The following is a 57671-nucleotide window of genomic DNA, read 5'->3' on the forward strand; positions in this document are numbered from 1 at the left end:
GCGTTGAACGCGCCGTCGGCGCAGACGGCGCCAAACCCCTGCGGGTTGCCTGGCAGCACGCCTTGCAGCCGCAGGATCGCGTAAGTGAAGAGCAACAGCACGACGTTGAACAGCAGCATGTGCAGCGCATATCGCCGCCAGCCCTGCTCCTCCTTGGGGTTGATTCCTGCGAGGCGATAAAAGCCGCGCTCGACGGGGTCGAGGATGCGGTGCAGCGGCGTGCGGCGTCCCTCGTAAAGCGCGAACAGCCACAAGCCCATCGGCTTGGCGAGGAGCGCGGTGACGGTGGCGAAGAGCAGGATCAAGGCCCAGCCGGAGACGGTCATAGTCAGGTTCCGATCAGAAACGCTCGGGCCGCAGCAGGGCGGCGAGCAGATAGACGAGCAGCGCGGCGGCGGTGACGCTGGCGAGGATCAGCGACGTCGACACAGGCCTAGGCTCCGTCACAGAGGCGGGCGTAACCGAGCGTCGCCACGAACAGCAGGGCGATAAGGCCGAGCCACAGAAAATCGGACATGGTTGTTTCTCCGGTGGGATCGTCGCCGTTGGCCGATGCCGCAGGTTCCGACGGGATGTGGGCGCCGCTACGCCCCTTCGCCGTAAAGTTTCGCGGGCGATTTTCGTGATCGGCATAAAGTTTCCATAAAGATCGGCGCCGCCCGGTTGGCGCGGCGCCGCGTGCTGCGCTAAGCCCCGGGAATGCCGTCGCCGACGCCCGCTCCCGACAAGAGACCCTCGCCCGAGGCCCTGTTGCGCCAGGCGCGGCGCGAAGAGCGCGGTCAGCTCAAGATATTCCTCGGCGCGGCGCCGGGGGTTGGCAAAACCTATGCGATGTTGACCGAGGGCGCCGCGCTGCGGCGTGCGGGGCAGGACGTCGTGGTCGGGGTCGTCGAAACCCATAGCCGCGCGGAAACCGAAGCCCTGCTGGATGGCATGGAAGTGGTGCCGCGGCGCGAGGAGCTGTATCGCGGCCATCGCCTGTCCGAAATGGACCTCGACGCGCTGATCCGCCGCGCCCCGACGCTGGCGCTGGTCGACGAATATGCGCACACCAACATCGAGGGAAGTCGGCACCCCAAGCGCTGGCAGGATGTCGAGGAGCTGCTCGATGCCGGGATCGACGTCTATACGACGCTCAACGTCCAGCACGTCGAAAGCCTGAACGACGTCGTCGCGAGCTTCACCCGCGTCCGGGTGCGCGAGACGGTGCCCGACAGCGTCTTCGAGCGCGCCGAGATCAAGCTCGTCGACCTGCCGCCCGACGAGCTGATCGACCGGCTGAAGGACGGCAAAGTCTATGTGCCGCAGGAAGCGAGCCGGGCGCTCGGCCATTTCTTTTCGAAGCCCAATCTGTCGGCCTTGCGCGAAATGGCGCTGCGCCGCGCCGCGCTGAGCGTCGACCGGCAGATGCTGAACGACCTCGACGCGGGCGGGGTCGCCGGCACCTATGCGGCGGGTGAGCGCATCCTCGTCGCGATCAGCGAACAGCCCGGCGCCGACGCGCTGGTGCGCACCGCCAAACGCCTCGCCGACGGGCTCAACGCGCCATGGACCGCCGTCCATATCGAAACGCCGCGCAGCCAGGGCTTCGACGAGGCGGCGCAGCGCCGCATCGCCTCGGCGCTCGCGCTCGCCGCGACGCTTGGCGCCACCATCGCGTCGATCCCGGCGGAAAATGTGATCGCGGGCCTCGCCGGTCAGGTCGAAGCGCAGCGCGCGACGCAACTGATCATCGGCCGCTCGCAGCGCAGCTGGTGGTTCGAACTGCGGCACGGATCGGTCGTGGAAAGCCTGATCCGCGCGTCGAAAGACCTGGCGATCCACGTCATCCCGTCGCCGGATACGATCGAGATGCAAGGCCGGTGGCGCGGCCTGACGCGCGGCTGGGGGCGGCCGCAGTCCTATGGCGCGGCGGCCTTGCTGATCGCCGCGACGACCTTGCTGGCAAAGCTCGGCGAACCGCTGATCGGGCGCGGAGCGATCGACCTGATCTATCTCGTTCCGGTCATTTTCGCGGCGACGCTATACGGCCTCCGTCCCGGACTGTTCGCGAGCGTCGCGGCGGCATTGGCGTTTAATTTCTTCTTCCTCGATCCGGTTCACACCTTCACCGTCGCCGATCCGCAAAGCGTGCTCACGATGCTGATCCTGACCGGGGTCGCGGTGGTGACCAGCAACCTGGCCGGGCGGTTGCGGACACGCGCGCAGATCGGGGTGCGGAGCGCGCAGGAAAATGCCGCGATGGCGTCCTTCGCGCAAACCCTCGCGCGCGCCTCCGACCGTGAGACCACAGCCATCGCGACCTGCGAGGAGGTGTCGCGGTTGCTCGATGTCCGGGCGGTCGTGATGACGCATCGCGATGGCCTGCTGCAACCGCTCGCGGCCCGTCCGGGCGAAGCGCGGATATCGCCGGTCGATCAGGCGGCGGCCGAATGGGCATGGACCAGCGGCGAACCCGCCGGGCGCGGCACCAACACCTTGCTTGCCTCCGACTGGCAATTCCATCCACTCAAGACCGGGCTCGGGGTTCTGGCGATCCTCGGCATTGCGCGCGACGACGACCGGGACCCGGTTTCGGCCGGCAGGGCGGCGCTGCTCGCCACATTGGTGGGGCAGGCGGCGTTGGCCTTCGAGCGGCTGCACCTCGAGGATGAGATGCGCGGCCTGTCGGTGCTCGAAGAACGCGACCGGCTGCGCGCCGCCTTGCTGTCGTCGATCGGTCACGATCTGCGCACCCCGCTCACCGGCGTCACCGCCGCGATCGAGGCGATCGGCGCCGAATATCCGGGCGCGAAAACGCTGCCGATGGCCAAGGCCGAACTGTCGCGGCTTCGCCGCTTCCTCGATAATCTGGTCGAACTTGTCCGCATCGACGCCGGCGGGCTGCAGCTCAAGATGGACACGGTCGATCTCACCGACGCGGTCGCGGGCGTCGTCCATGATCTCAAGGATATCCTCCGCGGACATCATATCGATTTTCAGGTGCCCGCCGCGCTGCCGCTGGTGCGGTCCGACGAGCGATTGCTGCACCATATCCTGCTCAACCTGCTCGCCAATGCGGTCCAGCACGGCGGCAATGCCGGACCGATCGCGATCATCGGGCGGCGCACCTCCGATGGGCTGCTGCTGACCATTCGCGACCGGGGGCCGGGCCTGGCGCCGGGGACCGAGACGGCGATTTTCGAAACCTTCGCGCAAGGCGCCGGCAGCGATCGGCACGGCGGCAGCGGCTTGGGCCTCGCCATCGCAAAAGGATTCGCCGACGCGCTGGGCATTGCGGTGTCGGCGGCCAATCATGCCGACGGAGGCGCGGCCTTCACCCTGGCGTTTCCCGATCAGCTGATCGTGCCGGCGCCCATCCCATAGGCGAGAACGACGACCTTTCCCTCCTCGATCCCGGCGGTCAGTCGAACAGCTTTTTTGTTTTCAATCGATATTTGACCGGTTTTTTGGTCCTCTCTACGATCCCTTCGTCGACCAGCCGGGCCAACCATGATTTTGTCTGAGCCGGCAAGAGATGAAGTTCAGCCGCGACTTCCGCTTCGGTCATCGATTTGTCGAGCAGGGTCTCGATTGCCGCGCGCGCCGTTTGAAAAATCGAGTCTGCCGGGCTGGTCGAGGCTGATTGTACTCCACCAAGAGCGTCGCTCGCTATGCCAACCGGCTCGGGCCTGACCACCTCCGGACGTTTGGCGTCGGGAAAGCTGGTGGCCGTATCCGGAACCGATACTTCAAAAAGACTGGGTTCGCTTCTCGCGAAATTCTCGTCGGGCGCACTTAAAAGGGCGTCGAGAGCGTCTGCATCGGCCGGGTTTGGCCAATCGAGCGCGCCCTTCGTCTTGAGCGCGGCGAGCCCGGCCTGAGGTTCGCCGACGGACCGCACGTAAATCGGCACACAGCGGAATTTGTCGAGCTGTTCGACCGCACCCGTCCAGGTGCCTCCCTTGCCCAGATCGGTGCTGACCACGAGCGCGGCGTTCGATAGCGCATAGATCGTCTTGTTGCGCTGCATGGCATTGCCGACGTGAAAGCCGGCGCCGGGGTCGAAGGGAGAGACCAGTGTCAGTTGGCCGTCGACGATCCTGTTGCGATGATCCCGGTTCATGGCTTGGCGTTCGAGGCTGTCGGCAAGCACGCCGATGACGCGGCCGCCTGCGTTCAAGGCGCCCCTCATCGCATATTGATCGATGCCCTTCGCGCCGCCCGAGATCACGGGACGATCGGCGCGCGCCGACAATTCACCGATGTCGAGCGTGTAGGACAGCAGCGCCTCGTCCGCGGCGCGGGACCCGACGACCGCCAATCCGCCGCGATTCAGCGCGGCCACGTCACCGCACCCATAGAGGATCGCCGGGGCGTCGTTGCGCAGGCGGCCCTTCAACAGCCCGGGATATTCGGGGTCGGCCCGGCTGATCACCCAGATGGCCCGGGCCTGCCATCGTTCGATGGCCTGGCTCAGTTGAAATCCGCGCCCGACAAGGGTCTTCAGCCGATCGGGCGAAACGGCGGCGGCGCAGGCTTGGGCGATCTCGGCGAAGGAACCCGTCAGAAGGTCGGATGGCTCCCGCCCGATGTCGCGAAGCTGTTTTGCCAGTCGCCTATATTCCGCGGGGGTGAGCAGGTCCGAGCTTTTTGGACTTTGTCCTGCCATCAGCGGCGACGTCAGGAGCAAAATGGCTTTGGTGTTCGAGGAGAGCATCGGCGTCATTCATTCTGCCCTGTGAGGGAGAGGGCAACGGGCCAAACCTCGCCACTTCCATGAGTTTGCAATAGCCACGCGGAAACGGTGAGGGTCCAGCGCAAATCCACCATATCATCAACGAGGAGTACCGGTCCATCGGGGATCGGGTCGTCGGTGACCGAAAGCGCGCCGTCGACATTTCGCGCCTGCTGGGCGCTGTTCGCCATCGCCTTTTGTTCCGGTCGCTCATCGGTTTTCGCAAGAACCCTATGGAAGGGCAATCCGAGCGAGGCGGCCAGCCGCTGCGCAAAATCGGGCACCAGATCGGGATGCCGCAACGAAGGGACGCAGGTCACCCAGCGCGGGGCGGGGTCCGGCCTCCACGCTTCGATCATGTCCTGACAAGCGGCAACAAGCTCGTCACTGAAGCGGCCATCCTGATATTTGCCTTGCCGGACCAGATGGCCCCAGCCGGCATCGCCCCACACGCAGAGCGCGCGGCCTTGCTGGGCCTGGTGCCGGGCATCGATTTTCCCGCTTTGGCCGTACATCGGCAAGCCACCCGCCGGCCATCGTTTTCGCGGTTCGAAGGGGAGGCTCGTTCGTCGCAAAAACGCGATGGCCGCCGTGACGAGCATCGGATCCACATCGGCGGACAGCGGCGGCAAATTGGGATTCATGTCGCCCTCTGGATCGCCATCCAACGCCCTGATGAGGAACGCCATATGCTCGCCAAACGGCAGATCGACATAGGTCTGCATTTCTTCGGCTTCCGATCGCCGCAGCGTCGTGAGCCGGTCCGCGCGCTCCCAGAATGCCGCGCCAAGGGTCGCGGCGGTCAGTTGCCATTTGGTGCCTTGCTTCGCGACCGGCGCGGGGCTTTCCAGCGACAGCAGGGCGATCGTCTTCTCGACGCGCGCTTTGCCCAAATTGACCGCGCTGAGAAGTTGGGGGATCGAGAGGCCGTCGGGCGCGTCATGCAAGGCCTCCAGAACCATCTCGACCTCGTGCCGGGTCGGGAACGCGCTCCGGATGAACCAGTCGGTCACCTCGGTTTCTTCGCGGCCGCTGAGCAAGATACCATAGGCCGACGCGAGCGCGCGACCCGCGCGCCCCACTTGCTGATAATAAGCGACGACGGATCCGGGGGTCTGATAATGGATGACGAAGGCCAGATCGGGTTTGTCATATCCCATTCCCAGCGCGGTGGTCGCAACCAGCACTTTGACCTCATTGGCGAGGAGCGCTTGTTCCAGGGCCTCGCGATTCTTGCCGGTCTCGCCCGTATAGGCTTCGACATTATATCCGCGTGAGCGGAGCCATTGGGTCACCTGGTTCGCGTCGCGAACGGTCAGCGTGTAGATGATCCCGCTTCCCGGCAGCGTCTCCAGATGATGCGCGAGCCAGGCTAGCCTTTCGGCCTGACTCGGCATGCGAAAGCTTTGCAGCGTCAATGATGGCCGGTTCAGATCGCCGCGGGAAATGCCAAGATCGGGACCGAGGACCTCGACCAGGTCGTCCATGACGCGATTGTTTGCGGTGGCTGTCGTCGCGAGCACCCGAAGGTTTGCGGGCGCGTTTCGAACGATGCGTTCGAGCAATCGATAATGGGGTCGAAAATCATGCCCCCAATCGGAAATACAATGGGCCTCGTCGACCACGATCAGGTCGATGCGGTCCGCAATCGGGGCGATAACCTGCTCCATGAAGCGGTCATTGGCCAGCCGCTCGGGAGAGATGAGAAGCACATCGACTTCATCCCGGCGGATGTCGGCCTGGACAGTCGCCCATTCCTCGACATTGCTCGAGTTGATGGTCACCGCTTTGACGCCCATCCGTTCGGCGGCTGCGATCTGGTTCCGCATCAGCGAAAGCAGTGGCGAGATGAGAAGCGCCGGACCCGAACCGGCTTCTCTCATCAGCTTCGCCGCGATAAAATAGACAAAGCTCTTCCCCCAGCCGGTCTTCTGAACCACCAGCAGCCGGCCCTGTCCCTCGACGACATGGCGAATGGCGTCTTCCTGGCCGTCCCGAAAGCTGGCATCGTCCTTTCCGGAACCCAGCTGCAACAGGTCAAGCGCGCGTTGGCGATGATATTCCACGATTGCCCTTCAACGCTGGCGGCCGCCGCAATCCTATTTCCGGTCGGATGATGACATAAAGTCGAGGGAATGCTGCGGGGTCAACCGTCCAAGCTCTCCACGGCGAGGCTCCAGCCCGCGCCGCAGGTCTATTTGCTCCCCGCGAAGCTCGGCGTGAGCCGTGGTCCGTTGTTTATCGAGCACCGTCCGGGCTCGCGGGTCGAGCCCCCTACCGTTGCTTTCGGTCTTCCGCCGATCGAACGACGTGGGTCGGCGGACGCTGCTCGCAACTTATCCCATATATCCGGCCGGAATGCTCCCGCCGGTCCCTTGGATGAGTTGGTCGGCAACCGGCCCGTTCGTGACAGGCCGCTTTCACCCGTTGTTGGTCATAATTGGGCTGTAACCATTTGCCTAAGCACTCTAATCAGGGAAGCATGTCGAGGGTCCCGAATGAGGGCTTGATGTAAGGGTGCGAGCGAGGAGGCAGGGTGAGCGGTTCGATTTTTGATCGCGTCCGACGGAGTTTGGGTCTGGTCGGCGCTGGGGATTCGGGCGGGGCGGGCAAACTTCCCGCAGCAAAGATCGCAGCTTGTTTCAAACATCTCGCGAAAGCCGACCGGCAGCTGCCCGCGAATATTGTCCGCTATATATCGGAGGGATCGAATCCCTCGATACTTCTGTCCCTGCAAAACCGCACCAGTCAGCAGGCGTGGACTCAGCGAGTGCGAACCTGGCCGCGGAGCGACGAAGCGGGGTTGTTCACCCATCTCGCGAATTGGCGCATCGACCAGATGCAGCGTTTTGGGGAGGTCCTTGCCGCACTCGAGCCGCTCCAGCACGACTGGGGCATGTTCGGGACAAAAAAGTCGCCCGACTGGCTTCGGCATTCGGTCACGATCTGGCTCGGGCAGGGGCGCAAGGATCAGCCGATCGGAACGCTGGTCGATCTTGCCGAGGCGACCGGCAACGGATTGGCGCCTGTGCTCGATATCATCTTTTGCCGCGATGCCGCTCATTATGGTTCAAACAACAGCGTCGACCGATTTGGCGGCGTCGCCGAATGGCTCGACCGATCACGCGATGCCGTGGTCGCGATGGTTCCGGAACTGGCTGCGGACGTCCGCGCCGAGCTGGCATCTGCGCTGGGTCGCTTCGGCCTGCAACATCGGTTCCTCGACCTGCTCGTCGATCTGGCGGTCGGCTCCTCCAAGAAGGCGCGGGCCAATGCCAGGCAATCGCTGACAGCGGTCGATCCGGATCGGTTGATCGGAGCGCTCGATGCGCGCTTTGCCAAAGCCCCGCCGGGACAGCGCGCGGATCTGGTGGAAGTCGCCGCCGGGTGCCTCGGTGAGCGGGCGGGCGATCTGTTGTCGCGCTGGCGCGAAGGGGAGACGGCTCCCAAGGTGATCGCGACGCTTGACCGGCTCGGCACGGCAGTCGCGGCGACTGCCAGCGGATTGCAGAGCGGCGGCGTGGTCGATGCGAGGCCGGACGGCGTCGAGGGTTATGTCGATGTTCGCGGCGCCTGGGTCGAGGCTGGCCCGGTCCCGGCCGAGCCTGCACCGGCGCCGGTTCCCCCGGAGCTTTTGCGGACCCTTGAGCCTGCCATCGCCGAATTCAATCGGATGCTCGCGAAGGCCAAGGCCGAGGCATCGCGCGAGCGATGGCACTGGAGCCGCCAGTTCGCGACCAAGAGTTCACGCGACCTCAAGGACCTTGCCGAGCTTGCCGCCGGCACCAAGCCCATGGCCCCGGCGTCGTTCAACACGGTCGTCAACTGGCTTCGCTGGCACCAGTTCAAGCACCCCGCAGTCGACGCCTTCTTTCTCGATCCACGCTTGTCGCTCCATCATCTCGCGCGCCTCGCGGTCGCAATGTCCAACTGTCATATCCACGGCCTGTTCAACGACTGGAGCGGACCGATCGGCGCTGCGGTCCAGTATCGGCTGAACGCCGGCGCCGACTTCCGGACATTTTTTGACCTGTGGCTCGCGGCGGGGGGCAAGGACTTCGTCGCCGACCATCTGACCCAGCAATGGCATGTGCCGCTGCCGGAGCCCGATACCGCGCTTTGGCCCGTCCTGTGCGGGCGGTTCGATCAACTCGATCAGGCGCTGGCGATGGTCCCGCAGAGCGGGGCAGAGCAAAAGCGCGTGCTGCCGGGGCTCGAATTGCTCGGGCATTTTTTGACCCTCCCCGAACGCTATCGGAGCCGGTTGATGCTGCTGGCGGGCGACAGCTCCTCGCGCCTTCGGGAAAAGGCGCGGGCCTTGTTGCAGGATACGCCCGGCATCGATGGCGCCATTGCGATACAGCTGCAGGACGGCCGTCAGGAGGTTCGCGCGCTCGCCGCCGGCTGGCTCGCGGCGCGCAGCGCGAAGGGCGAGGTCCCGCAGCTTCGCGCGGCGCTCGTGAAGGACAAGAGCGATCTGGCGCGCGCTGCCATGATTACGGCGCTCGAACGACTGGGCGAGGATGTGTCGCCCTATTTCGATCCTGCCACACTGGTCAAGGAAGCGAAGGCAGGTCTCGCAAAGGCGCCGCCCAAGGGCCTCGAATGGTTTCCGTTCGATATGCTGCCTGCGCTGCGGTGGGCCGACGGCAGTGCTGTCGATCCGGTCCTGCCGCGCTGGTGGACGGTCCTAGCGGCGAAATTCAAGCAGCCGGGCGGCAATGCGCTCGTGAACCTCTGGCTCGACCGGCTCGCGCCGGGGGACGCGCACAGGCTCGGCTGGATGGTGCTGACCGGCTGGATCGATCAGGACATCCGCCGACCGACCGACGAGGAGGCCAATGCCTTTGCGATGCAGCATGTCGACGCGACGCTGCGCCAGAATATTGCGAACGCGAAACGATGGCCGCAAAGCGCCGATTATTTCCCAACCGACCGGAATCTTGTTTTCGCGCGGCTGAAGCAGATGAAGGCCGGAGAATATCTGGGGAGCGCCGTCGACAGCAAGGGCGTTTTGGCGATCGCGGCGCGGGTCAACGGGGCCGATGCGGCGCAGCGTATCCGGATCTTTCTCAAGGATCATGGCGCACGAACCTCTCAGGCGAAGGCGCTGCTCGAAACATTAGCGGCGATCGGCAGCGGCGCGGCGCTGCAACTCGTCCTGTCGGCGGCCAACCGTTCGAAACAGCGCACCGTTCAGGCACATGCGGCAGCGCTGGTGGACGATGTCGCCGAGCGCAACGGATGGAGCGCGGCGCAACTCGCCGACCGGACGATCCCGACCGGCGGTTTCGATATCGACGGCACGCAGGACCTCGATCTGGGCGAAGGCCGGACCTATCGGTTGCGGTTCGATGCCGACGACGGGGTAATCATCCGCAATGCCGAGGAGCGCGAGGTAAAGACGCTGCCGGGGCCGCGCATCGACGAAGAAAAACCGCTGATCGATGCGGCGAAGAAGCAGCTGTCCAATGCGCGGAAGGAGGTGAAGCAAGTGCTCGCCGCGCAAACCGACCGGCTTCAGGAAGCGATGTTCCTGCAACGCGAATGGGACATCGCCGAATGGGGCAGCTTCGTCGCCGGCCACCCGATCGTCGGCCGGCTCGCCGCCCGGCTTGTGTGGCAAGGCGCTGGCGAGGACGGGCGGGCGCTGGCGACATTCCGGCCGCTGGGCGACGGTAGTTACACCGACGCGTCCGATGGCGATATCGCCACCGATGGCTTCGCGCGGATACGGCTTGCTCACTCGTCGCTGTTGTCGGCGGGTGAGATTGGGGCATGGCGCACCCATCTCGCCGACTATGCGGTCGCATCGCCTTTCGATCAATTCGGCCGCGACCTGCCCGAACTGGCGGAGGCGCAAAAGCGCGAACGGTCGATCAGCGATCGCGAAGGCTGGATGATCGAAACGTTCAAGCTTCGGGGTACCGCGACCAGGCTTGGCTATCAGCGCGGTCCGGCACAGGATGGCGGCTGGTTCATAACCTATGAAAAAACCTATCGCGACGCCGGCCTCGTGGCCGAGATCGAATTTTCGGGTAGTCCGCTGCCCGAAGAAAACCGCCCCGCCGCGCTCCAGGGGCTGACTTTCCGTAAATTGCGCGACCGCGGGGGCGGCGGGAATCAGGTCATGCTCGGGGACGTTCCGCCGGTCTTGCTTGCGGAAAGCTGGCGCGATCTTCACGATCTGGCGGAAAAAGGGACCGGTTTCGATCCGGACTGGCAAAAAAAGGCTTATTGATGACTAACGAGGCACCGTCGATCCGGCCACCGGCCGAACAGCGTTATGCGGCGGAACTCGCCGCGCTGGCGGCGCAGGACAAATTTCCGCGGCCCGCCGGCTGGCATCTGTCGCCGCGTGCGGTGCGCAGCTTCCTGCTCGGCGATACGAAACTGGGCATATCGCGCAAATTCTATGGCGACGACCCGCTGGTCGATCGGGCGATCGTCAGCCTGATGAGCCAGCAGGGCCTGATGCTCGTGGGTGAGCCGGGCACCGCCAAATCCTTGTTGTCCGAATTGCTGGCGGCGGCGATCAGCGGGACGTCGGCGCTGGTGGTGCAGGGATCGGCAGGCACGACCGAGGATCATATCCGTTACGGCTGGAACTATGCGCTGCTTCTCGCCGAAGGGCCGAGCGAACGCGCGCTCGTGCCGTCGCCGGTGCTGAACGCCATGCGATCGGGGCGCATCGTCCGGTTCGAGGAAATTACCCGCTGCCCGCCCGAGGTGCAGGACGCGCTGATTTCGATCCTGTCCGAAAAGGCGTTAGCTTTGCCCGAACTCGGCGCCGATGCCGTTGCGAGCGCCGCGCCGGGTTTTAACGTGATCGCCACGGCGAACCTTCGCGATCGCGGGGTGCACGAGATGTCGAGCGCGCTCAAGCGACGCTTCAACTTCGAAACCGTCCACCCCATCGCCGATGTCGAGTTCGAGCGCGAACTGGTGTTGAAACAACTCGCCGAGCGACTGGGGCCGGCCGGCGTGGCGGTGACCGGCGAGCGCGACGTGGCCGACGTCCTCGTTCGCGCCTTTCAGGACTTGCGGACCGGGCGAACGGCGGAAGGCGTCAGCCTCAACCGGCCTGACGCCGTAATGTCGACCGCCGAAGCGGTGAACGTCCTGCACGCCGCCGCGCTGGAGGCCGTCTATCTTGATAACGGGAAACTCTCCGCCGCGCATGTCGCGCGGCAGTTGCAGGGCGTGGTGCTCAAGGATTCGCCCGACGATGGCAAGCGTTTGCGCGCCTATGTCGACCATATCGTCAAGGAGCGCGCCGGTCGCTCGGGGGTATGGAAGGACTTCTACCAGGCGGCGCGGACGCTGAAGCTGGGCTGAGCCGGTGAAGGATCCGGTCCTTTTCGATCGCGATCGCGAGCTGTGGGTGGCGCCGATTCGGCACCACAGCCCGGCGTGCGCCGCGCATCTGGAGCGGTTGATCGAGGAGGTGCAACCCGCCGCCATCCTCGTGGAAGGACCCTGTGATTTCGATCCCCTCATCGACCTCGTCTGCGACTCCCGGACCCGCGCTCCCGTCGCGATCGTGTCGCTCCGCGAGGCGGGCGAGGGGCAGGCGACCCGGCGGGTCGCAAGCTACTTTCCCTTTTGCGCGCACAGCCCCGAACTGATCGCGCTGCAGGCGGCGCGGGCTCGCGGTATCCCGGCGCGTTTCATCGACTTGCCGTCCACGGCGCGCGAAATGGACCTGGAGGAAGAGGCGCCGCGTGAAGGGCGGTCGCTGCTCGGCAGCGAGCGGCTGTTCGGGGTTGGCGACTATGTCACCGCGCTGGCCCGCGAACTGGGCGCACGCGACGGCAATGAAGTGTGGGACCAGCTGTTCGAAACGCGCCTCGCCGAGGAAGACTGGCGTCGATATTTCACCGATGTCGCGCGCTATTGCGCGTGCATTCGCGCCGCGACCAGCGACGAGGACATAGCGGGCGACGGAACGCTTGCCCGCGAAGCGCAAATGCGCGCGATCGTCGATGAGGTTCGCGCGGCGACCGATGGCCCCATCGTGGCGGTGGTCGGCGGGTTCCACGCCGAGGTGTTGCGGGGGAAGGGCGAAGCCAAGCCGCTCGCCGCAAAGGCCGGCGCGGGGCGATCCTATCTGATCCGCTACGGGATGCGCCAGCTCGATGCCCTGCGCGGTTATGGCGCGGGGCTGCCGTTGCCCGGCTTTTACGACCGGCTGTGGCAAATGCGCTCGTCGGGCGGCGCGGGGCTCGGCATGGAATTGATAACCGGCTTCGCCGACCATCTCCGCAGCGGCCGGGGCGAAGCGCCGTCCTTTCCCGTCATCGCTAATGCGATCGAACAGGCCGAGCGGCTGGCGGCGCTGCGCGGGCGCCCCTTTCCGATGCGCGACGATGTGATCGATGCGATCCGGTCGAGCTTCATCAAGGAGGAAATTCCCGTCGGCCAGACGCCGCTGCTGGTCGAACTCCATGCCTGGCTGACGGGAAGTGCGATCGGCGAAGTGCCGCCGTCGGCGGGTTCGCCGCCGCTGGTCGAGGCCGTTCGGGGTCAGGCGAAAGCGCTTGGCTTCTCGATCGCCGACGGGGAATGGCGTAGCCGCGAGCTCGATATTTATCGCAAGCCGCGTCATCGCGCCGCCAGTCGCTTCTGCCACGCCATGACGCTGATCGGCACGTCGTTCGCCCAGCGCACGGGCGGACCCGATTTCCGCAACGATGTGTCGCTCGACCGGCTGCACGAAATCTGGGCCGTGTGCTGGTCGCCGCTCGTCGAGGCGCGCCTGATCGAACTGTCCGAAGCGGCGGATACGCTGGGTGAGGCGATAGCGTTCGCCCTTGCGCACCGGATTGCCGAGCTTGCCGAGCAGGGGAAGGGGCGCAGTGCGCTCGCCGCGATCGACCTGTTCGCGGCCGCGTGCCGCGCGGGACTTGGGCCCGAGGCGGCCGCGATCCTTGCGCTGATCGAGGAGCAGGTGATCGAGGATCCCGAGGCGGGATCGGTCGTCGCGGCGCTGACCGACCTGCTGCTGCTGCGCCGGGGACGCGAGGTCTTGGGGATCATCGAGACCGGGCCGCTCGATCACCTGCTCGGCGCGGCATGGCGGCGGCTGCTGGTCCTGCTTCCCGAACTGGCCGATATCGGCGCCGACCAGACCGACGTCGCGGTTCGCACGCTGTCGAGCCTGCGCGGGGCGATCGAACTGGCGCGCTCCGCCGAGGCGCCGATCGACCTCGCCTTGTTCGACGAGGCGCTCGACCGGCTGTCCGCCCGCCCGCTTCCGCCGACGCTCGCCGGGGCGGTCATGGCCTTCTCGCTGCTCGACGGGCGTATCGCGGCGTCCGATCTCGAGGCCCGGTTGAAGGGCGAACTCGCCAGTGCATACGTCGATCCGGCGGAACGGCTCGCCTTTCTGGGCGGGGTGATCGCGATCGCGCGCGAGCTGATCTGGGCCATTCCGGCGATCATCGATGCGATCGATGCGATTGTCGGCGGCGTCGACGAGGAGGAGTTCATCGCGCTGCTGCCATATCTCCGGCTGGCGCTGATGCCGCTCGATCCACGCGAGGTCGATCGCCTTGCCGAGGAGGTGGCGGATCGGCACGGTATCGGCGCAAGCGCACTGACGGTGACGGTGGGGATTTCGGAAAGCGAGATGACCGAAAACCTGCGGCTCGATCGCGATCTGGCCGATCTGCTCGCGCGGGACTGCATGGCATGAGCGAGAAAATGTCGACCCGCCGCTGGCGCCTCGTTCTTGGCCGCTATGCCGAACGCTCGCTACCCGGCGCGGAACTGTCGCCGACCGAGCAGCGCACCGATCGCGCGCTCGACTATCTCTATGCGCGCGAGATGGAACGGCGCGGTTTGCGCCGCGACAAGCGCGGCCGCGGCGGCTCGCTCGATCCCAGCCAGTTGACCGCGCTCGGCTGGCTCGGCGAACTGCGCGACCTCTTCCCCAAGTCGGTGTGCGAGACCGTCCAGGCGCATGCCATCGATAATCTGGGGATGGGCGAATTGCTGTCCGACCCCAAGGTGCTCGATGCGCTGGAACCCAACAAGGACCTGCTGAAATCGCTCATCGCCTTCAAGGGGAGCGCCGATCCGGCGGTTCGCGACAAGATTCGCGAAGTCACCCGCAAGGTGGTCGAGGATATCGTCCGCAAACTGCGTCCGCAGGTCGAAGCCGCGCTGGCGGGGCGGCCCAACCGCTTTCGCCGCAGCCAGTTGAAATCGATGCAGAATTTCGACTGGCGCGCGACGATCCGCGACAATCTCAAAAACTGGGATGGCGAGCGGAAGCGGATCATCGCCGACCGCCTGCGCTTTCACGGTCGCAGCCGCCGCCGCCTGCCCTGGACGATCATCCTGTGCGTCGACCAGTCGGGTTCGATGCTGTCGTCGACCATCTACGCCGCCGTTATGGCGTCGATCCTCACCGCCTTGCCATCGGTGGAGGTGCGGCTGATCGTGTTCGACACGTCGATCGTCGACCTGTCGAGCGAGGCGCATGACGCGGTCGAAGTGTTGATGTCGGTCCAGTTGGGCGGCGGCACCGATATCGCCTCGGCGATGGAATATTGCGAAGGGTTGGTGACTCAGCCGTCGCGGACCATTTTTGTCCTGATCAGCGATTTCGAAGAGGGCGGTTCGGTCGCCCGGATGCTCGCCGCGACGCGCCGCATGGCCTCGGCGCGCGTGACCCTGCTGGGGCTCGGCGCGCTCAGCGACGATGCCGCGCCGGTCTATGACCGCCGGATGGCCGAGCGCCTGTCGGGCAACGGGATGACGATCGCGGCGCTGACGCCCGACCGCTTCGCCGAGTGGATCGGTGGCGTGATCGCATGATCGATCCGGCGCTCCGCGATGCGCTCGTCGGTTTCGACGATGCGGCGCTGGCGACGCTCGCCAATCCCGGCCTCGTGCGCCGGGCGCACCGTGATGTCGAGGACGGCAAGGTTCGGCTCCTGTCCGGTTCGGCGGGCAAGGCGATCGTCGAAGCCGACGGGCAGCGGGTCGAACTCGATGCGCGCGGTCCGGGGGCGGCGGATTGCGCCTGCCGCTCGGTGGCGATCTGCCGCCACCGCATCGCGGCGGCGATCTTCATCCTCTCGCACGAGGTCGGCGAGACCGAAGATACCGAAGAAAGCGTCGCCGACGACGCGCCAGTCGCGGATGGCGCGGACTTCGTCGCCACGATCGATATCGCCCGGCTGCAGAAATGGGCCGGCAAGGCCGGGTGGCGCGCCGCTGTCGAGGTGGCCGGAACCGTGGCGGCGGTCGAACCGTCGCCGAACGGCATCGCGGTCAGCTTTCCGGACATCGACGGGCCGGTCCGGATCCTGCGCGGGCAGGGCTTCGATGGCATCGTGTCCAAGGCCTCGAAGTCGCGTCTCAAGGCCTATCATGCCGCTGCGGTCCTGGCCGCGCTTCGCCATTTCGGCCAGGCCTTGCCCGACCTTGGCGACGAAGTCGAACAGGTGGCGGCCGCGGTCGAAATCGATCCGGCTTTCCTCGCCCGCGTGAGGGTCGGCCTTGGCGAAGTGGCGGCGCTCGGCATGAACCTCGCTCCCTTGCCGCTGGAAGAAGTCCTGTTCGAACTGTCGGTGTCGTTGCGAGCAGACAGCTTGCCACGGCTCGCCGCGCTGCTCCGCGCCGTGGCGGCCCAAATGCGCCTTCGCCGGGCTCGCGCGCTCGATTTCGACCCTGACCGCATGCTCGAACTGGCGGCAACCGCCTTTGCCTTGGTCCGGGCGCTGGCCGGATCGGACCCCGAACGGCGGATCGCGCTGGCCGGCAAGGTGCGGCGCGATTTCGCTCCGTCGGAGCCGCTGCAGCTGGTCGGTTGCGGCGGCGAGCGGTGGACAACGGTGTCGGGCGCGCGGGGCGTCACCGCCTGGTTCATCGAACCGGCAACGGGGCGCTGGCTGTCGACCAGCCTTGCGCGCGGCGCGGGGCAGGATCCCAGCTTTGCACCGACCGAGGCATGGCGTCACCAGCCGCTATGGCAATCCGAACCGCTCGCGGTGCTGGCGCATGCCCGGATCGCGCTTGAAGGATCGCGCCGGTCGGCCGACAACCGTTTATCGGCGCCCGCCAGTGCGCGGGCGACGATCATCGGTCGCGACATGCGCGCGGATCCCGACTGGCCCGGCGTGCTGCGCAACTGGGACCGGCTCGGCCGCAGCTGGATCGACCAGGTCGGATCGGGACTTGATGGAAGCGAGACGCCGACCGCCTGCCTGATCGCGCCGACCCGCATCGCGCCGCCCTATTTCGACGATCTCGCCCAGTCGCTCGTGTGGCCAGTGCAGGACGTCGAGGGTCAGTGGCTTGCCCTGACGATCGACCACGACGAGTCCGTTCCGACGGCGATCGAGGCTCTTGAGGCGACGGTGCGGAGCGGTTGGCAGGGGCTGGTCCTGGTGCGGATGGAACGCGCAGGCGACCGGCTTGCTCTGCGCCCGGTCACCCTGTTCGGCGACGGCGCCCCAGTCGATCTGTCCTTATGGTCACGCCCCTGGCGTCCGGGAGGCGAGCGGTCCGTCGTTCGCGACTGGCTCGCGCGCCTGCGGCCGGGGGCAGGCCGCCGCTTCGCTGCGGTGCCGCGCAGCGGGACGGCTGCGGCGCTGGCGCAGGCCTGGCGGCATTTGCTCGACCGTGCCGAAGTCGGACCTTCGCTCGCGAGCTCGCTCGACGGCGATCGTGCTGGTCTCGTCGAGCGTCTCGAAGCCTATGGGCTGCCCCAACTCGCCGCGCGGCTCCGGCATGGCGGCGCGGGCGAGGACCTGCTTGCTGCGGCTTACGCCCTGCTGCTTGCGCGGCAACAGCGCTGTACGGTGCCTTTGCTGCAATAGCTTACCAGGGGCAAATCTTCTCCCATTCGGGGTCGAAGGCGCCCTTTGCGGCGACCGCATGATAGTCTGCCCAGCATTCGGCCAGCATCACCGGAGGCACGTCCTGCAGGCGAAAGACGCCGCGCTGGCCCAGCTTCCCAAATCGCAGCTCCTTCAGCGCGACCGGGTTGTTTTCGTCGACGGCGTGCGACCCGCTATGAAAGATCGTCGCGGTAATGCCGTGGCTCGGGAATTTTTTCTCATATTCATGGCACCCGCCGCCGTCGCGCATCACCCGCTCATAGCCGCGCTTTTCGGCCACGCTACGGAAGGTCAGGCTGTCGGCCTTCCACCCCTGACGATCGACGATGACCTCGGCGTCGCGCTGCTCGGCGGAGAGCGGGGCGCGGAGCGTATCGAACTGGGCAAGGAAAGGGGAAACCTCATAGTCCTTGAGGTGCGCCGTCCACGCACGGCAGGTGTCTGCATCGACCAGCGCGCCGTGCGCGAGGCGGAGTCTGGCGAACTGGTCGATATCGACCGCCGCGTCGGCGGCATCGCTGAAATCGCCTTCCTGGGTCGGGCGGAACAGCCCGAGCGGCTGGCCATCCGCGTCGAGACCCTGCCAGACGAGCCGCTCGATCAGGCGGCGCATCACCGGATGCTCATGGAACGCCAGGCGCCAGTCGGCCACCGGCCAGTCGCGTTCGACGCACATTGCCTCGAACAGCCGGGTGGCCTGAAGCTCGACGACCTGCGCCAATTCCTTTTTGGCGGTGGAAAGGGCCTTTTTCGATTCTTTGCTATTGTCGTCGTCGCCGGCGGGAAGGCTTTTGAGCGCCTTGCCTTCGGGATTGAACAGGTGGATCGTGAGTTGTGCGTCGAGCCGCGCGCTATAGGGCTTCGCGTCGTCGCCGCATGGCAGTTCGAGCACGCCGTCGTCGTCGAAACCCGCAATCGGCACTGTGCGATCGGCCAGCTCGTCAAAGCTCCAGCCGCGATCTTCGGCATAGCGCTGCGCGATCTCGGTGGCGCGCGCCTGCGTGCTCTTCTGCTTGAGGCGGGCCGAGGCCGCGATGACGACCTGCAGCGCGGCGGGCTGTGCCGTACCCGCCAGCGCTTCGAGAAGCGCCATCGCCTGGTTCGATCGGCGTCCATGCTTTTTCAGGAACCAGCGCACGCGGTTCGCGGCGAACACCGGGTCGGCCCGGCACGCGAGGGCGAGCATGCCCTTGGTGTCCGAACCCGAATTGAGCGGTTCGCCCGTCCTTTCCCGGACGATGTGCGCGATGATCTCCTCGCGCAATCCGGGGGGCTTGGTGGAACGATACATCCACGAAAAATGCTGCTGATAATTCGCCATGGCATAGGCGGTCGCTTCTTCGAGCGTGAATGCGTGGGTGTCATAAGTGATCCACGCATCGAGGACCCAATTCGAAAAGGCGCGGGCGTCGCTTTCGAGCAGCTGGTCGAGGTAAATTCCGAACTGGCCGCTGGCGCCGGGGTCTTTGAGGCGGATCGCCAGGGCCAGCCAATGCTGGACGACCGCCGGGGGAACGGTCGAACCGTCGCGGAAATGCGGTACGGGAAGACCGTGCGCCAAAATCCATTCGGGAAGAGCTGGCGGCGTTTTGGCTGCCGCGGCTTCGGCTTCGGCGATCAGGATCGCGGGACCGATGATGTCCGAAAGGTCCGCTCCCAAGCGCTGGAGGCTTTCGATCAAGGCGGCGCGAACCGGATCCGATTTTTCCTTTTTGAGCCGCTTGCGCAACGCGCTCTCGCTCGCCGTTGAGCGAATATCGGCCAGCCAGGTCGCCGCGTTGCTCCGCACCTGCTGGCGCTTGTCGTCGAGCAGCGCGTCGAGGCGGAGGGCAAGGTCGCGCGCATCGCGCAAAAGCGCCATCGCACGGCGTCGCAGCGGACGTTTTTCCGATACCGCTATGTCGAGCAGCTTCGCGAAATAGCGCTGCGGTGTCTGGGGCAACATCTCCAGCGCCTCCATGCCACGGGCGAGCGGCAGGGGCCTGTCGGTCGGCTTCAGGCCGAAGATTTCGTCGAAGACGTCGATGTTGGATGCGATCCATGGCCACACCGATTCGGCGTCGAGCCCCTTCAACGGCGCCAGGGCGCCCGGTTCATATTGGCCATAGGTCTGGCGGCCGAGAAGCGTGCGCAGATGGTCCGCCGAGGCAAGGTCGCGAAGGTCGAGCCGGCCTTCCGCAAGCCAGCGTTGCAATATATCGGGACCGAAGCGCTGATCCTCGCGATAAACAAAACCGGACCCGATCAACCCGCTGACGTCATCGAAACCGCTGGCCTTGAGGACGGGCAGCGCGGCAGCAATCGGCAAACGGTCGAGTACGCCGCGCAGCCATGTCTGCCCTTCGGCATGAAAGCGGACCGCGTTCCGCAGCGGATAGGCCTTCTCCACGATCCCCGCAGGCAATTGCCGTCCCTCGGTCAGCGCGGCGAAGGCGGCCTCGACCACCTCGCTGGAATAGCGTTCGGGCGGCGGTGTGGAATCCCGCCGCGACGAACCATATTTCTCGATATAGGCCGCATGGGCTTCGATCCGCCGCTGCTCGATCAATTCGACCAGGTCGACGAACGCGACGCAGGCCTCGTCGGTTGGCGGGACTGGCGTATCGGCGCCGAGCTCCTTTCGCGCGGGCAGGGTGACGGTGCTGCCGTCGATCGCGGTATAGGTCGACAGGCCGTCGCCACTGTCGGTGGGCGCATCTTCGACAGCATCCGCTTCGAGGGTCGCCTCGATGGCCGCTTTCACCTTGGCGGCCTTTTCCACCTTGCCGCGCTCGGCCAGAAGGGCGATAATCCCGGGGCTGCCGCTGCGGCCCGCCGCCTGCACGAGGCCCAGGCGCGTATCGATGTCCGCGGTGGGCAATTCGCGTCCGAGCAGGGCAAGCAATTGCGCCGGTTCGAGCCGGGCCAGCGAGGAGGTTGCGATCTCGCGATCATTTTTGTCGAAGGGCTTGGTCAGCATGGCGACGAGCAGCGCCTCGATCTCGGGCGCCGCCGTCGCGCCGATGCGCTCGGCCAGCTTTAGCGAACTTGCGCGGAAATTGGCACTGTTGCGACGGATCGCCTCTGCCAGCGCCGCAGGATAAGTCCGCACATATTCGGCGAATTTGGCGCTCGCGGGCCAGCTTCCCTCGGTCATCGCCCAGACCTCGTCGCGGCGCAGCACCAGCGCGAAGAGGTCGGCCATCTTGCCGCCGGCCGCCTTGATGTGCGCAAGCAGGGTTTCGGTCGTTGTGATCGATGCCCACTGCACCTTATGGTCGATCTGGGTGCGGTTAACCCCGCCAAGGACCATTTGCGTGAAGGCCGGGAGTATCATGTCTTCCACGCTCGGCGATTGATTATAGGGTCGGCTTACGCGGCCGGTGGCGACGCGGATTTGCATCAGTCTCGGGATTTCCGGACCGGGGTCGATGTCTCCGGTGACCAGCGCGAGATCGGTTGCGCCCTCCACGGCGTTGCAGGCGATGCTGTCGCTGAAATAAGGCGAAGCATAGCGATTGATCGCTTTGCAATGCGCCTCAATCTTGGCGACGACATCGCTTGACTCGCCGCTCGCGACGAAGCGGCTGGCCTCCCGATCGAGACCGGGATGCAGGAGATGGAGTCGCTGCAACTCCGCCGCTATCGTGCTATGTAGTCGCGAAGGCGCTTGCGATAAATTCGATGCCGTGAGGTCCTCGGCCTTCCGGCCAAACAGCTTTCGCAACATGCGCTTCCGGTCCTGCCTTTTTGTCGATTTCGATAAACCGTAATTAGTTGGCAGGTATGAAAGAACTCACAAGATATTCTACCGACAAGGCAATGGTGCGCGTCCACCTTTGACGATCGATGTCGAGAAGCGGATCGTCGCCAAACCGCCGGCGGCGGGCTTCCGAAGAGGCCGCGCCGCCATATCGGCGTCAGAATCGGAAGGTTCCGCTGACCCCATAGGTACGCGGTTCGTTCGCGAGGACGCGGTTCGCCGTGCTCCCCGGAAACGCGCCGTTGTTGAGCCCGAGCGCGCCGCCGAGCGGCTGATAGACCGAGAGTGGGCGGTAATGGGTGTTGGTGAGGTTGCTGCCGAAGATCGCCAGCGACCAGCGGTCGTCGGGGCCGCTCAGCGTCAGCCGCGCGCCGAGCAGCGCATAGCCGTCGGCGATCGATTGCGGATTGGCATCGTTGACGGTGCCGACATATTGGTCGGACACGAAGGAGACATTGGCGTTCGCGGCCCAGGTCAGCCCGCCCGACCCGATATTCCCGTTCCAGTCGACCGCGACATTGCCCGACCATGGCGGCGAGAAACTGTTGGGCTTGCCGGTCAGGTCCTGCGTGCCGCCGATGCCCGGCAGGCCCGAAGCACCTCTGAAATCGGTGAATTTCGAGTCGAGATAGGCGAGCGAGCCCGACAGCGAAAAGCGGTCGCTGGGTGCCAGCCGCAGGTCGAGCTCGAAGCCCTGCTGGCGAAGGTTGCCCGCATTGCGGACGACGAAGCTGACCCCGTCAAAGGCGCGATCCTGAAAGCCCGCGATGTCCATGCGGAAGAAGGTGATGTTCGCGGTCAGCGCGCGGTCGAGCCAGCTCGTCTTGGCGCCGAACTCGTAATTCTTGACCGTCTCGCGATCGAAGATGCGCCGCGTCGAGACCAGATTGCCTTGCGGGTCGAAGGTCGACAGCGATGGCACCCCGCCGCCCGAATTATAGCCGCCCGATTTGTAACCGGTCGAATGGGTGGCAAAGATCATCACATCGTCGGCCGGCTTGTAATTGAGGCTGACGCGATAGGTGAAACGGCTTTCGGAGAGGCCGGGATAGTCCAGCACTTCGGGCGCGCGGATCGTCTGGGTGAAGGGGCTCGAGAGCTGCGAATAGCTGCCGCGCTTGCGGTCGTTGGTCCAGCGCCCGCCGAGCGTCAGCGTCAGCGCGTCGGCGATATAGATATTGCCTTGGGCATAGGCGGCGACGCTGCGGACCTTCTGGAATACGTCCTGATCGGTAGCGGCGATGCCGCCGGTGCTGGCGTAATAGGCAGCGCAGGCGGTGCGCCCCGGTCCGGCGGGAACGAGGACATTGCAATATTGCGTGTCCATGTTGAGCTGCTCGCCGAGCGCGAATTTCTCCTCGAAATAATAGACACCGGCGACCATATCGAAATGACCGTCCAGCCATTCGCGCTCGGGCGAGATGAATTGCAGTTCGTGGTTCCAGCTCCCCGAATCGAACAGGCTGCGCCGCGTCGCGAGCGGAACGGGCAGGAAGATGATGTCGCCGTCGAGCTGGTCGTTCGTCCATTTGCGATAGCTGTTGACAAGGCGCAGCGTCGATCCGCCACCGATCTCGAGCGAGGCGGTGCTCGACACCCCCCAATTCTTGTCGAGCAGCCCCGAGGCGACCGACTGGTTCATCACCCGGTCGTTCAGGTTTGTGTCGGGGCCGCCGCTGAACGCGGCGCGGAGGAAGGCGAGGCGCGCCGGGGCGACCGAGGCGGGATCGAAGTCGAAATTGACGACGCCGTCGCCGTCGAGCCGTACATAATCGCCGCGCACGATCCATTCGAGGTTGCCGAACTCGGCCTTGACCGTGCCGCGCACCGCGACATCGTCGGACCCGCCATAAGTCTTGCCATCGTAGCGATTCTTCCACGGCCCGTCATACCATTGGCCCATCGCCGCGACGCGCGCCGAGACATTTTCGCCCAAGGGAATGTTGACATGGCCTGACAGTTTGTAGCGATCGAACGAACCGGCTTCGGCCGAGACCGCGCCCGAAAATTCGTCCTCGGGCAGCGCGCTGCGGATCGACAGCGCGCCGACGCTGGCGTTGCGGCCGAACAGGGTGCCCTGCGGCCCGCGCAGCACCTCGACCCCGTCGATGTCGAGGAAGGCGCCGAGGATCGAGCCCGAGCGCGGGACATAGACGCCGTCGACGAACACCGCGACGCTCGGTTCGATCAGCGTGTTGGCGAGACTGCCGACGCCGCGGATGCCGATACGCGTCGAGCCGGTGTTCGACGAGCGCACCGTCTGGAAATTGGTCGCGACCCGGCCGAGGTCCATCACGGTCAGGACGTTGGCGCTTTCCATCGTCTCGCCGCTAACGGCGGCGATCGAGATCGGCACGTCCTGGATATTCTCGGCGCGCTTCTGCGCGGTGACGACGATCGCGTCGCCCATGTCGCTCGCGGCGTCGGCGGGGGGTGCTTCCTGTGCGGTGGCTGGCGTGGCCGTGAGGACGGCGGCGAAGGCGGCAAGGCTCGTGCAGGCAATCGTTTTCATATTTCCCTCCCAGGATGATCTATTGGCGATCTTTGATCGAAAACTATCGGCGCTCGGGCGGCGATATTTCACATTTCACGACAGGAATTTTGCAATGCGCGTCACAGTGGCGCGATGGCGAGCCAGCCGAGCACCATCGCGGCGAGGAGCACGGTCTCGCCGATCATCAGCGCGACGGGCTTCCAGCCGACCTGCACCAGATCGCCGAGCCGGGTCTTCATCCCGATCGCGGCGATCGCGGTGACGAGGCACCAGCTCGACAGCAGTTTCCCGGCGTCGGTTACCGCCGCCGGCAGCGCGACGAGGCTGTTCAGCGCGACCAGTGCGACGAAGGCGACGACGAACCAGGGCAGCAGCGGCGGCCGCTCGGTTCCGGCGGCGCCCGCCTCGCGCCGGCTGATCTGCCCCGCGACGAGAATGACCGGTAGCAGCATCGCAACGCGCAGCAGCTTGACGATCGTCGCGGTGTCGCCGGCATCGGGCGAGATCGCATAGCCCGCGCCGACGACCTGCGCGACGTCGTGGATCGTCGCGCCGATGAAGATACCGGCGGCATGATCGCTGAGCCCCAGCGCGCGCGTGATCAGCGGATAGAGGACCATCGCGGTCGTCGACAGCGCCGATACGCCGATGACGGTGAACAGCGTCGCTTGTTCCTTGCGGTCGTTCGGGGGCAGCGCCGCCGACAGCGCCATGGCCGCCGAGGCGCCGCAGATCGCGGTCGCGCCGCCCGACAGGAAACCGAACAGCGGGTTGAACCCCATCGCCCGCGCCGCGAGGGTCGAAATCAGGATTGTCGCGCCGACAAGCGCCACAACCATCACCACCGGCCCCCAGCCGAGCGCCGATACCTGGTCCCAGCCGATGCGAAAGCCGAGCAGGGCGACGCCGATCCGCATCAGCCCCTTGGCGGCGAAGTCGATTCCTGGCCGGCCACGCGGTGCTTCGGTCACGAAGTTGAGCGCCATGCCGAGCAGCAGGGCATAGAGCATGACCGGTGCGTCATAATGTTCGGACAGGAAGGTTGCGGTCGCCGCGACGACGAGCGCGATGGCAAGGCCCGGCGCCGGTGCGGCGACGCGCGTGACAAGCGATGGCATGAGACTGTTTCCTAGGGTTGGCGGGCGACCGTATCGAGGTCAGCGAGATAGCTGCGCCGCGCGGCGAGAAAGAGCAGCGCGGCGATGACGGCGGCAACGGGCAGGAAACGCAGCGCGTCGAGCAGACCGACGGTGTCGGCGATGCGCCCGGTCAGGATCGGCCCCGGCGCGAGCCCGAGCAGGTTGTGCGCGAGCGTCAGCGTTGCAAAGGCCGAACCGTGGAGCGCGGCGGGGGTCAGATTGGCGACCATCGCCCCGGCGGGGCCTGTCGTCCCGGCGACGAGGAACATCGCAATGCCGAGCAGGACAAGCTGCGGCAATCCCGGCGGCAGCATCAGCGCGAAGGTGAGCGCGATCGAGCTGCCGAACCCATAGCCCGAGGCGAGCAATATCTTGCGGTCGGGTCGGCCCTGCGCCGCGCGGTCGCTCGCCATGCCGCACAGCACCATGCCGCAGCCGCAGATCAGCAGGAACAGCGCCGCCATGCGTCCGGCGGCATCGACGGGCATCGCATAATAGCGGTTGAAATAGCTTGGCAGCCAAGCCGGGAGCGCGCCTGCGGCAAAGAGCTGCACCCCGCTTGCGCAATAGGCGAGCCGCACGCTGCGATTGGCGAACAGCGCGCGCAGCGCCGCGCGCGGCTCGGCTCCCGACCCACGGGCGGTGAGTGCGCCCGCCCCGGCGATCTCGGCGATCCGCTTCTCGCGAACCACCAGCGGATAGAGGATCGCCAACGCAAGGCCGCCGAGCCCGATCACCGTAAAAGCCGTGCGCCAGCCGTGGCTTGCGGCGATCTCGCCGCCGATCGCGACGCCGAGGACCTGGCCGAACAGCCCGCCCGCCATGAACGCAGCCGACAGCGTCGCGCGCAGCCGCTGCGGAAAGACGCTGATCACGACCGCGATACCGACGCTGCCATAGGCGGCTTCGCCGACGCCGACCATCACGCGGCCGACGAGCATCTGCGAATAGCTGGTGGCGACGGCGCAAAAGAGCGTCGCAAAGCTCCACAGCGCCGCCATCAACGCGAGGCTGCGCACGCGGCCCCAGCGGTCGGCGGCGAGCGACAGTGGGAAGGTCAGCAGCCCGACCATCAGCGCGACGACCCCCGACAACAGCCCGAGCTCGGCATCGCTTAGGGCCCATTCGGCCTTGAGCAGCGGGAAGACCGCATTGAGCACCTGCCGCGCCATATAGTCGGAGATCAGGAGCCCGAAGCTCAGCGCGAAGACGATCCAGCCATAGAGCGTCGTATCGCGCGGGCCGCTCATCGCGACGCCGGGACTCGCCGCAGGTGCCATTACCGCCATTGCCGCCTCCCTTGCGTCGTTCGAGGATGGGCGGGCGGTGGCATCTCAGTCCGCCCCGCCGTCGGCTATCGTCAGCCCGCGCGCCTTCATTTCCTCGGCCAGCATCGGCGCGCCGAGCGCGACCGAATGCAGCCCGAGCACCGCGACCGCTTCGAGCACCGCCATCACTTCCTCGGGCGTCGCGCCCTTGTCGAGTGCGGCGGCGATGTGGCGGCGCGTGCCCGGCGCGTACATATGCGTGCACGAGGCATCGACCGCGATCGCCAGAAATTCGTAAATCTTGGGGTCGAGAACGCCGCGCCGCAGCGGCAGCGTGCCGGCGGCCAGGAAGGTTTCGAGCCATTCGGGGTCGAGCGCCGCCATCTCGTCCCACGCGGCGTTCCACTGGCCGCCCGCGCGCATCGCGTCGCTGACCGGGGTCGCGCTCACAGCACCGCGCTCCGGGCATGATCGTCGAGCCGGTCGAGCAGCCCGAACAGCGCGGGCCAGGGGCCATAGCCTGCCGCCGGGTTGAGATGCCCGACCTCGCCCGCATCGTGCAGCGCCGCGCCCCACGCATCGGCAAATCCGACGACGCGATCGAACGCCGCGAGCGGATCGTTGCGGCTCGCGACGACGAGCGCCGGGAAGGGGAGGGGCTTGCGCGGGATCGGGAACCAGCCGCCATCCTTCAGCGCCGGGGGTTCGGGATAGCCCGCGGGGAGCGGGCTTTCGATGTCGGCAGGGGCGACGAGCAGCGCTGCGCGGATCGGCCGTGTCGGCGCCAGCGCCCAATGCACCGTCGTCAGGCACCCGGCGCTGTGCGCGACGATCACCACCTCGCCGGTGATGGCGCGAAGCGCGGCGTCGAGCGCCGCGACTTGTCCGGCGCGGCTGAGCCTGTCGGCGGCGAGCGGCGCGACCGTCACCGCGCCGGGGATCGCCCGTGCGGCATGGGTCTGCCAATGATCCTCGACATGATCCCGAAGCCCGGGAACGAAGAGGATCGTCGTCTCGCCGCCGAAGGTCATCGCCGCGCTCCCGCCTCAGGCCGCGTAGCGCAGCGGCAGCGCGCGCTGGCCGGGCTGGCGGTTGGGCGCCATGCCGAGCTTGGCGAGCGTTTCCTCGACCGAATTATACTGCACGCCGATCTTGTAGATTTCGCGCGCTTCTTTGCCGGTCGCGACCTCGCGGCCAAGCTCCTTGGCGATACGGACGATCTGCTCGACACCCTGGACCGACGTCATCTTGTTGCCATGCTGGTCATAGAGCGTGTCCTCGATGCCGCAGCGGACATGCTGGCCGAGGCACATTGCCATGACGTTGACCGGCAGGACGTGGCGCATCAGCGATTCGAGCGTCACCGTCGATCCGTCGGGGGCACGGCGGATGAACTCCATGAAATTATTGGGGTTCGGCCCGTCGAAGCCGCCGCCGATGCCGACCCAGGTCAGGTTGAGCGGACCCTTGTACAGCCCGCGGCGCACGAGCCGCTCGACCGTTTCCATGTCGGGCATGCAGGTGAGCTGGAAATGCGGCTGGATGCCCGCTGCGGTCAGCCGGCGCAGATGCTCCTCGACCCACTGCGGCCCCGCGGGCACCACCATCTCGCGATAGGCCTGATACAGCGCGGGATTGGCGAGCGAGGTCTGGCCATATTCCTCGTCGGTCATCAGGTCCATGATGTTCATCTGGGTCGTGTTGACCGCGATCGTCACCTGATCGGGCGCGGGTTTGAGGTCGGCGAGCATGTGACGGACCTCGTCCGACAGCCATTTCGCCTCGGCGCCGTCTTCGTCGCTTTCGGGAGCAAAGGAGATCGAGCCGCCGACCTGGATGATCATGTCGGGCACACGCTCGCGCACCCCGGCGATCAGCTCGTTGAATTTCGACAGGCGCTTGCACCCCGAGCCATCCTCTTCGCGGACATGGAGGTGGAGCACGGTGGCGCCAGCGTTGTAGCAGTCGACCGCCTTCTGGATATGCTCTTCCATGGTGAGCGGAATATCCTCGGGGAAATCGTCGGGATGCCATTCGGGCCCATAGGGCGCGACGGTGATGACCAATTTGTCCTGCGTTTCGGGAAGCAGGCTGTCGTCGAGAAACTGCATATTCTCTCTCCTTGAACGAAATCAGTAGGGGCGGTCGCCGACTATCCCTGCGCGCTCCATGCGGCGGATCGTGGGCGGGTAATCCATGACGGCATAATGCTGGGTCGAGCGGTTATCCCAGATCGCGACGCTGTTCGGCTGCCAGCGCCAGCGCACCTGATATTCGGGGATCACGGCACGCCCGATCAGATAGGCGAGGAGCTGGCTCGCCCCCGGGGCATAATCCTGGCCGTAACGGACATTCTCGGCCGTATGGAAATTGGTGAAATGGGTCGTGAACCCATTGACGAACAGGATTTTCTCGCCCGTTTCGGGATGGGTGCGGACGACCGGATGCTCGGCATCGGGGAAGCGCGCCTTTAGTGCGTGGCGCTGCTCCTCGGTCATGCGCGCGCCAAAGCTCGCTTCGATCGAATGGCGCGCCTTCAGCGGTGCGATCACATCCTTCACATGGTCGGGCAGGTCGGCATAGGCTTTCGCCATGTTCGCCCACATCGTATCGCCGCCGACCGGCGGGCAGGTGATGCAACGCAGGACCGCGCCAAGCGGCGGCGCCTCGCGCCAGGTCGCGTCGCAATGCCAGCTATTCTCATAATAGTCGGGCGGCGACGTCTCGTCCTTGTAGATCTGGACGAGACCCGGATGCTCGGGGTCGCTTCCCACGACCGGGTGATCCTCGAGCGCCCCGAAGCGGCTCGCGAAGGCGACATGATCGGCGCGCGCGATGTCCTGATCGCGCAGGAACAAGACCTTATGCTCGAGCAGCGCGGCGCGGATTTCGCCGAACAGATCGTCGCTGCGCGCCGCTTGGGCAAGGTCGATGCCGTGGACTTCGGCGCCGATGTGGCAAGTGAGCTTCTCGATCTTCATCGTCTCTCTCCCTCAGAGCACGAAGATGGATGATCCTATCGTCTGGCCGGCTTCGAGTTCGCGGTGCGCGGCGACGCAATCGTTCAGGGCGTAGCGCTGGCCGATCTCGACCTTGATGCGGCCCGCAGCCAGATGGCCGAACCACAGGTCCGACAATTCGGCGCGCTCGGCAGGGTCGGCATAATAGTCGGCGAAGCCCGGGCGGGTGAAATAGACCGATCCCTGCATCAGGAGCTGGAAGGCCTCGACCGGCGGGAAGGGCCCCGACGCGGTGCCGCAGGCGACGAACACGCCGCGCCGCTTCAGCGATTTCAGCGAGCCTTCGAAGGTGTCCTTGCCGACGCTGTCGAACACCGTCGTCACGCCTTCGCCGTCGGTCAATTCCTTGACCCGCGCCGCGACATCCTCGCGGCGATAGAAGATGATCTCGTCGCAACCGAGCGACAGCGCCTTTTCGGCCTTCGCCTCGTTCGACACGGTGCCGATGACGCGCAGGCCCATTAGTTTGGCAAGCTGTACCGCAAGCAGCCCGACCCCGCCGGCCGCCGCGTGGAGCAGGATGGTATCGCCCGCCTTCATGCGCGGATTGGTCTTGGCGAGCCAGTAGGTCGCCGACAGGCCGCGCATCGTCGACGCGGCGGCGTCCTCGAACGAAATCGAATCGGGCAGCTTGAACAGCGGCGCGGCAGGCATGACGCGCGCCTCGCTATAGGCGCCGAGCGGGCTGCCGTTATAGGCGACCCGGTCGCCGGGCGCGAAACCGGTGACGCCTGCGCCGACCGCCTCAATCGTCCCGGCACCCTCGACGCCGATTCCGGCGGGAAGCTGTGCCGGATAATAGCCCGAGCGGAAATAGGTGTCGGCGAAATTGCAGCCGACGGCGGCGTGGCGGATGCGGACCTCGCCCGGACCGGGGTCGCCGACAGCAGCTTCTTCGACCCGAAGCACTTCGGGGCCGCCCGTTTCGTGAAAGCAAACTATCTTTGCCATCATCCTCTCTCCTCTTTCGTCTGGCCTAGGCGTCGAGGCGCTTGCATTTTTCACATTTCACGACATAATTTTTGCAATCGACGTCAAGGGCGCGGGCATGGGAGAGAAGGGATGGCGGAACTCGTTCGTGCGGCGGCGCTAACCGGCTATTTCCCGGTGATGCGCGCGCTCGGCGCCGATCCCCGGCCGTTGCTGCGCGAAACCGGCCTGTCGAGAGAATTGCTGGAGAACCCGCATCAGCTGATTTCCGCTTATGCGGTCATCCGCCTGCTCGAACGCAGTGCCGAGGAAACGGGGTGCATCACGCTGGGCCTGCGGATGGCCGAGGAGCGATCAACAGCGAATTTGGGCGTGACCAGCCTCGTCATCGCGCACCAGCCGACGCTGGGCGACGTGCTGCAGGCGCTCCGCGAGTATCGCAACCGGATCAATTCGACGCTTGTTCTGCATCTGGAAGATATCGATGGTGAAGTCGTGCTGCGCGAGGATTTCGCGCTTACTGCGCCGATGACCGCGCGCCAGTCGATCGATCTCGCGCTGGGGGTGACCGCCCGGCTATGTGCCAGTGTTGTCGGCGACGGGTGGGCGCCGCTGTCGATCTGCTTCTCGCATGAGGCGCCGCCCGTTTCGGACATGGCGATCTTTGGCCGCCTCTTCAAATGTCGGCCGCAGTTCGATTGCGAGTTCAACGGGCTCGTGATGTCCCCGGACGATCTGGATCGCCCGAATCTGCGCGCGGACATGGATATGGCGCTCCAAGCGCGCGATCTCATTGAAAGCGTCATGGCGCCCGCGATGCGGACCACGGCGCAGGACGTCGAGCAGGCGATCATGTTCTTTCTTCCGACGGGGCGGGCGACGATCCAGCATTGCGCGGCGTCGATGGGGCTAACTGTCCGCACGCTGCAGCGCATGCTCGACGCCGATGGCACGCGGTTCAGCGACCTCCTTGGTCGTGCTCGAATGCAGCTGTCGGCACAATATCTTGCCAATCCCCGGACGCGGGTCACCGATGTCGCGGAGATGCTCGGCTATGCCTCGATCGGCGCTTTCACGCGCTGGCACGCCCAGACCTTTGGCCTGTCACCCCGTCAATGGCGTGCGCAACATATCGGGAAGCGCATTGGCTGAACGAATTCTCGCGCCTTTCAAATTTGACCCGAGTCAATGACGGGGGCCGCCGACTTCGCCAATCTCTCGCCATTGCAGGAGCTCGACTATGCGAAATATTTTGATTCAGGCCGACCACGGTACCGGGATGGCGACGCGGACACAGACTGCTCTGTCGATCGGCCGGCGTTTCCGATCGCATCTCAGCTTTCTGATCAGTTCGCCCTTTCAACAGTTTATCGCGTCGGATCCCTTTGGCGGCATGTATCTCGCCAGGGAGCAGATGGCGCGGGCCCAATTGGCCGATGCCGATCTGGAACAGCGATTGAGCGCCGAACTTGCGCGCGAAGATGTTCCCTGGGATGTCGGAATCGCCGATGGCGATGCCTTGTCGACGATGGCGCTGGCTGCGACGCTGTCCGACCTTGCCGTCGTATCGCTGGGCGCTCGCGATCGTCGCGGGTTTTGCGGGCCGACAATCGCCGCGGACCTGGCGCTGACCGTGCCGGTTCCGGTCCTGGCGATGCCGGCCGACGGGCAGCCGATTGACCTCGACGCGCCGATGATGGTGGCGTGGAACGGCAGTCCGCAGGCCGCGAATGCCCTGCGCGCCGGGGTGTCGCTGATGGGCGATGCGCGGCAGGTCATCCTCGTCACCGTGGGGGATGAGGCGGGGCATGTCGCGGCCGAGGATGCGCTGCGCTATATGTCGCGGCACGAAGTGCATGGCGAACTGCGGCGCGAGGCGAAGGGCGTCGATACCGCCGAAGAGGTGCTCGCGCGCGTCGCGGCCGAGATCGGACCCGGCTTGATCGTCATGGGCGCCTTTGGCCGACCGCGCCTGCGCGAAACATTGTTCGGCGGGGTGACCCGTTACCTGCTCGAAGCCGCGCCGGCGCCTTTGCTGCTCGCGCACTAGGGTTTTGATCCGCTACGCTTTTCAAACCGGACGCCTTCCTGTAGGGCGGACGGGTGACCGATTGTGCGACCTGCGTTGTCCGAAACCGCGCGATCTGCGCGAGCCTGAACCCTGCGGAGCTTGCCGCGCTGGGCAAGATGGCGCGTCGGCAGAAGGTGCGGCAGGGACAGACCCTGCTGTGGGAGGGCGATGGCGCGCCCGTCGTCGCCAATGTCCTCGAAGGCGTGCTCAAACTGGTGGTATCGACCGCCGACGGGCGCGAGCAGATCGTCGGTGTGGTCTTTCCGTCCGATTTCATCGGCCGCCCGTTCGGCAAGGAAAGTCCGTACAGCGTCACCGCGATGACCGACGCCGAACTGTGCATCTTCAACCGCAATAATTTCGACGAATTTGCGAGCACGCATCCCGACCTGCAACAGAAACTGCTGCGCCGCACGCTCGACGAACTCGACCGCGCGCGACACTGGATGATGTTGCTCGGGCGCAAGTCGGCCTCCGAAAAGGTCGCCTCCTTCCTGCTCGAAATGTCCGAGCGATTGTCGGGGCAGGGGTGCCAGTCGGGCGCGCGCGACGGATTCGACCTGCCCTTCGGGCGCCAGCAGATCGCCGACATATTGGGCCTGACGATCGAAACAACGAGCCGTCAGCTCACCAAAATGCGCGCCGAGGGTCTGCTCGACCTTCCATCGCGCCGCGAGATCGTGATCAACGACCGCGCGGCGATGGAGCATATGGCCGGCTGACGCCGGCGCCGGGCGGAGAGTCGTCAGAAGCGGAAGGCGACCCCGGCGCTGATCACCCACGGGTCGAGCCTGTGGCGCGTTTTCAGCACCTCTACGGTCCCCGCATACCAGGTCGCGGTCGGGCGCAGGAAATAGCGCTTGGCATCGAGGCTGAGGCCGAAGCCCTTATCGTTCAGCGGAATGTCGATGCCCGCCTGCAGCGCGGCGCCGAGCGTGTCGCCCATCTTCTGCCGCGTCGCGCCGAGCGCCTGCGTCGTCGCGCCGGGCTTTTCGTCGATGAAGATGAAATAGCTCGGACCGGCGCCTACATAGGGCCGCACACCGCCATCCTTGCCGAAATGATATTTGATCGTCAGCGTCGCGGGCACGATCTTCGCGTCCGACACCAGCGTCGCGCCGTCGAGGGCGCTGCGGCCGTTCACGTCATGCTGCGTCACCCCGGCGATGGTTTCGAGCGAGATATTGTCGGCGACGAAATATTCGATCGCGACCGTCGGGGTGACATTGTCGTCGGCCTTGCTTTGCGCGCCGGCGGGCAGGCCGATCAGGTCGGTCTTCACATCGGTGATCTTGCCGTCGGGCGCCACATAGGTCGCTAGGACCTTGAACTGGACGTCGCCGACCTTGGCGGCGACCTGTCCGGGAAGCGCGAGCGCGGCGGCGAGGGCGATGAGGGGGAGAGCTTTGCTGGTCATCGGATGTACCTCCTGTTTGGGTGGCCCATCCCTGTGCGCGGGGCGGAAACGGCGCATTGATCGCGCGCAAGAATTTCCTTGATCCCGATCAATGTTTTTGCGCGCGCCAGCGCCCAAAGGCGGTCCCGAACCGCGCGGCCCGTCGCCGCGCATTGCGGGGACATGCGATATGGACGGTCTGGTAACAAAAGCGGGCGGCTGGATGGCGCTTGCCCTGCTGGCGCTGGTGATGGCGGCACTGGCGGCCGACGCGCCCTTTGCCGTGCATATGGTGATCGTCGCGGTCGCCTGCCTCATCATGCTGTGGGTGACCGTCACGCAGGCGGACTATAGCGGACTCGCGCGCGGGATATTGAAGATGCCCGCCGACCAGGGGGTCTATGACGACGACCCGGTCCGCTGGGGTGTCATCGCGACGCTGTTCTGGGGCGTCGCGGGCATGGCCGCCGGCCTCTATATCGCGCTCCAGCTCGCCTTTCCCGCGCTCAATCTCAATCTCGAATATACGACTTTCGGGCGGCTGCGGCCGCTGCACACCTCGGCAGTGGTCTTCGCCTTCGGCGGCAATGCGCTGATCGCGACCAGCTTTTACGTCGTCCAGCGCACCTGCCGCGCGCGGCTGGCGTTTCCCACGCTCGCGCGCTTCGTCTTCTGGGGATACCAGCTGTTCATCGTGCTGGCCGCGACCGGCTATCTGATGGGCATGACGCAGAGCAAGGAATATGCCGAACCCGAATGGCATGTCGACCTCTGGCTGACCATCGTCTGGGTCGCCTATCTGGCGGTGTTCGTCGGCACGCTGATCAAGCGCCGCGAGCCGCATATCTATGTCGCCAACTGGTTTTATCTGAGCTTCATCATCACGATCGCGATGCTGCATATCGTGAACAATCTGTCGATTCCGGTCACCATCTTCGGCTCCAAAAGCTATTCGGCCTTCGCCGGGGTGCAGGATGCGCTGACGCAATGGTGGTACGGCCACAATGCGGTCGCCTTCTTCCTGACCGTGCCCTTCCTCGCGATGATGTATTATTTCGTGCCCAAGCAGGCCGAGCGGCCGGTCTACAGCTATCGCCTGTCGATCCTCCATTTCTGGTCGCTGATCTTCCTCTATATCTGGGCGGGTCCGCATCACCTCCACTACACCGCGCTGCCCGACTGGGCGCAGACGCTGGGCATGGTGTTCTCGGTCATATTGTGGATGCCGAGCTGGGGCGGGATGATCAACGGCCTGATGACGCTGAACGGCGCATGGGACAAGATCCGCACCGATCCGATCATCCGCATGATGGTGATGGCGATGGCCTTTTACGGCATGGCCACGTTCGAGGGCCCGATGCTGTCGATCAAGGCGGTGAACAGCCTGTCGCACTATACCGACTGGACGATCGGCCATGTTCATGCCGGCGCGCTCGGCTGGAACGGCATGATCATCTTTGCCGCAGTCTATTATCTGACGCCGCGCCTGTGGGGCAAGAAGCGCCTGTACAGTCTCCGCATGGTCAACTGGCACTTCTGGCTCGCGACGGTCGGGATCGTATTTTACGCCGCCGCGATGTGGGTCGCGGGCATCATGCAGGGCCTGATGTGGCGCGAATATGGGGCCGATGGCTATCTGGTCTACAGCTTCGTCGAAACCGTCGCCGCGATGCATCCGATGTACATCATCCGCGCGGCGGGCGGGGCGCTCTATCTCGCTGGCTTCCTGGTGATGATCTACAATGTCTGGGCGACGATCGCGGGCCGCGTCCGTGAGGAACGGTCGATGACCGAAACCCCGCATAATGCCGCAGCGGACCGCCCGCTCGCGCCCGTCCCCGCCGAATAAGGAGCCAGACAATGGCCAGTGAAAAAGCCGAAAAGCGCTTCAGCCACCGGCGCATCGAGCGCAACGTCAGCCTGCTGGGTTTCCTTGCCCTGATCGCGGTCGTGATCGGCGGTATCGTCGAGATCGCGCCGCTGTTCTGGATCGACAATACGGTCGAGAAGGTCGAGGGGATGCGGCCCTACACCCCGCTCGAACTCGCCGGTCGCAACGTCTATATCCGCGAGGGCTGCTACACCTGCCACAGCCAGATGATCCGTCCGTTCCGTGACGAGGTCGAACGCTACGGCCATTACAGCCTCGCCGCCGAAAGCATGTACGATCATCCGTTCCAATGGGGGTCGAAGCGCACCGGGCCCGACCTGGCGCGCGTCGGCGGCCGCTATTCGGACGAATGGCACAAGGCGCATCTGATCGATCCGCGCAGCGTCGTGCCCGAGTCGATCATGCCGCCCTATGCCTTCCTCGCCGAAAAGGACCTGCAGGCCGGCGACATGCGCAACGACCTGACGGCGCTCTATCGTGTCGGCGTGCCCTATACGAAGGCCGATATAGAAAAGGCGAACGAGGATATGGCGGCGCAGGTCGACCCCGCCGCCGGGATTGATCTGCAGAAACGCTATCCCAAGGCGCAGGTTCGCGATTTCGACGGCGATCCCGACCGGCTGACCGAAATGGATGCGCTGATCGCCTATCTGCAGATGCTCGGCACGCTCGTCGATGTCGACAAGGCGGCTCCCCAGGAACGCGCGGGCGAAGCGGAGGCGGGGCGATGAGCTACGACGACCTTCGCCATTTCGCCGACAGCTGGGGGCTGCTGGCCATGACCCTGCTGTTCCTCACCTTCATCGCCTGGCCTTTCCGCCCGGGCGCCCGCGCCCGCAACGAAGAAGCCGCGAACATGATCTTCGAGGATGACGAACATGGCTGAGCAGAAACGCATCGACGAAGCCACCGGAACCAGCACTGTCGGCCATGAATGGGATGGCATTGAGGAACTCGACACGCCGATGCCGCGCTGGTGGCTGTGGACCTTGTACGCCACCATCGTCTGGGGGCTCGGCTATGTCATCCTCTACCCGGCCTGGCCGATGCTCAACAGCGCGACCGAGGGTGTTCTCGGCTGGTCGAGTCGCGGCGACCTGGCGAAGGAAATGGACGCCGATGCAAAGCGCCGCGCCCCGATCGTCGATGCGATCGCGGCGACGCCGCTGACCGACCTGCCGGCCAGGCCCGACTTGATGCAGGCGGCGGTGCAGGGCGGTGGCGCGGCCTTTCGCGTCCATTGCGTCCAGTGCCACGGCGCCGGGGGAGCGGGGGTGAAGAAACTCTATCCCAGCCTGACCGACGACGACTGGCTATGGGGCGGCGACCTCGCCACGATCGAATATACGGTCACCCACGGCATCCGGAATCCCGATCACAAGGAAACGCGAACCAGCCAGATGCCCGCCTTCGGCCGCGACGGCATCCTCGATGCGGCGCAGATCGGCGACGTCGTCAGCTATGTGCGGACGATCAGCCGGCAGGAAAAGTCGAGCATGTCGTCGACGCGCGGCGCGGCGCTGTTCGCCGACAATTGCGCGGTCTGCCACGGGGCGGGCGGCGAGGGCGGGCGCCAATTCGGCGCGCCGAAGCTGACCGACGCGATCTGGCTCTATGGCGGTGACCGCGACAGCCTGACCGCGACGGTGACCCAGCCGCGCAACGGCGTCATGCCGCGCTGGAACAACCGGCTCGATCCGGTGACGATCAAGATGCTCTCGACCTATGTCTATTCGCTGGGCGGCGGCGAAAAGGGGCCCGCTCCGGCGGCCGAAGGAGCCGTCGAGGGACAGGGAGCCGATGGTCAGCCCTGACGACCTCTCCGGCCAGCCCGCGCCGCTCTATGAAGCGCGGAAGGGCGTTTACCCGAAAGCGGTGAACGGTCCCTTCCGCCGCTTCAAATGGGCGATCATGGCGGTGACGCTGGCGATCTATTACGGGACGCCGTGGATCCGCTGGGACCGCGGACCCTATGCGCCCGACCAGGCGGTGCTCGTCGATCTCGCCAACCGGCGCTTCTATATGTTCCAGATCGAAATCTGGCCGCATGAATTTTATTATGTCGCGGGCCTGCTGATCATGGCGGGAATCGGGCTGTTCCTCGTCACCAGCGCCGTCGGGCGCGCCTGGTGTGGCTATGCCTGTCCGCAGACGGTGTGGACCGACCTGTTCCAGCATGTCGACCGGTTGGTCGACGGCGACCGCAACGCGCAGATCCGCCTCGCCAACGGGCCGTGGACGGCCGAGAAGCTGGCCCGGCGGGCGCTGAAATATGCGATCTATCTGACCATCGCCTTTTGGACCGGCGGTGCATGGATCATGTATTTCGCCGATGCGCCGACGCTGACGGTGGATTTCTGGACCGGACAGGCGGCGCCGATCGCCTATGGCACGGTCGCCGTGCTGACCGCGACGACCGTCATCCTCGGCGGCTTCCTGCGCGAACAGGTGTGCATCTATATGTGTCCCTGGCCGCGCATCCAGACCGCGATGATGGATGAAAAATCGCTGCTGGTCACATATAAGGACTGGCGCGGCGAACCGCGCGGCAGCGTCAAGAAGGCGATGGCCCATCCTGGAGCGTTCGGCGACTGCATCGACTGCAATCAGTGCGTCGCGGTGTGTCCGACCGGCATCGACATTCGCGAAGGACCGCAGATCGGCTGCATCACCTGTGCGCTGTGCATCGATGCGTGCGACGGGGTGATGGCCCAGGTCGGCCGGCCGCGCGGGCTGATCGACTATTGCACGCTCGACGATGCGACGACCGAAAAAGCGGGCGGGACCGGCCAGCCCGTGCTCAAGACGCTGACGCGTCCGCGCACGCTGATCTATCTCGGCGTCTGGACCGCGATCGGCGCGGCGATGCTCTTTTCGCTGGGGCAGCGGACCCGGCTCGACCTCGCCGTCCAGCACGAGCGCAGCCCGCTCTATGTCCAGCTCTCCGACGGGCATATCCGCAACAATTATACGCTGAAACTGCGCAACATGGAGGCGCGGCCGCGCCGCGTGGCCGTAACCGTCAGCGGGCTTGCGGGCGCCGCCCTCTGGACCGCAGCGGGGTCACGGGAAAGCGCCGCGCAGCGGATCGAGGTGACGCTGCCCGCCGACGGCGTCACCAGCATCAAATTGTTCATCGCGGCGCCCGGAGCCGGTCCGGCGCGCCAGGATTTCACGATCTCGACGCGCGGACTCGATGGCGACCCGCGCGGCGATAGCGACATCATTCAGTTCGATCGCCCGGAGACAGCACAATGACCGACACACGCAAGCCCCGGGTCTTCGCGGGGCGGCACATGGCCATGATCCTCGTCGCCTTTTTCGGCGTGGTGATGGCGGTCAACTTCACCATGGCGCACTTCGCCCTGTCGACCTTCGGCGGCAAGGTGGTCGAGAACAGCTATGTCGCCAGCCAGCATTATAATGAATGGCTGCAACGGGCTGCAGCGCAGGACCGGTTGGGTTGGCAAACGACCGTCACGCTCGATGCCGACCGCCACGTCCTGCTCGATGTTCGTAAGCATGGCGCGCCGCTGGACGGCCTGTTGGCGTCGGCGACGATTAGCCATCCGGTTGGACGCACCCCGCCCGCCGCGTTCGGTTTCGCGCCGGCGGCGGGAACTGTCCTGCGCTCGACCCGTCCGCTGGCGCCGGGACGCTGGCGGCTCGACCTCATCGTCCGGCACGGTGCCGACGAAGCGCGTTACCGGAAGGATCTGCAATGACCGCCGCCGCCCTCGTCGAACGCGACTTCGCGGTCCCCGACATCCGCTGCGCCGGCTGCATCGCCAAGCTCGAGCAGGGGCTGGTGCGCGACCGTCGCATCGCCGCCGCCCGCGTCAATTTTACCGAAAAGCGCGTCCATCTGTCCTATACTCCCGACGCCGACATGCCCGACCTGATCGGGGCGTTCTCGAACCTCGGGTTCGAGGCGCATCCGATCGGAAGCGGCGCCGATGAAGTGGACCCCGAAGCCGAGACGAGCCGCGAATTGCTGCGGGCGGTCGCGGTGTCGGGCTTCGCGATGATGAACATCATGCTGCTGTCGGTGTCGGTCTGGTCGGGCGCGGCGGGGGCGACGCGCGACCTGTTCCACTGGCTGTCGGCGGCGATTGCGCTGCCGACCGTCGCCTATGCCGGGCGCCCCTTTTTCCGTTCGGCCTGGCGGGCGCTGCGCCACGGGCGCACCAACATGGACGTGCCGATCAGCATCGGGGTGCTGCTCGTCTGCGCGATCAGCCTGTATGAAACCGCGACCAGCGGGCCGCACGCCTATTTCGACGGCGCGGCGATGCTGCTCTTCTTCCTGCTCTGCGGCCGCTGGCTCGACAGCGTCATGCGCGACCGCGCCCGCGGCGGCGTTACCGCTTTGCTGCGCAACATGGGGACCGGCGCGACGGTGCTGGACGCCGACGGCCGCAGCCGCTGGGTCGACGCGACCGCGCTCGAGCCGGAGATGTTGATGCTCGTCGCGGCGGGCGAAAGGCTTGCGGCCGACGGCGTGGTGATCGGTGGCGCGAGCCGCCTCGACCTGTCGCTGTTGACCGGCGAAAGCGCGCCGCAGGGCGTCCATGCCGACGACCTCGTCCATGCCGGGACGCTCAATCTCGACGCCCCGATCCATGTGCGCGTGACCGCTGCGGGGGCGGACACCGCCATCGCCGACATCGCGCGGCTGATGGGCGAGGCGGCGCAGGGCAAGTCTCGCTATGTCCGCATCGCCGACCGCGCCGCGCGGCTCTATGCGCCGGCGGTGCATTGCCTCGCGCTGATGGCCTTCGCCGGCTGGATGGTCGCGGGCGCGGGCTGGCACCACAGCCTGCTGATTGCCGCCGCGGTGCTGATCATTACCTGCCCCTGTGCCCTCGGGCTTGCGGTTCCGGCGGCCCAGATCGTCGCGGCGGGCGAATTGATGCGCGCGGGTGTGCTGATCAAGGACGGATCGGCGCTCGAACGGCTGGCGGAGGTCGATCGCGCGCTCATCGACAAGACCGGCACGCTGACGCTCGGCCGACCCGAGGCGATCGGGCTGGACGGGCTGGATGCCGATGCGAAGGCGTTGATCTTCGCGCTGGCGCAGGCGAGCCGCCATCCGCTCAGCGAAGCGCTGACGCGCGGGCTGCGAGAGACCGATGTTCGGCCCGCCGCCGTGACCGCATTGCGCGAGACCCCCGGCTTCGGCGTCGAGGCGCGCCGGGGCGGGCAGGTGGTGACGCTCGGGCGTCCGCAGTCGGCGGACCTCGGCGATGCGCTCGCCACCGAACTCGCGATCGACGGCCGCGTGGTCGCGACGATCGGCTTCGCCGACCGTCTCCGCCCCGATGCCGCCGAAACCATCTCCGCGCTTGCTCGCGAAGGCGTCGACGCGATGATCCTGTCGGGCGACCGGGCCGAGGCGGTTGCACCGGTGGCGCGCGCGCTCGGCCTGACGGCGCAGACGGGGATGAGCCCGCAGGACAAGCTCGCCGCGATCGACCGGCAGGCGGGGCAGGGGCGCCGGGTGCTGATGATCGGCGACGGGCTCAACGACGGGCCGGCGCTCGCGGCGGGTCATGCGTCGATGGCGCCGGGATCGGCGAGCGATGCCGGCAAGAATGCGGCCGATTGCATTTTCCTGGGCGACCGGATGATGCCGGTGGCGCACGCGCTGCGCATGGCACGGCGTACGCAGGCGATCGTGCGGCAGAATTTCCTGCTCGCGATCGGCTATAACGCCATTGCGGTGCCGCTCGCCTTTCTCGGCTTCGTTACCCCGCTCGTCGCCGCGCTCGCGATGTCGGGATCGTCGCTGATCGTCGTCGGCAATGCGCTGCGGCTAAAAAGGGCGATCCGGTGAACGGCCTCGTCTTCCTCATCCCGATCGCCCTCGGGCTCGGGATGCTCGGGCTCGCCGGCTTTTTCTGGTCGCTGCGCAAGGGGCAGTTCGACGATCTCGACGGCGCCGCGCTGCGCATCTTCGTCGAGGATGAAGAGGGGAAAGAGCCATGATCGCGCGCCGGTTCATGCTGGCGCTCGGCGCTATGGCGCTGATCCAGCCGCCGGTCGCGGTCGAGGCGCGCATATTGACGATCCCCGCCTGCGGCGGCCAAACGCATCGCATGATGCTGCCGGGCGACCCGCTCGACCCCGACCAGCGGCGCGACTGCGCCAAGGCCTGTCATGCCGTCACCGACCGCCGGGTCAAGCCGGCGGTCGGCAAGAAATCATGCTGCTGATGCGCGCGCCGTTGATCCCGGTCAATGATGCGGCCGCGCGGCCGGCATAGGACGCCCATCATGTGGTCCTATCATCCCGATCTGCTCGCCAAGCCGGTGCCGCGCTACACCAGCTATCCCACCGCGATGGAATTTACCGATGCCGTCGGTGCGGAGGATTATGCGCGCGCGCTCGACGGGGTCGAGGCAGCGACGCCGATCTCGCTGTATGTCCATATCCCCTTCTGCGAGCAGATCTGCTGGTATTGCGGTTGCAACACCGGGGCTGCGGGCCGCAAGCAGCGGCTGGCCGACTATCTGACGGCCTTGCGGGCGGAGATCGCGCTCGTTGCGAAGCGGCTCGGCGGGCGCGGGCGGGTGCAACGCATCGCGTTTGGCGGCGGCAGCCCGAATGCGATCGCGCCGGTCGAACTGGTGCGTCTGCTCGATCGCATCCTGACGGTTTTCGACGCGCATCGGCCGGAGGTTTCGATCGAGCTCGACCCGCGCGGCTTTTCCGCAGAATGGGCGCTGGTCCTCGCGGCGGCGCATGTCACGCGCGTCAGCCTCGGCGTCCAGACCTTCGCGCCGCATGTCCAGGCGGCGATCGGGCGCGTCCAGCCGCTTGCGGATATCGAGCGGGTCGTCGCGGCGCTGCGTCTGCGCGACATCGACGCGATCAACTTCGACCTGATGCACGGGCTGCCGGGGCAGACGCTCGCCGATCTCGATGCGACGCTCGACGAAACGATCCGCCTCGCGCCGAACCGCGTGGCGCTGTTCGGTTATGCCCATCTGCCCGACATGATCCCGCGCCAGCGGCGGATCGATGCCACCGACCTGCCCGACCAGCGGCTCCGCTTTGACCAGGCAGAGCTGGGATATCGGCGCCTGACCGACGCGGGTTATGTTCCGGTGGGGTTCGACCATTTTGCGCGGCCGGATGATCCGCTCGCGACCGCAGCGCGCGAACGGCGCGTGAACCGAAATTTTCAGGGATTTACGGACGATGGCGCGTCCGTTCTGCTCGGTTTCGGCGCCAGCGCGATCAGCAAGTTCCCCGATCTCATCGTCCAGAACGAAAAACGGGCGGGGCCTTATCGGGACGTTGTGGAGGAAGGACGGCTGCCCGCCGTACGCGGGGTCGGAATTTGCCACGAACAGCGGGCCAGGGCTGGCGATATTCGGAACCTGCTCTGTAACGGGCGCACCCGTCTCAACCCTGAACGGCGCACACCGGTGCGAAACGCGCTGCAGGACTATGAACGTCGCGGCTTGATCGAATGGCAAGGTGATGACCTTGTCATTCGCGATAATGGCCTGCCCTATTCGAGGCACGTCGCCGCACAATTTGATAGCCTGAGAGGGCGCATCGACAAGTTGGCATGACGACACGGCTCAAACGCCAGGATATTGGAGGCCGAAGCACGTCAGTGTCTTGAACGCCTTTCGATCTGCCGGGTCGGCGGGTGTTTACGGTCGGCTTGCGAACGCAAACAAAGACCACGCTCGTGCTTCGCGGCGCTCCCGTAAGTGGTTGTTCTTTACTGGAGGAAATGGTGGGCGCACTTAGAGCTCAAACCTAGGACCCGCTGATTAAGAGACCGTTCTGTCGTGGTATATTTAGAATTATTTTCAGATACTTGGATCCATCCGCGCATGATCAGCTGTTCAATGGGCCACAACGAACGATAATAGACGACAAGGCTTAACATCACCAAATCGCTTACAATCCGCTCGCGTCTTAACTGGCTGCTTTGCGCCTCACGTCGGCTGTTCCAACTGCCGCTGATCGGCGTCCGCAGCGCAAAGCGGAGCGATGAGTTTTATCTGAAGCGGAAATCCGACCGGCCTGAACTATGCGCCGGTGGGGATAGTGGTGTGCTGTCATTCAGCGCGCGACGCGGCGCCATTTTCTGGCCTAGAACAAGATCCCCATTGTGCCACGATAACTGGTCCGGCTCTTCTCGCTGACAGCGCATATTCTGACGGGAACGGGTGCGGGTATCCGGATGCTCAGACGAGCAAAAAGCTCTCCGGGCGCTGTCAACTGGGGCTGAGAGGATTTTGTTAAAGGATGCAAGAAGAGTCGGAACGGCCGCAAGGACGGTGAGCCTGTCCTTGGCAGGCCTTGATCCGGGCCAAGAGGCGGCCCTGAGGGCACTGTTGGCATGGAAATTTCACCTCAAGCAATTTGGGCGGATGTTGACGCTCTGACGCCCGCTTCGGTTTCTCCCGGTGCGAGTTCGATGATCGCGAACGGCTTTCCGAGGGCAGGGCGCGCGAATACCGCGCGATCGGTGACGATCATGTCGACGACATTCTGCCCGGTAAGCGGAAGCGTGCATTGCGGCACGAACTTGGGGCGGCCATCCTTCGAGCAATGATCCATGACGGCGATGATCCGCCGCACGCCCGCGACCAGATCCATCGCGCCACCGATTCCTTTCAGCATCTTGCCGGGAACCGTCCAGTTCGCGATGTCGCCGTCTTCGCTCACCTCCATCGCGCCAAGGATCGCGACATCGATATGGCCGCCGCGGATCATCGCGAAGCTCGCCGCGCTGTCGAAATAGGCGCTGTGGGGCAGTTCGCTGACGGTCTGCTTTCCGGCGTTGACCAGATCGGCGTCAACCGCGTCCTCAAAGGGAAAGGGGCCGATGCCGAGCATGCCGTTTTCGGACTGCAGCGTTACCTGAATCCCGTCCGGAATATGATTGGCGACCAGCGTCGGGATACCGATGCCGAGATTGACATAATAGCCGTCGCGCAGCTCGTGCGCGGCGCGCGCCGCCATTTCATCGCGGGTCCAGGGCATTAACCGATCCTTATCGCAGGTAGAGCCCGCCATTGACGTCGAACGTCGCGCCCACGGCCGAAACGGCTTGCGGCGAGGCGAGAAGCGAGACGAGGCGGGCGATATAATCGGGGTCGCCGAGCGTGCCGGCGGGAATGCTGTCGATCACTGCGGCAAGCCGTTCGGGCGGCAGAAGGTCGCGAACCGAATCGAGATCGAGCGGCCCCGGTGAGACGGCGTTGACCGTCACGCCATCGGCCGCGAGGTCGCGCGCGAAAACCTTGGTCAGCGTTATGATGCCGCCCTTGGCTGCGGCATAGTGCGCGCCGGTTGCAGCGCCGCCATTCTGCCCCGCGAGCGAGGCGATGTTGACGATCCGGCCATAGCGCTGCGCGCGCATATGGCGGCCGGCGACCTGGCACCCGAGAAAGCAACCCTTCAGCGCGACCGCTGTCACCGCGTCGAACTCCTCGGCCGAAATATCGAAGAGCGGGGTCGTGCGTGTCAACGCGGCATTGTTGACCAGCACTCCGATGCCGCCCCAGCGTTCGGTCGCCGCGGCAAAGGCGGCGTCAAACTGCGCCGTGTCGCGCACGTCGATCGCCAGCGCCGCGACATCGCCCATGATCGCCTGCGCGGCGCGTGCGACGGCTTCCCCGTCGACATCGGTCAGCAAGACGCGAAAGCCGTCGGCCGCCAGTCGGCGCGCGATGACCTGGCCGAGCCCTCCCGCCGCACCGGTGATGATCGCGACATTGTGCCAGGCGGGAGGCGTCACAGCAGGAAGCTCATGCCGGCAAGCGCGTCGGTCGAGTTGATCAGGCGCACGATCTTCTCGGCGAGGCGGATGCCGCCATCCTCGATACGCAGCCGGTAGGTGACGTTCGCGGCATAGGTGCGATAGGCGCCGCGCCGATAGTCGACCAGATGCTGCGCGCAGCGAATGCGGATTTCGGGCGCCGGTTCGTCGTCGAGCATCCGGAAGCGCGACAGGCTGCGGATCGTGTTCGAGGCATCGCGCGCCGACATCGATTCGCCGCTCGTCAGGCGCGAGACACGCATCCGGCGCATCGCCGCATCGTCATAGGCATAATTCAGCCGGTCGGCGAAATCATCGGCGTCCGGGTCGATCGGAATGGCATAAAGGCCGTCCTTCGCCCACAGCGCGAGCCAGGCGGCATAATCGCGGTGGTCGAGGCAATCGGCCTCGAGCGAAATGAACCGCACCGCATCGTCGAAGGTGATGGTTTCGATCGTCCGGGTCATGCCGTCATCATCCTTTTCCACATCTGATAAGCGGCGCGCATGCCGGTTTCGGCGGTCACATCGCCTGCATTGGCGGCGGTCTTGTCCTCGCCGCGATTGACCATGATCCACGCGGGGTCGGCCGACCCTGCCGAACCTCGCTGTACGCGCTCCCAGGCTTCGGCGTCGTCGGGCGTGCCGAAGCCCATCGGACCCTGGAAATGCTCGTGGAGCCGCAGCCGCGCGCGATTGGCGATGTCGGGGCCGCCGTCCATGCCGATCGCGATGTGCCGAATCTCCGTCTCGTCGACCGCGAGCGGACGCAGGACACGGAAGAAAGCCATCGAACAGGCGAGGTTGGGAAAGAGGTTGAGGTTGAAGCCCGACCCGCCGATCGCGCGCACGATCCGCCGGACCTGCTCTTCGGGATAATCCTTGCGCAACTCTTCGGCGATGTCGGCGAAGCGATCGGGAATGTCGGTGTCGAGATTGTCGTCGAGGTCGACGAGCTCGGGGATCATCACCATCACGCTGTGGCCGTTGCCGAGATCCTCGACATAGCCGCCGGCGTCCATGAAGGAGAAGAGATCCTCGGTCGCGTCGTCGAGCGAGGTCAGAAAGCTCTTGTGGACGACCGGGAAATGATAGGCGTCGGTCGTATTCTCGAGCTGGATCTTCCAGTTGCCGGGAAAGGTGAAGCGATGCTCGCCCATTGTCTTGACCGGGAAGCCGCCGCCCTGTTTCATAAACAGGTCGATCCACGGCTTTGCGCGGCCGAGGAAGGTGTCGAGCGCTTCGATGCCCTGATCGAACGTCGCGAAGACCAGCCCGGCATAGGTTTCGACGCGAAGCTGGATCAGGCCATATTCGGCCTTGTCGAAGTCCTTGTAGCCCTTGGGCAGCGGTACGCCGCGCAGGTTGCCGTCCTGCGAGTAGGTCCACGCATGGTAGGGGCAGACAAAGCCTGCCGCGTTGCCGTGTCGCGCCTCGCAAACCGTTGCGCCGCGATGGCGACAGCGGTTGACCATCACGCGGATATCGCCCTTGCGGTCGCGGTTCACGATAACCGGCTGCCGCCCGACATGGGTGGTCAGAAAGTCGCCCGCCTTCGGAATATCGCTTTCATGTGCGACCCACACCCAGGTGCGGTTGAAGATGCGATCCATCTCCTCCTCGAAGATCGCGGGATCGCGATAGAGTGAGCTGTGGACGCGGTCGGGAAGGACGAGCGCGTCGAAATCTCTGCTGGTCATTGGTCGGCTCCGATGTTGGCCGTGCCGGGCACGGGAATGTCCGCTGCGTCGTTCCAGTGATCGACGCGGCGGGAAAACAGGTTTCGCGTGCGGAACGCGGCGATCCGCCAGCGCCCTTCTTCGTGAGCGAAATCGAGCGCGAGTGCGGCGCTGCGAAGGTCGGCGCGATCGTCGGCATAGGTCGAGGTCTGGAGCATCATCCACTGGCCGCTCGCCCGGTCGCCGGTCACCACGATGGCCTCGGCCGAGAAGAAATGCGCTGTCATCGCGAAATGCGGCTGGGGCAGGCAATAGCCGCGGATCATCGCGACGATCGCGTCGCGGCCGTCATAGCCGCCGAAGGCCTGCTGATAGCGGCCCTTGCCTTCCCAGCGCGCGTCGCGGGTGAACAGTTCGCCCAGCTCATCGAAGGGCGTGTCGGGGCCAAGGTCGTCGCAAATCTGGAAGTAGCGCGCGACGATCCGGCGGATGGCGCTTTCCGCCTCCAGCCGGTCGAGCCGCGCGAGGACTACGGCGTCGGTCATTCGGGCATCACCAGCTCGCGACCGAGGCGCGCCTCGACGCGCATATATTTCCACAATCGATGCTCGCCGACCTCGATCGTGCGGAACAGGCCGCAGATCGCCACCGCCGTGTCGCGGTCGGGCACGTCGGCCAGGATGTAGAAGGTCCAGGGCCAGCCGGTCGGCGAGGTGCCGACCATCGTCTCATCATCATCAAAGGTGCCGAGCACGTCGACGCCGGGCATCTCGCGGATTTGCCGCAGCAGGCCGCCGGTGGCCTTGAGGACGGTGGGGATGTCCTTGCCCGGCAGGTCGAAAAAGCCCTGGAGCACGGCGCCGCAGAACAGGGCGCGGATCTTTTTGGGTTGGTCGGTCATGTTATTTCCTCGCGATCGTTCGGAGTGGTGGCGTTCAGGGATAACCGGGGGGCGGCGTCCTTCCGAGCAGCACCGCGCCGCCCGATTGCCATGTTCCGTCGTTCATAAAGGCGTGCTGCGCGACGACGAGTGCGTCGAGCAGCAGGCGCGATAGCGGATGGCTGTTGAAGATGCCGGTCGTTCCCGCCATTTCAAAAGCACGGCGCGCGACGTCGGCGCCAGTCTTGGCGATATGCGTCGATGCGATCCGCAGCGCCGCGAGATCGGTGAGAGAGACCTCATCGTCGCGCGACACGCGATCCCACATCGCCTCGGTTTCTTCGTAGAACCAGGCCCGGGCGGAGCGAAGCTGCGCCTCCATCTGGGCGAGCGCGGTCTGGAAGGCGGGGCGGTCGGCCATCGAGGGCGCGCCGGTGATCGAGTTTTTCCGCGTCGCGAGCTTCACGGCCTCGTCGATCGCCTCGCGCGCCACGCCCGCCGCGACGATCGCGAGCACTTGTGCGGCCATCGCCATCGTCGGGTAGCGATAGGCGGCGGTGTCGATCGACGGCGGTGCGCCGCGGATCAGCGTCCATTCTTCGGGCACCAGCACATCCTCGACCACCAGATCGTGACTGCCCGTGGCGAACATGCCGATGGTGTCCCAATTCTCCTCGATCCGGACCTGCTCGCGCGGCATTACCGCCATTCGCGGCAGGCCGCCGCTTTCGCCCTCGATTCGGATGCCGACGCCGATCAGCGAGGCGCCCATGCAGCCCGAACCGAAGCCCCAGCGACCGCGCACCCGATAGCCCTTGCCCTCGGACGTGACCGGCTGCGGGGGAAAAACGGCGCCGGCAAAGACGACGTCGGGCGTCTCGCGATAGAGGGTGGCGAGCGTCGAGGCCGGAAGCGACGACAGATATTTGCTCGCGAAGCCGAAGCTCGCAACCCAGCCGGCAGACCCGTCGGCGGCCGAGATGGTTTCGATAAGGCGCAGAAATTCCATCGGCGTCATCGCGGCGCCGCCGAACTGTTCGGGCACGAACGCCCGGTAAAGGCCGATTTTCTGGAACTGTTCGACTATGTCCTGCGGGATATGCCCTAGCCGGTGCAGGTCGGACCGCCTGGCGCGGATATCGTCGAGCAGGGGTTGGAGAAGCGGGCTGGAAAGCCCCAGGGTCGGGGTCGCCGTCATGCGGTTTCGCCTTTCTTGAACAGGGGGATGGTGCGGGCAAGCGCGCAAAGCGCTTCGTCGCCGCCCTTGCGACCGACGAGCTGGAGCGACACGGGCGCGCCGCCAGCCTCGCCGACAGGCAAGGCGATCGCCGGGTGGCCCGACAGGTTGAACGGGCGGCAATTGGCCGTCATCGGAAGGGCCGCCGCCGGGTCCGTCGCTGCGAGCAGGCTCGGCGGCGCGGCGGGCAGCGTCGGCAGGGCGATCGCGTCGAAATCGGCGAGCAGCCTGTCGACCTCGGCTGCGAAGCTGCCGCGTACCGCCTCGGCCTCGGCAAGTTCGGCATCGCTGATCCGCGATGCAGCGAGCAGGCGGTCGTGCACGTCGCGCCCGATGAGCCCGGTTTCGAGCAGCGGTGCGAACGCATCCCAGGATTCGCGGGCGATGATGCGAAGACCGGCCTGCTGGGCCGCCGCCATGCCGGGTAGCGTTATGGGGGTGATCGCGAAGGCGCTTTCTGCGACCGCACGGGTGATAGTCAGGACCGCCTCGTCACCAGCGTCGGCGACGAAAGCGATGCGCGGCGCAGGGTGGGGCGGTGCGGCGCGCCAGTCGGACAGCAGCATTGCCATGATCCGCTCGATATCGGCGACCGACCGCGCGAAAGGCCCCGCGCAATCGAGGCTGCTCGATGCCGGGGTCAGTCCGTCGCGGCTGACGCGCCCGAAGGTCGGCTTGAATCCGACGACGCCGCAGCAGGCGGCCGGAACGCGGATCGATCCGCCTGTGTCGGTGCCGATCGCGGCATCGACGAGCCCCGCCGCGACCGCCGCCGCCGACCCGCTCGACGATCCGCCCGGGACGAGGTGCGGGTAGGCCGGGTTGATCGGCGTCCCGGTCCAGCCGTTGACGCCGGTCACACCATAAGCGAGTTCGTGCATCGTGACGCGCCCGGCGATGGTGCAGCCTGCGGTCCGTAATCGTCCGACGATCGCCGCATCACGCGCCGCCGGAGGGCGCGTGGCGAGCGCGCGGCTGCCGGCGGTCGTCGTTTCGCCGGCGACGTCGATGCAATCCTTGATCGCGACCCGCATCCCGTCGCCGGGAAAAGGGCCGGTCAGGAAGATCGAACGATGAACCGGCGACAGGGTCATTGGCCCGCCGCCCCAGGCGCCGCGCGCGGCGAGGCCGGATCGTCGCGAAAGATCGTCCCGTCCTTCATGACGAAGCTGACGTGCTGAAGCGCGGTGATGTCGACCGTCGGGTCGATACCGACCGCGATGATGTCGGCGATCTTGCCCGCTTCGATCGTGCCAAGGTCGGCCTCGCGGCCGATCACGCGCGCGCCGTTGACGGTCGCTGCCCGGATTGCGTCGGCGGCGGGCATCCCTTCCTTGACATATAGCTCAAGTTCGCGCGCGTTATTGCCGTGAACGCCGATCCCGGCGTCGCTGCCCGCGGCGATGGGCACGCCGGCGCGATAGGCCGCCATCATCCGGGGGCCGTGCTTGGCGAGGAAATTTTGCATCACCGCCAGCATCGATCCTTTGGCGGTGACGATGTCCTTGCGGATATTGTCCTGCACCGAAAGCGTCGGCACGAGGAAGGCGCCATTCTTCCTGAACAGGGCGATCGCATCAGGCGGCGTGAACGAACCATGCTCGATCGAATCGACGCCGGCGTTCAGCGCTGCCCGGATCGCCGCCTCGCCATGCGCGTGCGCGGCGACCCTGAGTTGGCGCGAGTGTGCGGTCTCGACGATCGCCCTGAGCTCGTCGTCGAGGAAGGTCGGCGGGGCGTCTTGCCGACCGCATGGGCGACTGCCGCTACAGCTCGCATAAATCTTGATGAGGTCGGCGCCCATGTCGATCTGGCGCCGCGTTGCCCGGCGGCAGCTCTCGACGCCCGAACAGGCGCCGGAACCATTATCGGACCCGGGATACAGGGTTGCGACGGACGTCAAGATCCGCGGACCTTCGAGTTTTCCCGTCGCGATCGCCTCGCGCAGCGCGACGATATGCCAGCCGTCGCTGCCGACGTCGCGGACCGTCGTATAGCCGGCGAGCAATGTCTTTCGCGCGTTTTCGATCGAATCGACAAGCTGGGTCACGTCGCGTCGCTGTGCCGCAGATCCTGCCTCGATCTCGTCGGCCACGCCCCGGATTTGAAAGGCCGCCTGTCCGCCCGAATTCATGGACAGATGGACATGCATGTCCATGAGGCCCGGAAGAACATAGCGATTTTTAAGGTCGACGACCCCGACGTCGGCGTTGGTTATTGTCTGCGGAAGGGTATAGCCTGCGTCGATCCGTTCGATCCGGTCGTTGCGAACGACGATCGTGCGTTCGCGCTGTGGAGCGCTCCCGGGCACCGCGAGCAGCCACCCCGCCTGAATGAGCATGACCTTGTCGCGCGCCGGCGCTTCGGCGCCGGCATCGGGCGCGGGAAGCCCGAATTCGCCCGGGTGGGCCAGCGCGGGGCTGCAAATCGTGGCACACGCCGCCAGCATGAGCGATAGTCTCTTCACTTCACTTCTCCTTCCTCAGTGCGGGGTTCCAGTCGCCCGCGCCCTGGAAAGCGGGAGTCGTGACGGGCTTCATCCCGGCGATGCGGTCGCGCAGGAGCCTGACGGCGGTGTCGAGCTGCTGATCGATGCCCTGCGCGAGGAGGCCGGGATCGTTGTCGATCTCGATATCGGGTTTCACGCCTTCGTTGCCCTCGGCCCATTCGCCGCCGGTCGTGTAGACGCGCTGCGGTGCCGGCGAGATGAAGCCGCCATTGATGAGCGGCAGCGACAGGCCCGGCCCGATGAGCCCACCCCAGGTTCGCGTTCCGATCAGCGGGCCGACCTCCGCCGTCTTGAACAGCAGCGGAAATCCGTCGCCACCCGAATAGCTCCAGCCGTTGGTGAGCATGGCCTTGGGTCCGCGGTGCGCGAGTTCGGGGAGTGGATAATCGGTTGAGTTGCGGGCCCGGAAATAGACCAGTGGCGGGCGATTGAGCAGCTCGACCATGCGGTCGCCCAGCGCCCCGCCGGTGTTGAAGCGTTCATCAATGATCAGCGCGTCCTTGTCGAACTGCGACCGATATTGGATCATCAGCTCGTTCTGGCCCTCGGCGCCGGTGTTGGGGACATAGATATAGCCGATACGCCCCGCGGACGCGGCGTCGACCTTTCGCCGATTCTCCTCAACCCACGCGAGCTCACGCAGCTTGCGTTCGCTTGTCAGCGTCTTGACCCGGACCTCGCGCTCCGTCGCGTCGCCGCGCGCGATGGTCAGGGCGACCTCCTTTCCGGCCAGCCCGGTCAGCGCTTCCCATGGGCCGGTACCGCCGGAAAGCGGCTTGCCGTTCACGGCGAGCAACTCGTCGCCTTCGCGCACGTCGAGTGCGTCGTCGTCGAGGGGCGAGCGAACCTCATAGGCGCGGGCGCCGGTCCGATAGATTTTTGCGACGCGGTATCGGCCATTGTCGACTGTGAAATCGGCGCCGAGCAGGCCGACATTGGTCGCATCGCCGCGCGGTCGCGGGGCGGTCGCCGAGGCGTAGACATGGCCGCCGTTGAGCTCACCCATCATTTCGCGCACGATGAAGGTCAGGTCATCGTCGTTGGTGACATAGGGCACGAGCGGAGCAAGGCGCGCGCGGACGACATTCCAGTCGATTCCGTGCAGGCCGGGATCGTAGTAGAAGTCGCGGCCATAGCGCCAGGCGTCGTTGAACATCTGCTGCGCTTCGGCGGCGTGATCGACGGTGGCGACCAGCCGCCGTCCGTCGATCTTCGCGGGCTTTCCCTTCGCGGCATCGACGCGATAAAGCTCGGTATCGATGCGGGTCAGTATCTGGTCGGCGTTTGCATCGGCAAGAGCCAATCCGTTGCCGGATTGCAGGACGCGGGGCGCTTCTTTGCCATAGTCATAGCGCTCCAACTGGCTATCACCGTCGCCGTCACCCTGCCGGATCAGCACATATCCGCCGTCGACCGGCCGGATTGCGGCGAGCAGGCCGGGCTTGGGCGGCATAAGCTTCAGCCGCTGCTCGGCATCCGCGAGGTCGACGGCAACGACGGCCTGCCGTGCCGGCATGGTCCAACCCGGATCGCCGGGCGCAGGCATATGCGCGCGCAGAGGCAGGACGGTCGCGACCGTGCCGTTGGTATAGGTCCAGGTGGCGTCGAACCCGTTGTCACCGAAAGTAGGCACGAACCGGCGGCGCGAAAGCATCAGCAGATAATTGCCGCTCGCCTCGAACATCGGCGCGAAATCGTCGAACGCGCCCGAGGTCAGTTGGTGCCGGTCGCCGCTGTGGGTGTCGAAGAGGAAAAGGGCGTTGTTGCGATTGTCCAGCCCGCGCGTATAGGCGAGCCAGCGGCTGTCGGGCGACCAGGAGACGGTCGCCTCGACCATTTCCGGGTGGTAACCCCATTTCCCCTGATCGACGCGCGTCCTGGCGCCGCTCGCGACATCGACGATCCACAGCACCTGCTCCTGATCATAGATGGCGATGCGCGCGCCGTCGGGCGACCAGAAGGGGGCATAGCGGAATCCGGGGCCGAAATCGGCGACCTTACGGGGCGCGGCGTTGCCCGCAGCTTTCACGTAAAGGGCATATTCGCCGTCGGCATCGCTTACATAGGCGATGTCGCCGCGCGTATTCGCGCGCGGGAAGCGCTCGGCAAAGCCCGATGTTGCGCTGATATTGCGAACCGACCGGCCGTTCGCGGCATAGGTAAAAATGTCGCCGCGCGCCTCGATCGTAACGCCGTCGGGTGACAGTGCCGCGCTGGTGATCCGGTCGCCGACCGCCATGTTTTCGGGGGCTTTCGCAACGGCGGCCGGGTCGATGCGTACCGTCACGGCCGACGTGCCGCCGGTCGCGGGGTCGAAGATCGCAAGGCTTCCGCCGACCTCGAAGATGATACGCGATCCGTCGGTTGCGGGGCGGCGGACGTCGGTGTCGCCATAGGTGGTTATGGCATCGTCCGTCGCGCCTTGTTCGCCCAGGCGCCAGATATTGGATCGGCCCGTGGCATCGCGCTCGGAGAGGAAATAAGTGCGGCCTGCAATCTGCATCGGCATCGAATCCGACGACGGGTGGTCGGTCAGCTTCCGGGTCGCGCCGGTGACGAATTCGAAGCGCCAGATGTCGGGCGCGCGGCCGCCATAATAGCGCTTCCAAGCCTCTTCCTGAAAATCGCGCTGATAGGTGAAGAGCAACGCCTTGCCATCAGACGTATAGGTCGCGGTCTCGCCATAGGGCAGCGGCAGGCGCTGGGGCAGGCCGCCCGCGACGTCGATGGTATGAAGCTGATCATAGGTGGCGCGCGGACTCGACATCGTCGATGCGAACAGCACCGCCTTGCCGTCGGGACGCCAGTCGACGACCAGATCGGCTGCCGGGTGATGCGTCAGCCGCCGCGCCGCGCTGCTGCCGTCGGTGGGCACGATATAGACATCGGCATTGCCATCGACCTTGGCCGTCAGTGCGATCCATTGACCATCGGGCGAAAAGCGTACGCGATTGAGCTCGCTGCCGGGGACGGCAATCGGCCGGGCATTGTCGCCATTGGCATCGGCCACCCACAGGCGGTCGGCATAGATGAAGCCGATCCGCTGGCCACTGATATCGGGGTAGCGCATCAGCCGCGCTTCGCCGGTCGTGGCGTCTGCGGCCGAAGCCGCCCCCAGCGCCATCGCGGCGAGTCCGATCAGCAACCTGTTCCGATAAGTCATCGCCGCGACCCTCCCTGGAAGGCGCCGACGATATCTTCGTCTTTTCGAGAGCGCCTGTATGGCAAAAGACTAGGCAGCGGCGGCAGGCCGACAATCAAATGCTGCTCACAGGAGCCATGACCAGATCTAATCCGGCATAAGGCTGGCGCGGCGCCAGCCATGAGCCCGGCTCATGTTTCCCGCAAATTTATCTCGTTTGTGGGGCCGGGTGTCGTTCCCATACCCCCAATGCATCCAGAGCGGGACCGGATTTGGGCCAGTTTCCTGGCCGGAACACGCATCAAAACAGCGTGATCGGGCGGTGGGGCCTGAGACCTCTGCAGGGTCACTCGACTGGACTTTGGGAGGAGATTTCAGATGGCAGACATTTATAGGCGGCGCATGATTCAGTCCCGTCAGTGGAAATTGACCGGCGCTATTGGCGCTTCGGTCATGGCGCTCGCGCTGGCGGCGCCGGCGGCCGCACAATCCGGTACGACACCGGACGATCAGGAGCAGGCGAACGACGGGACGATCGTTGTTACCGCGCAGCGCAAATTGCAGACGATCCTCGACGTGCCGGTCAGCGCCACCGTCTTTTCGTCGGAGACACTGGAGGATCGCAATTACAGCGATGCGAAGGACTATCTGCTCCAGACGCCGAACGTCTCCTTCCAGCAGGGAGGCCGCAACGGCGCGCGTGAGATCGTCATCTCGATCCGCGGCATCGCAGACCTCAAGGGGGGCGAGAAGGTTCTGACGCAGAGCGCCTTTGCGACCTATATCGACGATTTTTCCGCAGGCACGCTCGCTTCGGGGCAAGCCAATCCCAATATCTATGACGTCGAATCGGTCGAAATCCTGCGTGGGCCGCAGGGTGTTTTCTTTGGCCGCAATTCGGAAGGCGGTGCGATCAACATCCGCACCAAGAAGCCGACCGAGGACTTCTATGGACGGATCGACGCAGGCGTTGGCCGCTTCAGCACCTACAGCCTTGCCGGCGTGATCAACGGCAAGGTTGCCGACGGCCTGTTCGCCCGCTTGTCGGTTCAGGGTGAAACCACCAAGGGGCCGCTGCGCAATCGCCACCCGATCGGCGGCGGGACCGACGCCGACTATCTCAACATTCGCGGCCAGCTCCGCTGGCAGCCTGACGATGCGACCACCGTCGACCTTCAGGTCAATCACACGATCGACAATTCGGGGATGCAACCCAAGATCGGAAGCTGCATCAATCAGGGCGCTTTCGGTCTGCCCTACAACCTTGCCTCGCCCGAACTGCTGGGCGGAATCGGCTGCTATGACGCGAAGGGCGAATTCCGCAAATGGGTTGCGGCCGGACCCGGCGGTACGCGGCCCCAGCTTGGCGGGTTGAACGTCAACTCCATCCGCAACAACAAGGATTCGCTGTACCAGGACACGCGCGATTTCACGAACAACGAAACGACGCTGGTGATCGGCAAGGCCTATCATGAATTCAGCGACAGCGTCGGGCTGACCTTCGTCGGAGGATATTCCGAATCCGATCAGGATCAGTTCCTCGATCTCGACCGTTCGGGGATCCGCGCGATCAATCGGCTCGGCAGGTTCAGAACGAAGTCGTACAGCGTCGAAGGCCGACTGTCCTCGGTGGGCGAGGACAATAAGATCGACTGGACGGTCGGCGGTATTGCCTATCGCGAAAGATTCGCGGCTGTGAATCAGATTCTGATCGAACAGGTGCTGGGTCCCTGGGTTCCCGGCGACAAGGCCAACGAGAACCAAATCGTCAACCGCCTGAGCGGGTGGGCGGCATTCGCCAATGCCGAATGGCATGTGACGGACAATCTCTCGCTGATCGTCGGTGGCCGCTATTCCTATGACCGTGGCAGCAACCAGTGGAGTGACGTGTATGCGGCGTGCGGACGCCGGCCGGTCGGCACTCCGCTCGACACGTCGACTGCGGTCGATGGCAATGGACCCTGCGAACTGACGCCCGAACAGGCGTTGATGGCGGCGCGTGGCCAGCTTCCCGTCTATGGCGGCTTCGTGACTGGCGGGCGCTACGAACAGCGCACCGGCCGCTTCGCTACCGGGGCGGCGCATGATTTCTCGCCGCGGCTTGCCATCAACTGGAAGCCGAACGACGATTCCTCCATCTATGCGAGTGTCTCGAAGGGCTACAAGCCTGCGGGCGGTCAGGCCAACCCCGACAGCGGTCTGGGTGGATCATCGTCTTTCGGCCGTGAAAAGCTGTGGAACTATGAAGTCGGCGGCAACGCCTATCTTCTGAACCGGCGCCTGCTGGTGCAGGGGGCACTGTTCTACATGGACTGGAAGGACTTCCAATTCACCTCGCGCCAGACGCTTTGCGTCCTCGCTGCGACGGGCGCGGTCGTGGTCGTTACCCCCGACCTCAACCTCGCGACCTGTTCGCGTCAGCTCCAGGCCGACTCGGTTACCAACTTGCCCAAGGCGCGGTCGAAGGGCTTTGAGCTGTCGGCCACCGCGCGGGTTACCGACGGTCTGACGATCGGGGGCTCGATGGGCTATCTTGATGCCAAATATATTCGCGGTCAGGGACTGATCGGGGGTGCGCTTCAGCCGCTCGACGGTCTTCGCATCGGCAATTCACCGCGCTGGACGGCGTCGGCGAATGTCGAGCAGCGTTTCCCGTTGGCGGGCGGCGATGCGGCGATCGCGCTCAACTGGAGCTATCGTGGACGAACTGCGCTCGGCGTCGTCGAGCAGTCGTCGCTGACCTTCCCGGCCGCGATCGATCCCGTCAGCCTGTTCAACCTGCGTTTCACGCAGGATTGGGGAAAGAACAAGCTGTCGGTGAACGTCGATAACCTTTTTGGCAGCGAATATTACACTGCCACCGAAGGCTTCAGCTTCGTCGGGCCGCAGCTCAGCTACAGTCCGCGCACCTGG

At 65.6% G+C, this 57671-nt stretch carries 44 protein-coding genes (1 of these 44 running past the window's edge); 20 read left to right on the plus strand and 24 right to left on the minus strand.

Features of this window, described 5'->3' with window-relative positions:
* The coding region (locus tag ACREB7_RS04755) for a potassium-transporting ATPase subunit KdpA (protein ID WP_431591140.1) at positions 1 to 326 on the minus strand (326 nt) is incomplete at its 3' end.
* A 13-nt stretch (positions 327 to 339) separates the two neighbouring features.
* A complete protein-coding gene (gene kdpF / locus ACREB7_RS04760) occupies positions 340 to 429 on the minus strand; it encodes a K(+)-transporting ATPase subunit F (RefSeq protein WP_431591141.1) in 90 nt (29 codons plus the stop codon).
* A gap of 270 nt (positions 430 to 699) precedes the next feature.
* On the opposite strand from kdpF, the gene ACREB7_RS04765 reads away from it, so the two are divergent.
* Complete coding sequence (locus ACREB7_RS04765) at positions 700 to 3366, plus strand: DUF4118 domain-containing protein (protein ID WP_431591142.1); 2667 nt, start codon at positions 700 to 702, stop codon at positions 3364 to 3366.
* Between the two features lie 37 nt (positions 3367 to 3403).
* On the opposite strand, the gene ACREB7_RS04770 is transcribed toward ACREB7_RS04765, so the two are convergent.
* Together ACREB7_RS04770 and ACREB7_RS04775 are read right to left on the minus strand one after the other, a co-directional pair.
* Entirely contained in the window at positions 3404 to 4708 is a 1305-nt protein-coding gene (locus tag ACREB7_RS04770) for a DNA-processing protein DprA (RefSeq protein ID WP_431591143.1), read from the minus strand.
* Positions 4705 to 6783 carry a RecQ family ATP-dependent DNA helicase gene (locus tag ACREB7_RS04775; protein ID WP_431591144.1) on the minus strand — a complete coding sequence of 693 codons (2079 nt, stop codon included), beginning with the start codon at positions 6781 to 6783 and terminating at the stop codon, positions 4705 to 4707. Before ACREB7_RS04775 ends, ACREB7_RS04770 begins: the two co-directional genes overlap by 4 nt.
* Positions 6784 to 7487: 704 nt before the next feature.
* On the opposite strand from ACREB7_RS04775, the gene ACREB7_RS04780 reads away from it, so the two are divergent.
* From ACREB7_RS04780 to ACREB7_RS04800, 5 genes are read left to right on the plus strand one after another with little or no spacing between them, the layout of a single operon-like run.
* On the plus strand, positions 7488 to 10958 hold the full coding sequence (locus ACREB7_RS04780; RefSeq protein ID WP_431591145.1) for a DUF4132 domain-containing protein: 3471 nt from the start codon (positions 7488 to 7490) through the stop codon (positions 10956 to 10958).
* The gene (locus ACREB7_RS04785; protein WP_431591146.1) at positions 10958 to 12055 is read left to right on the plus strand and encodes an ATP-binding protein; all 1098 of its coding nucleotides are present in this window, start codon (positions 10958 to 10960) and stop codon (positions 12053 to 12055) included. Before ACREB7_RS04780 ends, ACREB7_RS04785 begins: the two co-directional genes overlap by 1 nt.
* A 4-nt stretch (positions 12056 to 12059) precedes the next feature.
* Positions 12060 to 14414, plus strand: coding sequence for a DUF5682 family protein (locus ACREB7_RS04790; RefSeq protein WP_431591147.1), 2355 nt, complete (start codon positions 12060 to 12062; stop codon positions 14412 to 14414).
* Positions 14411 to 15541 carry a VWA domain-containing protein gene (locus tag ACREB7_RS04795; RefSeq protein WP_431591148.1) on the plus strand — a complete coding sequence of 377 codons (1131 nt, stop codon included), beginning with the start codon at positions 14411 to 14413 and terminating at the stop codon, positions 15539 to 15541. The genes ACREB7_RS04790 and ACREB7_RS04795 overlap by 4 nt, the downstream gene beginning before the upstream one ends.
* Positions 15538 to 17550, plus strand: coding sequence for a hypothetical protein (locus ACREB7_RS04800; protein ID WP_431591149.1), 2013 nt, complete (start codon positions 15538 to 15540; stop codon positions 17548 to 17550). The genes ACREB7_RS04795 and ACREB7_RS04800 overlap by 4 nt, the downstream gene beginning before the upstream one ends.
* A gap of 1 nt (position 17551) precedes the next feature.
* On the opposite strand, the gene ACREB7_RS04805 is transcribed toward ACREB7_RS04800, so the two are convergent.
* The 9 genes from ACREB7_RS04805 to ACREB7_RS04845 all read right to left on the minus strand — a co-directional run bounded on the left by ACREB7_RS04805 (position 17552) and on the right by ACREB7_RS04845 (position 30185).
* Positions 17552 to 21184, minus strand: a complete 3633-nt coding sequence (locus tag ACREB7_RS04805) for a DUF4132 domain-containing protein (RefSeq protein ID WP_431591150.1) — start codon at positions 21182 to 21184, stop codon at positions 17552 to 17554.
* Positions 21185 to 21470: 286 nt separating this feature from the next.
* Complete coding sequence (locus ACREB7_RS04810) at positions 21471 to 23825, minus strand: TonB-dependent receptor (protein ID WP_431591151.1); 2355 nt, start codon at positions 23823 to 23825, stop codon at positions 21471 to 21473.
* 101 nt (positions 23826 to 23926) lie between these two features.
* The gene (locus tag ACREB7_RS04815; RefSeq protein WP_431591152.1) at positions 23927 to 24925 is read right to left on the minus strand and encodes a YeiH family protein; all 999 of its coding nucleotides are present in this window, start codon (positions 24923 to 24925) and stop codon (positions 23927 to 23929) included.
* 11 nt (positions 24926 to 24936) lie between these two features.
* Positions 24937 to 26235 (minus strand): MFS transporter, encoded by a 1299-nt coding sequence (locus ACREB7_RS04820; RefSeq protein WP_431591153.1) that lies wholly within the window; start codon positions 26233 to 26235, stop codon positions 24937 to 24939.
* A gap of 45 nt (positions 26236 to 26280) precedes the next feature.
* Positions 26281 to 26664 carry a carboxymuconolactone decarboxylase family protein gene (locus ACREB7_RS04825; RefSeq protein WP_431591154.1) on the minus strand — a complete coding sequence of 128 codons (384 nt, stop codon included), beginning with the start codon at positions 26662 to 26664 and terminating at the stop codon, positions 26281 to 26283.
* Positions 26661 to 27245 (minus strand): RBBP9/YdeN family alpha/beta hydrolase, encoded by a 585-nt coding sequence (locus tag ACREB7_RS04830; protein ID WP_431591155.1) that lies wholly within the window; start codon positions 27243 to 27245, stop codon positions 26661 to 26663. The genes ACREB7_RS04825 and ACREB7_RS04830 overlap by 4 nt, the downstream gene beginning before the upstream one ends.
* 15 nt (positions 27246 to 27260) lie before the next feature.
* Positions 27261 to 28325 carry a 3-keto-5-aminohexanoate cleavage protein gene (locus ACREB7_RS04835; RefSeq protein WP_431591156.1) on the minus strand — a complete coding sequence of 355 codons (1065 nt, stop codon included), beginning with the start codon at positions 28323 to 28325 and terminating at the stop codon, positions 27261 to 27263.
* Positions 28326 to 28346: 21 nt separating this feature from the next.
* Positions 28347 to 29195, minus strand: a complete 849-nt coding sequence (locus ACREB7_RS04840) for a TauD/TfdA dioxygenase family protein (protein ID WP_431591157.1) — start codon at positions 29193 to 29195, stop codon at positions 28347 to 28349.
* 12 nt (positions 29196 to 29207) lie between these two features.
* The gene (locus ACREB7_RS04845) at positions 29208 to 30185 is read right to left on the minus strand and encodes a quinone oxidoreductase family protein (protein WP_431591158.1); all 978 of its coding nucleotides are present in this window, start codon (positions 30183 to 30185) and stop codon (positions 29208 to 29210) included.
* Here ACREB7_RS04845 and ACREB7_RS04850 point away from each other — a divergent pair.
* The 3 genes from ACREB7_RS04850 to ACREB7_RS04860 all read left to right on the plus strand — a co-directional run bounded on the left by ACREB7_RS04850 (position 30162) and on the right by ACREB7_RS04860 (position 32957).
* Positions 30162 to 31316, plus strand: a complete 1155-nt coding sequence (locus ACREB7_RS04850) for an AraC family transcriptional regulator (protein ID WP_431591159.1) — start codon at positions 30162 to 30164, stop codon at positions 31314 to 31316. The two genes, ACREB7_RS04845 and ACREB7_RS04850, sit on opposite strands and share 24 nt — an antisense overlap.
* Before the next feature lie 88 nt (positions 31317 to 31404).
* Positions 31405 to 32214: a universal stress protein gene (locus ACREB7_RS04855; protein ID WP_431591160.1), complete on the plus strand. Its 810-nt coding sequence runs from the start codon at positions 31405 to 31407 to the stop codon at positions 32212 to 32214.
* A 53-nt stretch (positions 32215 to 32267) separates the two neighbouring features.
* Complete coding sequence (locus ACREB7_RS04860; protein ID WP_431591161.1) at positions 32268 to 32957, plus strand: Crp/Fnr family transcriptional regulator; 690 nt, start codon at positions 32268 to 32270, stop codon at positions 32955 to 32957.
* A gap of 23 nt (positions 32958 to 32980) precedes the next feature.
* Here the strand turns inward: ACREB7_RS04860 and ACREB7_RS04865 are convergent, their stop codons facing one another.
* The gene (locus ACREB7_RS04865; RefSeq protein WP_431591162.1) at positions 32981 to 33652 is read right to left on the minus strand and encodes an OmpW/AlkL family protein; all 672 of its coding nucleotides are present in this window, start codon (positions 33650 to 33652) and stop codon (positions 32981 to 32983) included.
* Positions 33653 to 33821: 169 nt separating this feature from the next.
* On the opposite strand from ACREB7_RS04865, the gene ccoN reads away from it, so the two are divergent.
* The 10 genes from ccoN to hemN are packed head-to-tail and all read left to right on the plus strand — an operon-like array spanning position 33822 to position 43105.
* On the plus strand, positions 33822 to 35480 hold the full coding sequence (gene ccoN / locus ACREB7_RS04870) for a cytochrome-c oxidase, cbb3-type subunit I (RefSeq protein WP_431591163.1): 1659 nt from the start codon (positions 33822 to 33824) through the stop codon (positions 35478 to 35480).
* A gap of 11 nt (positions 35481 to 35491) precedes the next feature.
* Complete coding sequence (gene ccoO, locus ACREB7_RS04875) at positions 35492 to 36253, plus strand: cytochrome-c oxidase, cbb3-type subunit II (RefSeq protein WP_431591164.1); 762 nt, start codon at positions 35492 to 35494, stop codon at positions 36251 to 36253.
* A complete protein-coding gene (locus ACREB7_RS04880) occupies positions 36250 to 36408 on the plus strand; it encodes a cbb3-type cytochrome c oxidase subunit 3 (protein ID WP_431591165.1) in 159 nt (52 codons plus the stop codon). The genes ccoO and ACREB7_RS04880 overlap by 4 nt, the downstream gene beginning before the upstream one ends.
* Positions 36401 to 37336, plus strand: coding sequence for a cytochrome-c oxidase, cbb3-type subunit III (gene ccoP / locus ACREB7_RS04885; RefSeq protein ID WP_431591166.1), 936 nt, complete (start codon positions 36401 to 36403; stop codon positions 37334 to 37336). The genes ACREB7_RS04880 and ccoP overlap by 8 nt, the downstream gene beginning before the upstream one ends.
* The gene (ccoG, locus tag ACREB7_RS04890) at positions 37323 to 38780 is read left to right on the plus strand and encodes a cytochrome c oxidase accessory protein CcoG (RefSeq protein ID WP_431591167.1); all 1458 of its coding nucleotides are present in this window, start codon (positions 37323 to 37325) and stop codon (positions 38778 to 38780) included. Before ccoP ends, ccoG begins: the two co-directional genes overlap by 14 nt.
* A complete protein-coding gene (locus tag ACREB7_RS04895; RefSeq protein ID WP_431591168.1) occupies positions 38777 to 39247 on the plus strand; it encodes a FixH family protein in 471 nt (156 codons plus the stop codon). The genes ccoG and ACREB7_RS04895 overlap by 4 nt, the downstream gene beginning before the upstream one ends.
* Complete coding sequence (locus ACREB7_RS04900; RefSeq protein ID WP_431591169.1) at positions 39244 to 41358, plus strand: heavy metal translocating P-type ATPase; 2115 nt, start codon at positions 39244 to 39246, stop codon at positions 41356 to 41358. Before ACREB7_RS04895 ends, ACREB7_RS04900 begins: the two co-directional genes overlap by 4 nt.
* Positions 41355 to 41510 (plus strand): cbb3-type cytochrome oxidase assembly protein CcoS, encoded by a 156-nt coding sequence (gene ccoS / locus ACREB7_RS04905; protein WP_431591170.1) that lies wholly within the window; start codon positions 41355 to 41357, stop codon positions 41508 to 41510. Before ACREB7_RS04900 ends, ccoS begins: the two co-directional genes overlap by 4 nt.
* Positions 41507 to 41737 carry a hypothetical protein gene (locus tag ACREB7_RS04910; RefSeq protein ID WP_431591171.1) on the plus strand — a complete coding sequence of 77 codons (231 nt, stop codon included), beginning with the start codon at positions 41507 to 41509 and terminating at the stop codon, positions 41735 to 41737. The genes ccoS and ACREB7_RS04910 overlap by 4 nt, the downstream gene beginning before the upstream one ends.
* A gap of 60 nt (positions 41738 to 41797) precedes the next feature.
* Entirely contained in the window at positions 41798 to 43105 is a 1308-nt protein-coding gene (gene hemN / locus ACREB7_RS04915; RefSeq protein WP_431591172.1) for an oxygen-independent coproporphyrinogen III oxidase, read from the plus strand.
* Positions 43106 to 43901: 796 nt separating this feature from the next.
* Here hemN and ACREB7_RS04920 read toward each other — a convergent pair.
* Genes ACREB7_RS04920 through ACREB7_RS04965 form a run of 10 tightly spaced genes read right to left on the minus strand, consistent with a single transcriptional unit; the run spans position 43902 to position 54779 of the window.
* On the minus strand, positions 43902 to 44534 hold the full coding sequence (locus ACREB7_RS04920) for a 3-oxoacid CoA-transferase subunit B (RefSeq protein WP_431591173.1): 633 nt from the start codon (positions 44532 to 44534) through the stop codon (positions 43902 to 43904).
* Between the two features lie 10 nt (positions 44535 to 44544).
* Complete coding sequence (locus ACREB7_RS04925) at positions 44545 to 45291, minus strand: SDR family NAD(P)-dependent oxidoreductase (protein ID WP_431591174.1); 747 nt, start codon at positions 45289 to 45291, stop codon at positions 44545 to 44547.
* The gene (locus tag ACREB7_RS04930; protein WP_431591175.1) at positions 45288 to 45779 is read right to left on the minus strand and encodes an aromatic-ring-hydroxylating dioxygenase subunit beta; all 492 of its coding nucleotides are present in this window, start codon (positions 45777 to 45779) and stop codon (positions 45288 to 45290) included. Before ACREB7_RS04930 ends, ACREB7_RS04925 begins: the two co-directional genes overlap by 4 nt.
* A complete protein-coding gene (locus tag ACREB7_RS04935) occupies positions 45776 to 47011 on the minus strand; it encodes an aromatic ring-hydroxylating oxygenase subunit alpha (RefSeq protein ID WP_431591176.1) in 1236 nt (411 codons plus the stop codon). The genes ACREB7_RS04930 and ACREB7_RS04935 overlap by 4 nt, the downstream gene beginning before the upstream one ends.
* Positions 47008 to 47535 carry a nuclear transport factor 2 family protein gene (locus tag ACREB7_RS04940; RefSeq protein ID WP_431591177.1) on the minus strand — a complete coding sequence of 176 codons (528 nt, stop codon included), beginning with the start codon at positions 47533 to 47535 and terminating at the stop codon, positions 47008 to 47010. The genes ACREB7_RS04935 and ACREB7_RS04940 overlap by 4 nt, the downstream gene beginning before the upstream one ends.
* A complete protein-coding gene (locus tag ACREB7_RS04945; RefSeq protein WP_431591178.1) occupies positions 47532 to 47891 on the minus strand; it encodes a hypothetical protein in 360 nt (119 codons plus the stop codon). The genes ACREB7_RS04940 and ACREB7_RS04945 overlap by 4 nt, the downstream gene beginning before the upstream one ends.
* Positions 47892 to 47925: 34 nt before the next feature.
* On the minus strand, positions 47926 to 49068 hold the full coding sequence (locus ACREB7_RS04950) for an acyl-CoA dehydrogenase family protein (RefSeq protein ID WP_431591179.1): 1143 nt from the start codon (positions 49066 to 49068) through the stop codon (positions 47926 to 47928).
* Positions 49065 to 50201 (minus strand): amidase, encoded by a 1137-nt coding sequence (locus ACREB7_RS04955; RefSeq protein ID WP_431591180.1) that lies wholly within the window; start codon positions 50199 to 50201, stop codon positions 49065 to 49067. The genes ACREB7_RS04950 and ACREB7_RS04955 overlap by 4 nt, the downstream gene beginning before the upstream one ends.
* Positions 50198 to 51574 (minus strand): amidohydrolase family protein, encoded by a 1377-nt coding sequence (locus ACREB7_RS04960; RefSeq protein WP_431591181.1) that lies wholly within the window; start codon positions 51572 to 51574, stop codon positions 50198 to 50200. Before ACREB7_RS04960 ends, ACREB7_RS04955 begins: the two co-directional genes overlap by 4 nt.
* 1 nt (position 51575) lies before the next feature.
* A complete protein-coding gene (locus tag ACREB7_RS04965) occupies positions 51576 to 54779 on the minus strand; it encodes a S41 family peptidase (RefSeq protein ID WP_431591182.1) in 3204 nt (1067 codons plus the stop codon).
* Between the two features lie 381 nt (positions 54780 to 55160).
* On the opposite strand from ACREB7_RS04965, the gene ACREB7_RS04970 reads away from it, so the two are divergent.
* Positions 55161 to 57671, plus strand: partial view of a TonB-dependent receptor gene (locus ACREB7_RS04970; protein ID WP_431591183.1) — the 5' portion only. 27 nt of this gene lie beyond the right edge of the window; the window shows 2511 of its 2538 coding nt (coding positions 1–2511); its start codon is at positions 55161 to 55163; the stop codon falls past the right edge of the window.

The sequence above is a fragment of the Sphingopyxis sp. genome, from assembly GCF_050725615.1.
Lineage (GTDB): Bacteria > Pseudomonadota > Alphaproteobacteria > Sphingomonadales > Sphingomonadaceae > Sphingopyxis.

Excerpts from the sequence above, each read along its gene's own strand:
- ACREB7_RS04765 (WP_431591142.1), top strand. The coding sequence starts at position 700 with ATGCCGTCGCCGACGCCCGCTCCCGACAAGAGACCCTCGCCCGAGGCC.
- ACREB7_RS04770 (WP_431591143.1), bottom strand. The coding sequence starts at position 4,708 with ATGACGCCGATGCTCTCCTCGAACACCAAAGCCATTTTGCTCCTGACG.
- ACREB7_RS04785 (WP_431591146.1), top strand. The coding sequence starts at position 10,958 with ATGACTAACGAGGCACCGTCGATCCGGCCACCGGCCGAACAGCGTTAT.
- ACREB7_RS04795 (WP_431591148.1), top strand. The coding sequence starts at position 14,411 with ATGAGCGAGAAAATGTCGACCCGCCGCTGGCGCCTCGTTCTTGGCCGC.
- ACREB7_RS04800 (WP_431591149.1), top strand. The coding sequence starts at position 15,538 with ATGATCGATCCGGCGCTCCGCGATGCGCTCGTCGGTTTCGACGATGCG.
- ACREB7_RS04810 (WP_431591151.1), bottom strand. The coding sequence starts at position 23,825 with ATGAAAACGATTGCCTGCACGAGCCTTGCCGCCTTCGCCGCCGTCCTC.
- ACREB7_RS04815 (WP_431591152.1), bottom strand. The coding sequence starts at position 24,925 with ATGCCATCGCTTGTCACGCGCGTCGCCGCACCGGCGCCGGGCCTTGCC.
- ACREB7_RS04820 (WP_431591153.1), bottom strand. The coding sequence starts at position 26,235 with ATGGCGGTAATGGCACCTGCGGCGAGTCCCGGCGTCGCGATGAGCGGC.
- ACREB7_RS04830 (WP_431591155.1), bottom strand. The coding sequence starts at position 27,245 with ATGACCTTCGGCGGCGAGACGACGATCCTCTTCGTTCCCGGGCTTCGG.
- ACREB7_RS04835 (WP_431591156.1), bottom strand. The coding sequence starts at position 28,325 with ATGCAGTTTCTCGACGACAGCCTGCTTCCCGAAACGCAGGACAAATTG.
- ACREB7_RS04840 (WP_431591157.1), bottom strand. The coding sequence starts at position 29,195 with ATGAAGATCGAGAAGCTCACTTGCCACATCGGCGCCGAAGTCCACGGC.
- ACREB7_RS04845 (WP_431591158.1), bottom strand. The coding sequence starts at position 30,185 with ATGGCAAAGATAGTTTGCTTTCACGAAACGGGCGGCCCCGAAGTGCTT.
- ACREB7_RS04855 (WP_431591160.1), top strand. The coding sequence starts at position 31,405 with ATGCGAAATATTTTGATTCAGGCCGACCACGGTACCGGGATGGCGACG.
- ACREB7_RS04865 (WP_431591162.1), bottom strand. The coding sequence starts at position 33,652 with ATGACCAGCAAAGCTCTCCCCCTCATCGCCCTCGCCGCCGCGCTCGCG.
- ccoN (WP_431591163.1), top strand. The coding sequence starts at position 33,822 with ATGGACGGTCTGGTAACAAAAGCGGGCGGCTGGATGGCGCTTGCCCTG.
- ccoO (WP_431591164.1), top strand. The coding sequence starts at position 35,492 with ATGGCCAGTGAAAAAGCCGAAAAGCGCTTCAGCCACCGGCGCATCGAG.
- ACREB7_RS04880 (WP_431591165.1), top strand. The coding sequence starts at position 36,250 with ATGAGCTACGACGACCTTCGCCATTTCGCCGACAGCTGGGGGCTGCTG.
- ccoP (WP_431591166.1), top strand. The coding sequence starts at position 36,401 with ATGGCTGAGCAGAAACGCATCGACGAAGCCACCGGAACCAGCACTGTC.
- ccoG (WP_431591167.1), top strand. The coding sequence starts at position 37,323 with ATGGTCAGCCCTGACGACCTCTCCGGCCAGCCCGCGCCGCTCTATGAA.
- ACREB7_RS04895 (WP_431591168.1), top strand. The coding sequence starts at position 38,777 with ATGACCGACACACGCAAGCCCCGGGTCTTCGCGGGGCGGCACATGGCC.
- ACREB7_RS04900 (WP_431591169.1), top strand. The coding sequence starts at position 39,244 with ATGACCGCCGCCGCCCTCGTCGAACGCGACTTCGCGGTCCCCGACATC.
- ACREB7_RS04910 (WP_431591171.1), top strand. The coding sequence starts at position 41,507 with ATGATCGCGCGCCGGTTCATGCTGGCGCTCGGCGCTATGGCGCTGATC.
- hemN (WP_431591172.1), top strand. The coding sequence starts at position 41,798 with ATGTGGTCCTATCATCCCGATCTGCTCGCCAAGCCGGTGCCGCGCTAC.
- ACREB7_RS04920 (WP_431591173.1), bottom strand. The coding sequence starts at position 44,534 with ATGCCCTGGACCCGCGATGAAATGGCGGCGCGCGCCGCGCACGAGCTG.
- ACREB7_RS04930 (WP_431591175.1), bottom strand. The coding sequence starts at position 45,779 with ATGACCCGGACGATCGAAACCATCACCTTCGACGATGCGGTGCGGTTC.
- ACREB7_RS04935 (WP_431591176.1), bottom strand. The coding sequence starts at position 47,011 with ATGACCAGCAGAGATTTCGACGCGCTCGTCCTTCCCGACCGCGTCCAC.
- ACREB7_RS04940 (WP_431591177.1), bottom strand. The coding sequence starts at position 47,535 with ATGACCGACGCCGTAGTCCTCGCGCGGCTCGACCGGCTGGAGGCGGAA.
- ACREB7_RS04945 (WP_431591178.1), bottom strand. The coding sequence starts at position 47,891 with ATGACCGACCAACCCAAAAAGATCCGCGCCCTGTTCTGCGGCGCCGTG.
- ACREB7_RS04950 (WP_431591179.1), bottom strand. The coding sequence starts at position 49,068 with ATGACGGCGACCCCGACCCTGGGGCTTTCCAGCCCGCTTCTCCAACCC.
- ACREB7_RS04955 (WP_431591180.1), bottom strand. The coding sequence starts at position 50,201 with ATGACCCTGTCGCCGGTTCATCGTTCGATCTTCCTGACCGGCCCTTTT.
- ACREB7_RS04965 (WP_431591182.1), bottom strand. The coding sequence starts at position 54,779 with ATGACTTATCGGAACAGGTTGCTGATCGGACTCGCCGCGATGGCGCTG.